38 protein-coding genes are annotated in these 45,542 nt (G+C 45.5%); 32 read left to right on the plus strand and 6 right to left on the minus strand.

The window, feature by feature from the left end; all coding sequences use genetic code 11:
• Positions 1-430: 430 nt before the first annotated feature.
• Complete coding sequence (locus G636_RS0112235) at positions 431-874, minus strand: PH domain-containing protein (protein ID WP_051226980.1); 444 nt, start codon at positions 872-874, stop codon at positions 431-433.
• Between the two features lie 178 nt (positions 875-1,052).
• Between G636_RS0112235 and G636_RS0112240 the strand changes: the two genes are divergently transcribed.
• Positions 1,053-2,714, plus strand: coding sequence for an EAL domain-containing protein (locus tag G636_RS0112240; RefSeq protein WP_026508284.1), 1,662 nt, complete (start codon positions 1,053-1,055; stop codon positions 2,712-2,714).
• A 38-nt stretch (positions 2,715-2,752) separates the two neighbouring features.
• On the opposite strand, the gene G636_RS0112245 is transcribed toward G636_RS0112240, so the two are convergent.
• Positions 2,753-4,177 (minus strand): amidophosphoribosyltransferase, encoded by a 1,425-nt coding sequence (locus tag G636_RS0112245; RefSeq protein ID WP_026508285.1) that lies wholly within the window; start codon positions 4,175-4,177, stop codon positions 2,753-2,755.
• Between the two features lie 321 nt (positions 4,178-4,498).
• On the opposite strand from G636_RS0112245, the gene G636_RS0112250 reads away from it, so the two are divergent.
• The 17 genes from G636_RS0112250 to G636_RS0112335 all read left to right on the plus strand — a co-directional run bounded on the left by G636_RS0112250 (position 4,499) and on the right by G636_RS0112335 (position 22,125).
• On the plus strand, positions 4,499-5,371 hold the full coding sequence (locus tag G636_RS0112250; RefSeq protein WP_026508286.1) for a phosphoribosylaminoimidazolesuccinocarboxamide synthase: 873 nt from the start codon (positions 4,499-4,501) through the stop codon (positions 5,369-5,371).
• A gap of 553 nt (positions 5,372-5,924) precedes the next feature.
• Positions 5,925-6,677, plus strand: a complete 753-nt coding sequence (larB, locus tag G636_RS0112260) for a nickel pincer cofactor biosynthesis protein LarB (protein WP_026508287.1) — start codon at positions 5,925-5,927, stop codon at positions 6,675-6,677.
• The gene (locus G636_RS0112265) at positions 6,670-9,714 is read left to right on the plus strand and encodes a response regulator (RefSeq protein ID WP_026508288.1); all 3,045 of its coding nucleotides are present in this window, start codon (positions 6,670-6,672) and stop codon (positions 9,712-9,714) included. Before larB ends, G636_RS0112265 begins: the two co-directional genes overlap by 8 nt.
• Before the next feature lie 3 nt (positions 9,715-9,717).
• Positions 9,718-12,111 (plus strand): ATP-binding protein, encoded by a 2,394-nt coding sequence (locus tag G636_RS19705; RefSeq protein ID WP_026508289.1) that lies wholly within the window; start codon positions 9,718-9,720, stop codon positions 12,109-12,111.
• 140 nt (positions 12,112-12,251) lie between these two features.
• Positions 12,252-12,479 carry an acyl carrier protein gene (locus tag G636_RS0112275; protein ID WP_026508290.1) on the plus strand — a complete coding sequence of 76 codons (228 nt, stop codon included), beginning with the start codon at positions 12,252-12,254 and terminating at the stop codon, positions 12,477-12,479.
• 9 nt (positions 12,480-12,488) lie between these two features.
• The gene (locus G636_RS0112280) at positions 12,489-13,703 is read left to right on the plus strand and encodes an alanyl-tRNA editing protein (RefSeq protein ID WP_026508291.1); all 1,215 of its coding nucleotides are present in this window, start codon (positions 12,489-12,491) and stop codon (positions 13,701-13,703) included.
• A gap of 46 nt (positions 13,704-13,749) precedes the next feature.
• Positions 13,750-14,418 carry an AzlC family ABC transporter permease gene (locus G636_RS0112285; RefSeq protein WP_051226996.1) on the plus strand — a complete coding sequence of 223 codons (669 nt, stop codon included), beginning with the start codon at positions 13,750-13,752 and terminating at the stop codon, positions 14,416-14,418.
• The gene (locus G636_RS0112290) at positions 14,411-14,728 is read left to right on the plus strand and encodes an AzlD domain-containing protein (protein WP_026508293.1); all 318 of its coding nucleotides are present in this window, start codon (positions 14,411-14,413) and stop codon (positions 14,726-14,728) included. The genes G636_RS0112285 and G636_RS0112290 overlap by 8 nt, the downstream gene beginning before the upstream one ends.
• A gap of 67 nt (positions 14,729-14,795) precedes the next feature.
• Positions 14,796-15,332, plus strand: a complete 537-nt coding sequence (ispF, locus tag G636_RS0112295) for a 2-C-methyl-D-erythritol 2,4-cyclodiphosphate synthase (protein WP_026508294.1) — start codon at positions 14,796-14,798, stop codon at positions 15,330-15,332.
• Positions 15,329-16,738: a cysteine--tRNA ligase gene (gene cysS / locus G636_RS0112300; RefSeq protein WP_026508295.1), complete on the plus strand. Its 1,410-nt coding sequence runs from the start codon at positions 15,329-15,331 to the stop codon at positions 16,736-16,738. Before ispF ends, cysS begins: the two co-directional genes overlap by 4 nt.
• Entirely contained in the window at positions 16,723-17,226 is a 504-nt protein-coding gene (locus G636_RS0112305) for a Mini-ribonuclease 3 (protein WP_026508296.1), read from the plus strand. Before cysS ends, G636_RS0112305 begins: the two co-directional genes overlap by 16 nt.
• Entirely contained in the window at positions 17,207-17,998 is a 792-nt protein-coding gene (rlmB, locus tag G636_RS0112310) for a 23S rRNA (guanosine(2251)-2'-O)-methyltransferase RlmB (protein ID WP_242826968.1), read from the plus strand. The genes G636_RS0112305 and rlmB overlap by 20 nt, the downstream gene beginning before the upstream one ends.
• 136 nt (positions 17,999-18,134) lie before the next feature.
• The gene (gene rpmE / locus G636_RS0112315) at positions 18,135-18,344 is read left to right on the plus strand and encodes a 50S ribosomal protein L31 (RefSeq protein ID WP_026508298.1); all 210 of its coding nucleotides are present in this window, start codon (positions 18,135-18,137) and stop codon (positions 18,342-18,344) included.
• Positions 18,345-18,457: 113 nt separating this feature from the next.
• Positions 18,458-19,447 carry a DUF1385 domain-containing protein gene (locus G636_RS0112320; protein ID WP_026508299.1) on the plus strand — a complete coding sequence of 330 codons (990 nt, stop codon included), beginning with the start codon at positions 18,458-18,460 and terminating at the stop codon, positions 19,445-19,447.
• A 50-nt stretch (positions 19,448-19,497) separates the two neighbouring features.
• The gene (gene prmC, locus G636_RS0112325) at positions 19,498-20,337 is read left to right on the plus strand and encodes a peptide chain release factor N(5)-glutamine methyltransferase (protein ID WP_026508300.1); all 840 of its coding nucleotides are present in this window, start codon (positions 19,498-19,500) and stop codon (positions 20,335-20,337) included.
• 275 nt (positions 20,338-20,612) lie between these two features.
• Complete coding sequence (prfA, locus tag G636_RS0112330; RefSeq protein WP_026508301.1) at positions 20,613-21,689, plus strand: peptide chain release factor 1; 1,077 nt, start codon at positions 20,613-20,615, stop codon at positions 21,687-21,689.
• A gap of 76 nt (positions 21,690-21,765) precedes the next feature.
• Positions 21,766-22,125 carry an Hpt domain-containing protein gene (locus G636_RS0112335; protein WP_051226983.1) on the plus strand — a complete coding sequence of 120 codons (360 nt, stop codon included), beginning with the start codon at positions 21,766-21,768 and terminating at the stop codon, positions 22,123-22,125.
• Between the two features lie 346 nt (positions 22,126-22,471).
• On the opposite strand, the gene G636_RS0112340 is transcribed toward G636_RS0112335, so the two are convergent.
• Positions 22,472-22,927 carry a DUF5721 family protein gene (locus G636_RS0112340; RefSeq protein ID WP_026508303.1) on the minus strand — a complete coding sequence of 152 codons (456 nt, stop codon included), beginning with the start codon at positions 22,925-22,927 and terminating at the stop codon, positions 22,472-22,474.
• A 172-nt stretch (positions 22,928-23,099) separates the two neighbouring features.
• On the opposite strand from G636_RS0112340, the gene G636_RS0112345 reads away from it, so the two are divergent.
• On the plus strand, positions 23,100-23,936 hold the full coding sequence (locus G636_RS0112345; protein ID WP_026508304.1) for a DegV family protein: 837 nt from the start codon (positions 23,100-23,102) through the stop codon (positions 23,934-23,936).
• Between the two features lie 313 nt (positions 23,937-24,249).
• On the opposite strand, the gene G636_RS0112350 is transcribed toward G636_RS0112345, so the two are convergent.
• Both G636_RS0112350 and G636_RS18495 read right to left on the minus strand, forming a co-directional pair.
• Positions 24,250-24,540, minus strand: coding sequence for a DUF1294 domain-containing protein (locus tag G636_RS0112350; RefSeq protein ID WP_026508305.1), 291 nt, complete (start codon positions 24,538-24,540; stop codon positions 24,250-24,252).
• Between the two features lie 16 nt (positions 24,541-24,556).
• A complete protein-coding gene (locus tag G636_RS18495; RefSeq protein ID WP_051226985.1) occupies positions 24,557-25,840 on the minus strand; it encodes an argininosuccinate synthase in 1,284 nt (427 codons plus the stop codon).
• A 329-nt stretch (positions 25,841-26,169) separates the two neighbouring features.
• On the opposite strand from G636_RS18495, the gene argC reads away from it, so the two are divergent.
• The 13 genes from argC to G636_RS19715 all read left to right on the plus strand — a co-directional run bounded on the left by argC (position 26,170) and on the right by G636_RS19715 (position 40,886).
• Positions 26,170-27,222, plus strand: coding sequence for an N-acetyl-gamma-glutamyl-phosphate reductase (argC, locus tag G636_RS0112360; protein WP_026508306.1), 1,053 nt, complete (start codon positions 26,170-26,172; stop codon positions 27,220-27,222).
• A 90-nt stretch (positions 27,223-27,312) separates the two neighbouring features.
• Entirely contained in the window at positions 27,313-27,756 is a 444-nt protein-coding gene (locus G636_RS0112365; protein ID WP_026508307.1) for a GNAT family N-acetyltransferase, read from the plus strand.
• Between the two features lie 28 nt (positions 27,757-27,784).
• Positions 27,785-29,008 (plus strand): bifunctional ornithine acetyltransferase/N-acetylglutamate synthase, encoded by a 1,224-nt coding sequence (gene argJ / locus G636_RS0112370; protein ID WP_035779653.1) that lies wholly within the window; start codon positions 27,785-27,787, stop codon positions 29,006-29,008.
• Between the two features lie 77 nt (positions 29,009-29,085).
• Complete coding sequence (gene argB, locus G636_RS0112375; RefSeq protein ID WP_026508309.1) at positions 29,086-29,964, plus strand: acetylglutamate kinase; 879 nt, start codon at positions 29,086-29,088, stop codon at positions 29,962-29,964.
• 16 nt (positions 29,965-29,980) lie between these two features.
• Positions 29,981-31,177, plus strand: coding sequence for an aspartate aminotransferase family protein (locus tag G636_RS0112380; RefSeq protein ID WP_026508310.1), 1,197 nt, complete (start codon positions 29,981-29,983; stop codon positions 31,175-31,177).
• A 47-nt stretch (positions 31,178-31,224) separates the two neighbouring features.
• Positions 31,225-32,697, plus strand: a complete 1,473-nt coding sequence (locus G636_RS0112385; protein WP_026508311.1) for a sugar ABC transporter substrate-binding protein — start codon at positions 31,225-31,227, stop codon at positions 32,695-32,697.
• A 77-nt stretch (positions 32,698-32,774) separates the two neighbouring features.
• Positions 32,775-33,557 carry a helix-hairpin-helix domain-containing protein gene (locus tag G636_RS19710; protein WP_051226987.1) on the plus strand — a complete coding sequence of 261 codons (783 nt, stop codon included), beginning with the start codon at positions 32,775-32,777 and terminating at the stop codon, positions 33,555-33,557.
• A 30-nt stretch (positions 33,558-33,587) separates the two neighbouring features.
• The gene (locus G636_RS0112395) at positions 33,588-34,268 is read left to right on the plus strand and encodes a response regulator transcription factor (RefSeq protein ID WP_026508312.1); all 681 of its coding nucleotides are present in this window, start codon (positions 33,588-33,590) and stop codon (positions 34,266-34,268) included.
• Between the two features lie 14 nt (positions 34,269-34,282).
• The gene (locus tag G636_RS0112400; protein ID WP_026508313.1) at positions 34,283-35,776 is read left to right on the plus strand and encodes a sensor histidine kinase; all 1,494 of its coding nucleotides are present in this window, start codon (positions 34,283-34,285) and stop codon (positions 35,774-35,776) included.
• An 11-nt stretch (positions 35,777-35,787) separates the two neighbouring features.
• Positions 35,788-36,744: a GerMN domain-containing protein gene (locus tag G636_RS0112405; RefSeq protein ID WP_081668443.1), complete on the plus strand. Its 957-nt coding sequence runs from the start codon at positions 35,788-35,790 to the stop codon at positions 36,742-36,744.
• Between the two features lie 117 nt (positions 36,745-36,861).
• On the plus strand, positions 36,862-38,991 hold the full coding sequence (locus G636_RS0112410) for a DNA internalization-related competence protein ComEC/Rec2 (RefSeq protein WP_026508315.1): 2,130 nt from the start codon (positions 36,862-36,864) through the stop codon (positions 38,989-38,991).
• A 126-nt stretch (positions 38,992-39,117) separates the two neighbouring features.
• Positions 39,118-40,149 carry a DNA polymerase III subunit delta gene (gene holA, locus G636_RS0112420; protein ID WP_051226992.1) on the plus strand — a complete coding sequence of 344 codons (1,032 nt, stop codon included), beginning with the start codon at positions 39,118-39,120 and terminating at the stop codon, positions 40,147-40,149.
• A gap of 2 nt (positions 40,150-40,151) precedes the next feature.
• A complete protein-coding gene (locus G636_RS19715; protein WP_051226994.1) occupies positions 40,152-40,886 on the plus strand; it encodes a DUF1653 domain-containing protein in 735 nt (244 codons plus the stop codon).
• A gap of 141 nt (positions 40,887-41,027) precedes the next feature.
• On the opposite strand, the gene G636_RS19720 is transcribed toward G636_RS19715, so the two are convergent.
• Positions 41,028-45,059, minus strand: a complete 4,032-nt coding sequence (locus G636_RS19720) for a lectin like domain-containing protein (protein WP_026508317.1) — start codon at positions 45,057-45,059, stop codon at positions 41,028-41,030.
• Between the last annotated feature and the right edge of the window lie 483 nt (positions 45,060-45,542).

Here is a 45,542-nt window from a genome sequence, read left to right on the forward strand (position 1 = left end):
TATAACTTTAACCATACGCAGATGCAGAAGTTTGTGCGCCTTTATGTTATCGGAGTGGTAAAAGATCTCGAGAAATTGATTAATAGATTTTTAGTACCAGTTCGACCGGGGCGTAAATTCAAAAGAATTATACGCCGCCAATCAGCTGAACCATTATTCTACCGATAACCCAAAACAACTTAATACCTTTCAGTAGGCAGTCTCCCCAGACTGTCTGTTTGCCTTTTTCAAAAATAGAATTTTTGACCGTAAACCCGAGAACTGGCTGTATTGTGTTTGGAATTATCATGGCTTAAATGATACACTATTCTTAAGTTTTTTACTATCTAAATGACATTGGGACGGGGTTAATGGACCATAATTATGGTCCATTAACCCCGTCCCCAAGAGCCCACTTTTTATTCTCGTGCGCCTGGGGGCGTACGTTTTATCATTCAAACATATCCGGAATGCCGTCGCCGTCCATGTCAGCACCCTGGTAGCTCAGGTTCTGGGTGTTAACTGTACGTCTTGCCAGGCGGCACTTCTCTGACTGAGAAAGGATATAGTCCTTGATATCCTTGCCGTGCTTGATGTTCTTCATGATAAGCTTGTCACCACTGGCATCGGAAGCCAGATAGCAGATAATGGTAGACAGACCCATGATACGCTGAAGGAAGGTCCTGGTCAGCTTCACATCAGCTACCTTGTACATGTAGCAGTCATTTTCTTCGATACTGAGAAGACCGCTGATCTCTACGATATCATTTTCGTAAATTTCAAAATGCCTGAAAGGCCAGGGAATAGCAAAGAAACGAAGTCTGGTGGTCTCTTTGTATACCAGTTCTCCCTTGGATGTAAGCGGCGGTGCCATATTATTATTAACAGGTTCCATATTAATCCTCCATATTATGTTATGTTCCTTTTCATATCCATATTATTATAAGAAATGCTTTTTTATCTGTAAATACAGCCGATATTATGGAAATTTGTATAAAATTCCTTTAGAATAGCATATGAGGGAAAAAAGATTTTAGCGCTTAAACAAAGAAGCGGTGGCATGGGAGGAGAGTATGCCCAGAACAGGACTTAACGACACCATCAGCAGGATCTTTGATACCTTCGTGGTCGTATCGAAGAGCCGATATGCTGTAGTATACGATATTTTCAATCATTATGCCAGGTGGTCCACCAATGCTGTGGAGTTTTTTGGTTTATCAGGTGAATACATAGAAAATGCCGATACCGAATGGCACAAGCGTATCCATCCTGATGACCGCAAGAATTATGAACAGCGGATCATGGCCATGATAGCAGGCATTAAGCAGGATTCACCTTTGGAATACAGAGCTATGGACAAGAACGGAGAATATGTAGCCTGCTCCAGTAAGGGTACCATCATCAAGGACTATTCAGGTCGCCCTGCTTATCTTGCATTCTTTATCACCAATCACGGTATAGTATCAAACAAGGATCCAATCACAGACACAGATAACCTATATGAGATGTTCAATGCTCTGCGTCAGCAGAGGGAAAGACAGGAGAAGTCTTCTGTCCTTATTATTGATGCCATCCATTTTGATGATATTAACCGTACCTACGGATATATGTTTGGTAATCAGGTCCTCAGGGCAATGGCGGACCTGGTAGTCAACCTGGTCAAGGATGAGGGGGTTGTATACAGAGGAGATGGTACATCCATAATCGTCATATCCGGATCGCTTGAGCTGGACGGCATGAGAAGGCTCTATTCCAGAATCAGGGAGCAGCTTAAGAGTGCTTTCTATGTATCAGGGACCAGGATCACGCTTAACATAGCAGGCGGTGTGTTAGTCAATGACAATTTTGCAGTTGATGAGCATACCATATATACCAGTGCAAAATATGCTCTGGATGCTTCCAAGAATATGAACCACGGCGGTCTGGTAGTATACCACAATGAGCATCAGGACCAGAATGCCCGCAGGATAGAACTGCTTGATGCTATCAGAAGCGATATCATGAACAAGTGCAGCGGCTTCTATCTGGTATATCAGCCTATCATATCTGCCAAGGACAGCCACATGATAGGCGCAGAAGTGCTGCTGAGATGGCATAACGAAGCCTTTGGGGATGTAATGCCCGATTCTTTTATACCCCTACTGGAGAACGACAGCGTCTTCTTTGAGCTGGGCAACTGGATCCTGGAACAGTCTTTTAACGAGACCAGGAGCATCATATCAGTATTCCCCGAATTTATGCTCAATATCAATCTTACATTCATGCAGTTGGAGAGATCAGAATTCAGGACCACTCTCATGGATCTGATGAGAAGGACCAGGTTCCCTGCCAGCAATCTGACACTGGAGCTTACCAAGAGATGTCGTCAGATGTCCAGAGAACACTTAAAGAGCCAGGTGGATTTCTTGAAATCCAGTGGCAGTCAGATAGCTCTGGATGTAGAGGAATTTAGCTCGCTTGACCTCTTAAGAGCTCTTCCCGTTGATCATATTAAGATAGACAGACGCTTCCTCAGAGATATAGACCGCAATCTGGTCAATCAATATATAGTAGAAGCTATGGCAGGCTTTGCACAGCACATGAATGTTCATGTCACACTTACCGGTATCGAGAATGCCCAGATGCTGGACTTTGTAAAGGAACGCTTCCCGGCCGACTCCTTCCAGGGCTACTATTACAGTAAACCCGTCCGCATTGCCGACCTTAAGCAGCTTCCTCTCTACCACAGCAGGTAAAATAAAAACACCCCCGCCTTGCGGGGGTGTTTGTGTTATCAGGAACGTCCGTTCCAGCAGTGAGTGCAGAGCTGACAGGGCTCGATGCCCAGGCCTTCGATCATGTCGTCCAGGCGGTGGTAGCTGAGAGTAGTGAAGTTCAGCTGCTTTCTGATCTCTTCCAGCATTGCTGCATATTCTTCAGAATCAGGATCAGTATACTTGTCCAGGATCTCTCTTGAAGGGTTCTGGACATTTTCAAGCTTCTCGATAACGCGTCTGGTGATCAGTTCCTTGTCAGAGCCTGATCTTGAGAAATTGAGGTAGGGACATCCGAATACAAGAGGAGGACAGGCAGGTCTGATGTGGACTTCCTTAGCTCCCTTATCGTAGAGATATTCGGTGGTCTCTCTGAGCTGAGTACCTCTTACGATGGAATCGTCGATGAGCAGGAGGCTCTTGCCTCTGATCAGTGCTTCAATGGGTACCAGCTTCATCTTGGCGATGAGATTCCTTCTGCTCTGAATGGTGGGCATAAAGGATCTGGGCCATGTAGGTGTGTATTTTACAAAGGGTCTTGAGTAGGGCACCTTGGAGAAATTGGAATAGCCTACTGCATGAGCTACACCGGAATCAGGTACGCCTGCTACTATATCAGGGTGTACATTGCCTCTGCCAAGGTCTCTCTTGGCAAGAGCCTGTCCGCAGCTGTATCTGGCATCTTCGACATTAAGACCTTCATAGGTTGATGCCGGGAAGCCATAGTAGATCCAGAGGAAGGTGCAGATCTTCATTTTCTGCTCTCTCTCTTTGACTGTTTCATAGCCGTCGGGTGTGATGAATACTATTTCACCGGGACCTAGTTCATATTCAGGCTCATAACCTAGGTTCAGGAAGGAGAAGCTCTCAAAGCAGGCACAATAGGCGCCTTCCTTCTTGCCTATCTCAACAGGTGTTCTTCCCAGCTTGTCTCTGGAAGCATATATTCCCTCGGATGTCATGAGCAGGAGAGTAAGTGAACCCTTGATGCTCTCCTGAGCATAGGTGATACCCTCGACAATGGATTCCTTCTGATTGATAAGTGAAGCTACCAGCTCTGTGGGATTGACATCTCCGCCGCTCATCTCCAGGAAATGGGGGTGATCCAGCTTGAAGAGTTCATTGGTCAGCTCCTCTGCATTGTTGATCTTGCCTACAGTGGTGATGGCATATGTACCAAGGTGAGAGCGAACGATAAGTGGCTGGGGTTCATAATCGGAGATACAGCCAATTCCCAGGTGGCCTTCCATATGAAGAATATCGTTGTCAAACTTGGGCCTGAAATTGGTAGTCTCAATATTATGTATAGCCCTGTCAAAACCCTTGGTCTCGGAATATACAGCCATTCCGGCACGACGTGTACCAAGGTGTGAATGATAATCTGTCCCGTAGAAGAGATCAAAAACGCAGTCTTCGTGAGACGCTAGTCCGAAAAATCCGCCCATCTTACAACTTTCCCTCGCTTTTGTTTGAATGTTTGGTCAAAAATCAAATAACACAAACATAATAACATTAAAATCGCTCAGGAACACAAGGAATTTTTATTTTGTATGGTTGCATAAAAAGCCCTTAGTTTTTCTTTTTTTATAAGAAAAAGATGCACAAGATTTTGATTGAATGTTCAATAAAATTTTGCCCTTATGGCAGTTTACATATTAAAAACGCCTGGTCTATACTAACAGTGCGGGATTCCCGGGGCGCTTCGTAAAAGGGAATCTCACAATCTCATAATAGTCAAATTATACAAAAGAGAGAAAGGGTACGCCATGAAAGAGTTCAAACCGGTGAAAGAGGGCAAGGTAAGGGAGATCTACGATAACGGAGACAGCCTGATAATGGTTGCTACAGATCGTATCTCAGCATTTGATGTGATCTTGAAGAACAAGATCGTAAAGAAGGGTACTGTTCTTACCCAGATGTCTAAGTTCTGGTTCGATTATACCAAGGACCTGACAGAGAACCACATGATCAGTACTGATGTTAACGATATGCCGGAGTTCTTCAGAACACCCGAATTTGACGGCAACAGCATGCTCTGCAAGAAGCTGGAGATGATCCCTGTTGAATGTATCGTAAGAGGCTATATCACAGGAAGCGGCTGGGAGAGCTACAAGAAGAACGGTACTGTATGCGGCATTAAGCTTCCTGAAGGTCTCAAGGAATGTGACAAGCTTCCCGAAGCTATCTATACTCCTTCCACTAAGGCAGAGATTGGCGACCATGACGAGAATATAGATTTTGAAAAGAGTATTGAAGTGCTGGAGAAGTCCTTCCCCGGAAGAGGAAGAGAACTTGCAGAGAAGATCAGAGATCTGACAATTGCTCTCTATAATAAGTGTGCAGATTATGCACTGACTAGAGGCATCATCATTGCAGATACCAAATTTGAGTTTGGCCTTGACGAGAATGGCAATGTGGTACTGGCAGACGAGATGCTCACTCCCGACTCCAGCCGTTTCTGGCCTGCAGATGGTTATGAAAGCGGCAAGAGCCAGCCTTCCTTTGATAAGCAGTATGTACGTGACTGGCTCAAGGCCAATCCTGATTCCGATTACCTGCTTCCCGATGATGTTATAGACAAGACTATCGAGAAGTACAAGGATGCATACAGACTCCTTACAGGTAAGGAGATTGACTGATCACCCGCGGCTGATACAGCCCAATGGTTTTTACTTATGAACAGGAATTAATACAGATACAATAGGTTCACCGGGTGTTCATAATCACGTAACATTTTATATGTAATATTGAATTATCGAAAGACATAGAAAGTGATCCGGAAACCTAATCAGTAACTTATCTTTTTCATAATGGGCTGCCTGAATCCCCATCAGGCAGCCCTCCTCCCTTCTTATAGTGTTATATAAGCAGCCGCTGGAGGCTTAGTTGTTCTCCAGGGCTGCTTTTTCTCATTTTTATAGAGATGCGAGTTTAACCAATCTAAGTGCGGATGGCTCCTGATCATATGAGGTAGGTGTCAAAAGTTCCTTTTGACACCTTATGACTAACGGATTGTTCCGTTTCTTCGAAACTCTCACAATCCTAAAACATTCATATTCGATTTCGGGCAAGCTCGAATCGAAATGACTTTTGACCCTTACGTCATCATATTGAATAAAAAGTATTATTTATAATAAAATCAATATAGACAGACCTATCATTCACATACATATATTAACGGGGACGTGGCTTATGCAGACCAGAGAAGTTCTTGAGCAGCTTGTGGAAGGCAAGATATCTATAGAAGAAGCTGAAAAATTTTTTAAGAAAGAGCCCATAGAAAACATGGGCTTTGCCAGGCTTGACCTTCACAGAGAAGTAAGATCGGGCTTTCCGGAGGTTATTTTTTGCCAGAATAAACCCGATGAATTCCTTATAGAGATATTTAAAAAATTGGTTGAAAAAGATAAGCGTGCCCTTGGGACCAGGGCAAGTGAGCATCAGGCAGAGCTTATACTCAGTGAATTACCAAATGCGCAATATGACAAGGTATCCCGTATCCTGAAGGTAGATCCTATGGATAGGGAACTTAAGGGCAATGTTTGCGTATGCAGCGCAGGGACTGCGGATCTGTTCGTGGCAGAGGAAGCAGCACAGACAGCAGAGTATTTTGGCGCCGGGGTTACACGAGTATATGATGTGGGCGTCAGCGGACTGCATAGGCTTCTGGCTGAGGTGGACACCATCAGAAAGGCCACTTGCGTGATAGCGGTTGCGGGAATGGAAGGCGCTCTTGCCAGTGTGATCGGAGGCCTGGTGGAGAATCCTGTGATCGCAGTTCCTACTTCTGTTGGTTATGGTGCCAATATGAAAGGCTTATCAGCTCTTTTGACTATGATCAATTCCTGTGCAAACGGGATTGCGGTTGTAAATATTGACAACGGATACGGCGCCGGCTATATGGCTGCCCAGATTAATAGGCTTGCCGTCAGAGGTTATGAATAAGAAATATAATTTCTCATTCGAAACAATCATATGCTTAGTAATAGCTGTATTGGTATTTATCAAAGTCCTCACAGCCTTTGCCGGAAAGGGTCCGGGGCTTAGTCAGGACTATTTATTGTGCGAGCCCCTCAGCAATAACTGGTATCAGGTATTGGAAGACGGCAGGCGTCAAAGGGTTGAAGTGCCCGGGAGGGCAGTTGTTGAGAACCGGGGTTATACCATAACTACAACTCTGCCTTTCGATATTGATGATCAGGACTGGATGGCTATCAGATCCTCTCTTCAGGATATCAGGATATATCTGGATGGTCAGTTGATCCGCTGCTATGATATCAACCAGAACAGCCGTAGATATGGCAACAATCCCAGCTTTTATGTTTTTACACAGGCTTCGTCTTCATGGAGCGGGAGAGTTCTTTCTATCAAGTCGGAGACTGATTATGTAGGCTTTGCGGGTGTTATCAATGATGTCTATATAGGTACCCAGATGGGTATCTGGGCCATGTATGGCAAAAAAGACTGGCCAGGCATTGTATTGCCTACTATTGTTTTCCTCTTTGGCCTGGGATCTATAGTCCCTCTTGCTATCATCAGTATCAGGAATAAAAAAATCCGAAAGTACATCTATATTTGTCTGGGAGTAGTCCTCTATGCTTCCTTTGAGCTTTGCGATTCGCATCTTCGCCAGCTTTTCTTTAATAATATCAATGCTGTAGCAGATGCATCTTATATGTTTCTGATCGCGTGCCCCATTCCCTTTATGATCTGTCTTAATTATCTGCAAAAAGAGCGCTTCATGGCAGTCTATGAGATCCTGGAATTCATGACCTTTATTACAGGTATCCTATGCTCATACCTGAGCTTTACAACAAGGCTCTCTTTTGCCAACAGTCTTCCCATCATGGTCGTTGTGATAATGATAGATATTCTCTATATGCTCTTTACAGTTCAGAGAGATCTCTGGAATCATGAGGCAGAGGATTACAGGATACTGGCAGGTGGCTATATGTTCCTGGCGTTAAGTGTCATTGTAGGTGGGATACTCTATGGCATAGACAAGACCGCTTCACCCTTCGTACTGATCAATGTAGCTATCATAGCGCTGATGGTCAGAGGGATAGTAGATATTGTCAGGGATTACGGTAATGCTATCCAGGAAAAAGCTGTTGCAGAGCAGCTGGGCAATACCAAGGCAGGCTTTATAGCAGCTATGTCCCATGAGATCAGGACTCCTGTCAATACCATCCTGGGTATGAATGAGATGATCCTTAGAGAGGGTACAGAGGCAGATATCCTTGATGATTCTAATCGTATCCGTCAGGCGGGTGAGAGCCTTTTGGTACTGATCAATAACGTCCTTGATTATTCCAGACTTGAATCCGGCAAGGCTCCGCTTTTAGAGGAGATATATGCTCCTTCTGTAAGTCTTGATCAGCTAAAGAGCCGTTATATAAATGCTGCATCAGATAAGGGGCTTGAACTGGACGTAGAAGGTGTGGGTGAAGCACCCGGGCTTTTAAAAGGTGATTATGACAAATTCCTGAGAGTAATAGATATCCTTATGGGTAATGCCATCAAGTTCACTGACAACGGAAAGGTAGAGCTGGAGCTGAGTACCGATTATGCGATGGTGCAAAATTCGCCTTCGGATGAAGTGGTGGTCAATGTTAAGGTCAAGGATAATGGCAAGGGTATCCAGCCCGGAGATATTCAGTATATCTTTGATCCTTTTGAAAACATCCCCAATCTTGGCGGTGAATCGGGCATGAACCTGGGCATAGCCTACAAGATAGTGCAGCTCCTGGGCGGTGAGCTCAAGGTATCATCAACTTATGGCAAGGGCTCGGTATTCTCTTTTTCCATAAAGCAAAGGACAGTGTCAGAAGGTGAAGCTTCTGCCTGGAATAAGCTTGTTGAGGAGGGTAGCCTTGATGAGGAAAAGGATAAACAGAGGAATGACACCGGTCATGTTCCCAACCTGCCCGGTGTCAGGATCCTGTGCGTTGATGATAATGAGATGAACCTGACAGTTATAAGGGGGCTCCTTAAGAGAACACATGCTGATATAGTAACTGCCAGCAGCGGTATGGAGGCAGTGGAGACTGTAGCTCATCATGATTTTGATATCATCCTTATGGATCATAGGATGCCCGGTATGGACGGCGAAGAGGCTATGAGGAGGATCAGGAGGATCTTCAAGGAAGGAAAGGGAAGGGCCGAGCCCTATATCATAGCGCTGACTGCCAATGAAGAAGAGGGTATCAGGACCAAATATATCCGTATGGGCTTTGATGATTATCTGGCAAAGCCTGTTAAGGATCATTATCTTGATGAGATATTATGCAAATTTGAGACAAGTGATGCTGAAGCTGCAGATACAACGGGAGATGCTGATAAGAGCAAGGCTCCGGAAGATGATACCGCTGAATGCGAAAGGATCATAGACAAGATCAGGCAGTACGAGGCAATGGATGTGGAAAAGGGCCTGAAATACTGTGGTAACAAGCAGCTCTTTGTGGGGGCTGTCAAGGTATTTGTATCTGCTTCTCAGACCGGTATATCTGTGATCGATCAGACTTCCCAGGCTGAAGATATCTCTGAAGCAGCGATCAGGGTACATGCTCTCAAGACTAATGCCAGGATCATAGGCCTTCAGGCGCTCTCAGACCATGCAGCCTATCTGGAAAAGTGCTATGACGAGGGCAAAAATGATGAGTTCAAAAAGGGTATCCCGGACCTTCTCAATGAATATATAGCAGCAGCTGAGGTGCTGGGAATAGCTGTTATCAAGGATTATATAGAAGAAGATAAGGCAGAAGAGACTGCAAAGGAAGCTATTTCAGAAGATGAACTTCAGGATGCCTATGAAGCTATCAGAGAATGCGCATCCGGTCTTGATTTTGACACACTTGAGGACATAATCGCAGAGCTTGAAAATTATGAGCTCTCTCCCGAAGATAAGGACAAAGTTGCAAAGATCAAAGAAAAGTCAATGTATGCTGACAGCGGAGCAATCCTGGAAATACTGGAGTCTTAAGCTATGGATAAAGCAAAACGAGGCTTTAAACTGAATATCAGGGCTATCTCTGCGGGAGGATTCTTTTTTCTCGTTTTTCTGGTATATGTCATGGTGCTGGGAAGACAGATCAGTAGGCAGAATCAGACCAGAAGCTATGAGTTTGACGTGGTAAACTTTGACAACGGCTGGGAAATGGAATATCCAAATGGGTCCAGAATGCCTGTAATGGTGCCTTCCAGGATATATACCAGAGACGGCTCCACCAGGATAGTGAACAGACTGCCCGAGAATCTTGGAAGAGATACATGGCTGTCTGTATTTGGCTGTGTTCAGGAAGTGACCATATATGTAGATGGTAAGGTCAGGACCGAGTATTCTATCAGACCCGGCAAAAGAGGTATTGGATCCCGCACCAGTCCTACAGCATACATATTTGCAGAGCTTTATGATGAGGATGCCGGCAAAGAAGTGATGATAGAGACCATGTCTGATTCTATCTTCTCGGGCACCCTGGGAGATGTATACCTTGGTACCCAGGCGGGAATTTGGAAGATGTACTCTGAGGAACATTTTTCCACCACACTTATCAGTATGATCCTGGCTGTGATAGCAGTCACAACCCTGATCATAGCGCTTTATGTATATATCAGATCAGGAAGAGCAGAGGACTTCCTATATATCTCTCTTGGCTTTTCTGCGACTATCATTTGGAGAGTATTATCATCGCCTAATAACAATACCTTTATGCAGCTGGAAGTCAGAGATCTGGGCGGCTCCTTTGAAGCAGCTTTCCAGTGTCTGGTATTCATAGGAATACCTTTCCTTTGCTTTGCAGATGTTATTCAGGAGAAGAGGTATCACAGGGCATACTCGGGAAGCGTGGCCATATATTCAGTGTGGGGAATAGTCCTGTCAATATTGAATTATGCAGGTATTGCATATTTTGCAGGCGTGATCATGCTGATACTCATGCCCATAGTCCTGACAGTAGTCACCATAACCGTGTGTACTGTCCTTGATGCCAGGAAGGGCCTGGTGCGTCGCTACTATATCATAGCCTGGGGCTTTGCTTTCTTTGTACTGACTGTTGTGCTGGAGCTTTTGCGCCAGTCTGTCAGATTCTTTGCACCCCTTCAGGAAATATACGGCTATGGCCTCCTTGGGCTGATGCTGGCGGTTGTATTCTCTGCTGTCAATGATATGATAGGTGCTCAGAATGCCAAGCTCATAGCAGAGAGAGCTGATGAAAAGAAATCTGACTTTATGACACTTATGTCACACAGGATCAGAACCCCTGTAAATACTATTTCGGGAATGAGTCAGATCATAGAAAAGAAAACTTCAGAGCCTGTGATCAGAGAATATGCCTACAGTATCAGAAATGCTGTAAGAGTATTGATGTCCCTTATTGAGGATATGCTGGATGCAGGCAGGGCTGAGAAGGGTGAGCTATCGATCAAGAGAAGGCAATATGCCATAAGGGATGTACTGGAGGACTGTCTTGGACTACTTAAGACTACTGCAGGCAGAAAGGGTCTGGAGCTGGAGACCCTTATAGATCAGAATCTGCCTTCCATCCTGGAGGGTGATGATGTGAGGATCAGGCAGGTCATCACCAATATACTTACCAATGCAGTGAAATATACCAATTTTGGTAAAGTTACCTTTGTGATGTCAGGTGAAAGAAGTGGAGAAAATACCATTATCCTGACAGTCAAGGTCAAGGATACCGGTATCGGTATCAAAGAGGAGGATCTGGGCGAGATATTCTCCAGCTACAACAGAGCGGATGAAGGCGGAGTCAGACATATTGAAGGTACGGGCCTTGGACTCTTTATCACCAAGAGGCTGGTAGATCTCATGGAAGGTGATATCAGTGTAAAGAGTAAATATATGGAGGGCTCTACCTTTACGATCAGGCTTCCCCAGAGGATCATAGATATAAAGCCTATAGGTGACATGGATGTGGACTGGAGAAAGAAGGAAACGGGAGCTGCCCTCACGCCGCACCTTAGGGCACCGGATGCCAGGATACTGGTAGTGGATGACAACAATATGAATCTGGAAGTATTTGCGGGACTTCTGGAGGATTCCCAGATCACCATAGATAAAGCGGGAGGCGGCCAGGAAGCTATAGATATGGCATCCTGGGCCAAGTATGATCTGATCTTTATGGATCACATGATGCCCCATCCTGACGGTATTGAGGCTTTCCATAAGATCAGAGATGATCTGGATTCGCCCAATATGAATACTCCATTTATTGCTCTTACTGCCAATGCCGTGCCGGGAGCCAGGCAGATGTATTTGGAAGAGGGATTTGCCGAATATCTTTCCAAGCCTGTTGATTTTGATACTTTGGAAAAGGCGCTGCTAAGCTTCCTTCCTGATGACAAGAAGATATTGACCTACTAATGCAGGCTGCAGCTTATATGAAAGGTCCAGAGAGTGATACTCTTTGGACTTTTTTATTGCTCTTATGGTGTTCAAATGAGAGAAAATAGAGTATATTTATATGCTGAAAGTAAGCATTTATTATAGCGCGGAGGAATAATATGGAACGACTTATAGAGATCCTTGAGGAAGTAAAGGAAGATGTGGATTTTAGTGTAGAAACAGCTCTTATAGATGACGGTATACTGGATTCATTTGATATACTGCAGATCATCTCTGCACTGAATGAAGAGTATGATATCTCCATTCCTGCATCTGAGATAGTACCTGCTAATTTCAACAGTGCCCAGGGGCTCTATGATATGGTGCAGCGCCTGCTTGAGGACTAAATAAGGGCTATGGATAATATTAAAGAGACTATCAGTTTATATGATGAGGATGCCTACCTGTCAGAATTTACAGCCAGAGTCCTTAGCTGCAGTCCCTGCAGTGAAAGAGAGGGCCTTTATGAAGTGATCCTGGACAGGACAGCTTTTTTTCCTGAAGAGGGCGGACAAGAGCCTGACAGAGGAAGTCTGGGACAGGCAGCTGTTGTGGATGTGCAGATAAGGAGTTTGGAGCAGCCTGGCGGCGATATAATAGTCCACTATCTGGATGCACCAGTGGAAGAAGGAGCCGAGGTAGAGGGCAGGATCGATTTTGAGCACCGCTTTGATCAGATGCAGCAGCATTCCGGTGAGCATATATTTTCGGGCATTACCCATAGTCTGTACGGCTATGATAATGTGGGCTTTAGCCTTTCGGGAAACGGTGTGACCATGGATTTTTCGGGTCCTCTTACCGATGAGCAGGTCCTGGATATAGAGCACAGGGTCATGGAAGTGATATGTCGCAATCTGGAGATAGAGATATCCTGGCCTGACAAGGAGACTCTTGATAAGCTGGAATACCGCAGTAAGAAAGAGCTCACAGGCAGAGTCAGGATCGTGACTATCCCGGGAGTGGATGTGTGCGCCTGTTGCGCTCCCCACGTGAGAAGGACAGGAGAGATAGGTTTTCTCAAGGTCGTTGACAGGATCAATTACAAGGGCGGCTGCAGAGTTAGCATAGAATGCGGGCACCGCGCTCTTAAGACCATGGATCATGAGCACGGCCTGCTAAAGGCTATCGCCCGTGATATGAGTACCGGTATAGATCAGATTGCAGACAGGCTGGATAAAATGTCTGCTGAAAAGGCTGAGCTCTCTGCCAGATTATCACAGCTGTCAGTCAGGCTCATGGAGGCAAAGATAGGGGAAATCCCTGATAGTCAGGCAAATGTCTGCCTCTTTGAAGAAGGCCTGGACATGAAACAGATGCAGACAGCGGTCAATATGCTGGTCAGAAAGCACAGCGGATATTGCTGCGTGTTCAATCGCAGCGGCGATGATTTTAAATATGTTGTTGGCATCTCTTCGGGAGATGCCAGAGAGGCGGCAGCTATGCTCAGGGACAAGTTTGGGGCAAGAGGCGGCGGTTCTGCTCTTATGATCCAGGGTAGTATGCCCCTCGCCAAGGAAGCTGATATCATAGCTGCTATTGATGACTTAGGAGGAAGCCGGGGAATTGAATAAGGGAAAAGGTTTTATTGACGGGCTTAGAGACGGCATTCCCATTTGCATGGGCTACCTGGCTGTGAGCTTTGCATTTGGCATAGCTGCTTCGGAAAAGGGACTTAGTACGATTCAGGCAGTGGTAATGTCCTTCACTAATGTGACCAGCGCAGGGCAGTATGCTTCGCTGGATTCTATAAGAGATAACGTATCTCTCCTGGAAATGGCTCTCTTACAGCTGATCATCAACCTGAGATATCTGCTCATGAGCACAGCACTTACCCAGAAGCTGGATCAGAAGACTTCTATCCTGCACAGGATGGGTATCGCATATGGCGTGACTGATGAGATATTTGCAATGAGTGTACTTGTCAAAGGACAACTAAGTCCGTTCTATTCCTATGGACTTATTGCAGTATCTCTGGCTGGATGGACCTTTGGTACTTTCCTTGGAGCCTTTGCGGGACAGGTGCTGCCCACGCTTGTCATAGCGTGCCTTGGACTGGCTATATATGGTATGTTCATAGCTATCATCATACCCCCTGCCAGAGAGAGGAAGAGCGTGATGGCAGTGGTAGCTGCATCCATGCTCCTGTCACTTGTATTGACATTTCTCCCCGAAGACTTTAGGCTTTCTTCGGGTATGAGGATCATAGTGATCACACTTATAGTAAGTGCGGCTGCTGCATTCCTGGCTCCTATCCCTGATGAAGACAAGGAGGGCCGCGATGCATAACGTATACAGCTATATACTTGTAATGGCTCTTGTGACCTACGCTATAAGGGTCCTGCCCCTTACTTTGATAAGGCGCAGGATCGAGAGCAGTTTTTTGAGATCCTTTCTATACTATGTACCTTTTGCAACCTTGGCAGCCATGACTTTTCCGGCTATCTTTATGGGAGACGGGATCAGCATATGGGCTGCAGCAGCAGGCTTTTTGACAGCACTCATACTGGCATACCGGGGCAAGAGTCTCCTTGTGGTGGCTGCATCTGCCTGCGGAGCGGCGCTTATGGTACAACTTATGATTAATGTGATACAATGACATGACGTAAGAGTCAAAAGTTATTTCGGCACTATGTCATGCCTGGAATTGCATGTGGAGGATTATCGTGAGAATAGGAATGGGATATGATGTGCATCGCCTTGTGGAAGGACGAAAGTTGATCATAGGCGGTGTTGACATACCATATGAGAAGGGTCTGGATGGCCATTCGGATGCGGATGTGCTGCTCCATGCCATTATGGATGCGCTCCTTGGCGCAGCTGCTCTTGGAGATATTGGCAAGCTGTTTCCCGATACGGATCCGGCATTCAAGGGAGCCGATTCCTTGAAGCTCCTTGAGGAAGTGGGCAAGAGACTTGCAGATGAGTGCTTCTTTATAGAAAATATTGATGCTACTATCATAGCTCAGAGGCCCAAGATGAGGCCTTATATAGATGAAATGAGAAAAAATATAGCCGGGGCTCTTGAGATAGATATATCTCAGGTAAATGTGAAGGCTACTACGGAAGAAGGCCTGGGCTTTACAGGTACGGGAGAGGGTATATCCTCTCAGGCTATATGCCTGCTTACCATGCCCATGGACAGTGCATCTACCAATATGTCACCCTGCTGCGGCAGCTGCCCCAAGAAAGGATCGTTATGAAGATATACAATACCAAGACCAAATCACTTGAGGAATTCAAACCTCTTGAAGAGGGCAAGGTCCGCATGTATGTATGCGGCCCTACCGTTTATAACCTGATACATATAGGTAATGCCAGACCTATGATCTTTTTTGATACAGTCAGAAGATATCTGACCTACAAGGGCTATGATGTCAACTATGTATCCAACTTTACAGATGTGGATGACAAGATCATAGCCAAGGCTATTGAAGAGGGCGTGGATGCAGGCGTGATCTCTGAGAGATATATTGCTGAGTGCCAGAAGGATATGGCAGACCTGAACATACTGCCTGCTACCACTTCTCCCAGGGCTACCATGGAGATAGGCGGTATGATCGACATGATATCCACACTGATCGATAAGGGATATGCATACAGAGCTGCTGATGGCACTGTATATTACAGGACCAGGAAGTTTGCCCAGTATGGCAAGCTCTCCCACAGAAATCTGGATGATCTCAGGAGCGGCGGCAGGAACCTGAAGGTCACAGGAGATGATCAGAAGGAAGATCCCCTGGATTTTGTACTCTGGAAGCCCAAGAAAGAGGGCGAGCCCTACTGGGAATCTCCCTGGTGTGAAGGCAGACCCGGCTGGCATATAGAATGCTCTGTTATGAGCAAAAAGTATCTGGGAGAACAGATTGATATCCACGGCGGCGGAGAAGACCTTATCTTCCCTCACCATGAAAACGAGATCGCTCAGTCTGAAGCATGCAGCGGCAAAGAGTTTGCCACTTACTGGATGCACAATGCATTTTTGAATATCGATCACAAAAAGATGAGCAAGTCTGCAGGCAATTTCTTCTGGGTGCGTGATATCACAAGCAAGTATCAGCCCATGGTTTTGAGACTCTTTATGCTCTCAGCTCATTACAGAAGTCCTCTTAACTTCTCCGATGAGCTTATGGAAGCTGCTTCTGCTTCCTATGATAGGATACTCAACTGCATATCCAACCTGGAGTATCTCCTTAAAGGCGACAGAACAGCCGATATTACAGACAGTGAGAAGACTGTACTTGAAAGCTTTGATAAATTTACTGCTGATTTTGAGAGGGCAATGGACGATGACTTCAATACCTCCGATGCTATCAGCAGCATATTTGAAATGGTGAGACTGGCCAACTCAGAGACCGTAGAAGCATCTTCAAGAGCTTTCATTGAAGAAGAGCTCAGATACATAAGGTCTCTGACCGATATCTGCGGCCTTATCACAGAAGTAAAGGAAGAGACTCCTGATGAAGAGATAGAGCAGCTCATAAAGGAGAGACAGGATGCCAGAAAGGCAAAGAACTTTGCAAGAGCTGATGAAATCAGAGATGAGCTTGCTGCAAGGGGTATCATCCTGGAAGATACAAGAGAAGGCGTTAAATGGAAGAGAGCATGACAGGTAAAGATGCCGGTCTTATGAAGCCCGGTCTTGACGGGGGATATTTTATCCCTGATCCGGCTGGGGATATCAGAGCTTTATTTGATATAGCTGATAAGGATATAAGGAGCTATTCCCCTCTTACTCTGGCCTTTCTGGGAGACAGCGTATATGAGATGATCATCAGGTCGCTGGTATCCCAGAAGTATGATCTCTCTGCCGGAAAGCTTAACAGGGAAAAGGTCAGATATGTTAATGCTGCGGCTCAGGCTATGATCCTGGACAGCGTCTTTGATGAGCTTACAGAAGATGAGCAAAAGATCAGTAAGAGCGGCAGGAATGCCAAGTCCAGGACCAGTGCCAAAAACCAGCAGGTAACAGATTATCGTAAGGCCACAGGCTTTGAAGCTCTGTGTGGATATCTCTACCTGTCGGGCAGAGTGGACAGGCTCTACGAAATAGTACAGAAAGGAGTAAAGCTTCTGGATGAAAAAAATGGAAAATGATCTCTCTGCTGATGAGGGTATAAGAGAAGGCGAGCAGACTATCGAAGGCCGCAATGCTGTTATAGAGGCCTTTAGGAGCGGCAAGACCATTGATAAGGTATATATTCTCGATAACTGCAACGATGGACCTGTAGCTACTATCAGAAGGGAAGCCAAGAAGGCCGGCGCTCTTATGAAATTCGTATCCAGACAGCGTCTTGATGAGATGTCATCCACAGGCAAGCACCAGGGTGTGATAGCTGTGGCTGCGGCCTATGATTATGCTGAGCTTGAGGATATATTTGAAAAGGCAGAGGCGGCAGGAGAGCCTCCCTTTATCATCATTTGTGACGGTATCGAAGACCCCCATAACCTGGGCGCTATAATCAGGAGTGCAAATGCCAGCGGAGCTCATGGCGTCATTATCCCCAGGAACAGGGCAGCAGGACTTACGGCTACTGTAGCCAGGACTTCTGCGGGTGCTCTCAACTATACACCTGTTGTCAAGGTGACCAATATAGCCAGGACCATTGAGGAACTCAAGGAGAGAGGCGTATGGTTTGTCTGCAGCGATATGGGCGGTACGGTGATGTATGACCTGGATCTCACAGGTCCTATGGGACTGGTAGTTGGCAATGAGGGAAGCGGAGTCAGCCGCCTTGTAAGGGAGGCTTGTGATATGATCGCATCCATTCCCATGAACGGCGAGATCGAATCCCTGAATGCTTCAGTGGCTGCGGGCATTATGGCCTATGAGATTGTACGCCAGAGAAGGCTTAAGAAGGCTAAGTAAAAAAGATTTTTTTAACACTTGCACATGTTTTGTTTTTATGCTATGATAACAAAGCTGTCTGTGAAGGACAGCCATAAATGACGCGTTAATAAATGAAAAATATGAGAAATTATTGTTTTATAGAGAGGTGATCAAGATGAATCAGGAATTACAGCCAGAATTCTACCAGGCAACAGTTACATGCAACTGCGGCAATACTTTCACTGTAGGTTCCACAAGGAAGGAAATCCACGTTGAAATTTGCTCAAAGTGCCATCCCTTCTACACAGGTCAGCAGAAGACAGCTGCTGCTCGTGGTCGTATCGACAGATTCAACAAGAAGTACGGCATCAATGCAGAGAACTAATATCTGCTATATATTTGAATGCAGAAGCAATTTGGAGGTTGAGGCCGGCGCCTTGACCTCTTTTTTTACATAATTAGCAGTATGTTTATAATCTTGAAAGGATCAGTCTAGATATGGGTAAGAACAGATTATTTCACTATTCAGGAATAGGTGGGCAGGCAGTACTTGAGGGCGTTATGATGAGGAATAAGGACCTCTATTCTGTGTCTGTAAGGAAGCCCTCCGGTGAGATCTTCACATCTGTTGAGGAATATCACGGGCTGCTCTCAGGCAGTCCTCTTCTCAGGATTCCCTTTGTCAGAGGTATATTTGTTTTTATTGATTCCCTTGTGTTGGGACTTAAAGTTACAAACTATTCGGCAAGTTTCTACGATGATGATGAAAAGGACAGACCTTTGGATAAGGTGGCAGATGCTGTAGCAGGTGATAAGAGTGAGAAGCTCTGGTCGGCGCTTACCACCGTTATTGCTTTTGCGGTAGCCATAGGTCTCTTTTTGGTTCTTCCTGTGAAGATCACCGGCTGGATGGGGAGCTATCTTCATAGTCAGGCGCTTAAGGCTGCTTTTGAAGGTGCAGTCAGGATATCTATATTCGTACTCTATATACTGGTTATCAGTCTGATGTCTGATATCAGGAGACTCTTTGCATATCACGGCGCTGAGCACAAATGCATCAACTGTATCGAGAGTGGTCTCCCTCTTACAGTGGCAAATGTGAAAAAGTCTTCAAGATTCCACAGGAGGTGCGGCAGCAGCTTTATACTCCTGGTACTGCTGATCAGTGTCATCCTCTTTATGTTTATCAGGACTGACTCCATAGTGCTGAAGCTTATCTACAGACTCCTGCTCCTGCCTGTGATCTCAGGTATATCATATGAGATCATCAGACTGGCAGGCAGATCTGACAATATACTGGTGAAGATCATCTCGGCACCCGGTATGCTCCTTCAGAGGCTTACGGTCAAGGAACCTGACGATTCCATGATCGAAGTAGGTATCGCTTCGGTAGAAGCTGTATTTGACTGGAGATTCTATCAGAAGGATGCCTTTGGATATGATCTGGAAGATGATGAAGATGAATCTGAAGCTTATGATGAAGATTAAGATATATATAGCAAATATATCTGATAATTGCAGGTTTTGACGAGGTTGTAATGAATTATCAATCTTCCTATGAAAAGGGACGGATGATCTTGAAGGAAGCAGGAGTTGAAGACTGTGTGCTGGATGCCAGGCTCCTTCTTGAAGCTGTCTGCCACAGCTCCTTTGCAGATCTCTACAGTCATCCCGACCGGGAGCTCACAGACAGTGAGGAAACTGAATATATGGCCCTCATCTCAAGGAGAGCAAAGAGGATACCTCTTGCATATATCCTTGAAGAGCAGGAATTTATGGGCCTAAGCTTTTATGTTAATGAGAATGTGCTGGTACCCAATCAGGACACTGAGACATTGGTAGAAGAGGCTCTTAGAGAGATATCAGACGGCATGACCTTTATGGATCTGTGTACAGGCTCGGGCTGCATAGGTCTTAGCATCCTCAATTATACCAATGATTGCAAGTGCGTTGCCACAGACATATCTGATAAGGCAATCGAGGTTGCTCGAAGAAACAGTGATAAGCTGGGTCTGAATGACAGATTCAGCATTGTTAAGACAGATCTTTTTCCCCAGGGAGAGCCTGTTAAATACGACATGATCATATCCAATCCCCCCTATATTCCAAGTGGAGTTATAGACGGCCTTGCTCCTGAAGTAAAGGCAGGAGAGCCTATGCTGGCGCTGGATGGAGGCGAGGATGGACTGATATTCTACAGGAGGATAGCGGAGCACGCCCATGAATGGCTGTGCAGAAATGGCTGGCTGATGATGGAGATCGGCTATGACCAGGGCGAGAGCGTACCTGCGCTCCTTAAGGAGAAGGGCTTTAACGATATCGAGGTGATAAAGGACCTGGGAGGCTGCGACAGGGTGGTCAGGGCTTGCCTCTACTGATGTTATTTTGTGGATTGTAGTAAATAATAGTTGTATTATATTAATGAGGTAGGTGTCAAAAGTTCCTTTTGACACCTTATGACTAACGGATTGTTCCGTTTCTTCGAAACTCTCACAATCCTAAAACATTCGCAAATCCGCACTACGTGCTACTTTGCTCATGTTTTGCGGGTCATAAATTCATATTCGATTTCGAGCAAGCTCGAATCGAAATGACTTTTGACCCTTACGTCATATTAATGGAAATATGTCTTTTGACGGAATAAGGAAATAAGATGCTGGATAAATTGGAAGCGGTACTTCACCGCTATGAAGACCTGGGGATGGAACTGGCTGATCCAAATGTGGCAGCGGATCCTGCAAGGCTCAGAGACCTGATGAAGGAGCAGAAGAGCCTGACACCCCTTATAGAAAAATACCTGGAGTACAAGAAGGTCAAAGAGACTATTGACGACTCTATGATGCTCCTGGAAGAGGAAGAGGATCAGGAGATGAGACAGCTCCTGACAGATGAGATGAACGCTGCCAATGAGAAGCTCCCTGATCTGGAGCAGGAGCTCAAGATACTCCTCCTTCCTGCCAATCCGGATGATGACAAAAACGTCATCATAGAGATAAGAGCGGGTGTTGGCGGCGATGAAGCAGCCCTCTTTGCAGCTGACCTCTGCAGGATGTACAGCAAATATGCTGAGCACTGCGGCTTTAAGACATCTATGATCAGTGTAGAAGAAATAGGTATAGGCGGCATGAAGTCCGTTAGCTTCATTGTGGAAGGCGCAGGAGCTTATGCCAAGCTTAAGTATGAAAGCGGTGTACATAGAGTACAGAGGGTTCCTGCAACAGAGTCAGGCGGCAGGATACATACCTCCACTGCAACAGTGGCAGTGATGCCTGAAGTGGATGAGGATGTGGATATTGAGATCCCGCCGGAGGATGTCAGGATGGACATCACCAGAGCCTCAGGTAACGGAGGTCAGGGTGTTAATACCACAGACTCCGCAGTTAGACTTACGCATTTGCCCACAGGCATTGTGATCTATTCGCAGACTGAAAGGTCTCAGCTGCAAAATAAAGCCAAGGCCTGGGCCCTTCTTAAATCCAAGCTCTATGATCTGAAGATCAGGGAGCAGCATGACAGCGAGGCAGAGCTTAGAAGAAGTCAGATCGGAACCGGTGACAGATCGGAGAAGATCAGGACTTATAATTTCCCTCAGGGACGTGTTACAGATCACAGGATCAAACTTACTCTTCACAGGATTGAAGAGATATTAAACGGTGATCTGGATGAGCTTATAGATTCCCTTACAACCGCCGACAGAGCCGCAAGGCTTTTAAAGGCAGGAGATAACTGATCTGCATTGGAGCTTTCATGATATGGCTGATGGATCATAGTCTCCACTCCCCTACAGGAAGAAAGGAGAGCTGCTCATGAATGAGAATCTGAAGAAGGAACTGATAGATTGGGGGATTGATTGGGAGGATGCCAAGGAGCGCCTTGTGGGTAACGAAGAACTCTTATGTAAGCTTGCGCTTAAGTTTGCCGATAGTCCCAATATGGAGAATCTGGGCAAAGCTCTGGCAGAAGGAGATACCCAAAAAGCCTTTGATGAATGTCATGTTCTAAAGGGTAATACAGGTAATCTGTCCATGTATGCCATCTATTATGATTATCGAGAGCTTACTGAGATACTTCGGGCAGGAAGCATGGATGGCGCTATGGAACTCTATAACAGGATAGTACCAAAGTATGATGCGCTCATGGAGATACTAAAGCGGTACAGGCAATAGAGCTTTAGGCATAGGCATTAGCTGCCATTTCCATGCTGATAGCAACTGATAGTAGCTTGATAGCAGTTAGATAGTATCAGATTGTATAAAACCCCTTTGCGGCAGGCTAAAGCTTTGCTGCAAAGGGGCTTTTTCGGATCCATATTCTTACGAAATGCACATTAAATGCGTATTATGCATGCGAACATCTGATAATGTATAAAATAATCAAGATAACCCACCACCTTTAGGTGGTGGGAATATCTTGATTACGGGTGCGGGGTTATAAGCCCCGTACCCGTAGAACTGCGTCAGCAGTGATTTTATAACGAGCAAAAAGCGAAGCGTTTGCGAGTTTAACATTATCTCACAGCTCTTCAAAATCTATGAATGCTGCATCAAGGAAGGCCTTGATAGTGGTATCCCAGGTTTTCTCAAGAGACTTGTCCAGTGTAAAACTATTAAGAGCAGTGCCGCTTGTCAATGTCACCTTACCTTCATAAAAGCGCGCTGATAAGGTCAGGGTACAGTCTGACGGACTGATATTGTTCTCTGATAGTTCAATGGCTTTCGCGGTCATGGAGCTGTCTGCCAGAAGGACGAACTTTAGTTCCAGCGGGGTATGTCTGCCCTTTATCAGATCAAAGCAGTTGTCCCTTACCTGCAGCCAGGGGATATATGAGCTCTCGGGGATCGCAGAAGCTTCATCCTCATAAAAAGCCTTGTTGACTGATCCGTCTATCTCAATATCATTGGCGCATCTTAGCAGGGCTTTTCTGAGGAGAAAAGAAGAAAAGGTATCCTCTCTCAAAAGACAGTTCATAAATTGTTTGGTGTTTTTTATCATTATACTGATCATAGAAAATATAATAGCATAGTTGATTTTAAAGCAAAAGCTTTAGTATTAGCGATTGCTGTGTATAAGCCCTTTACGCGCAGTTTGTTAAATGTTATGATGTAGTAATCAAAACTATGTATATTGGAAGAGGAGTGTTATGAGTTACAAGATAGTAATGGACAGCTGCTGCGATATGCCCCCGGAATATCATAAGGATCCCAGGTTTGAGTTTGTTCCACTGGCTCTTGAAGTTGGAGATTATCACATTATAGATGATGAAACCTTTGATCAGGCCGAGTTTCTCAGACATGTGGCTGAGAGCGAGGAGTGCCCCAGATCTGCCTGCCCGTCTCCTGACAGATTCATGCGTGCATATGAGACAGATGCAGACAGGGTATATTGTGTGACTCTTACATCCCGTCTCAGCGGCAGCTACAACAGTGCGCTGCTGGCAGTAGACCTCTATCACGAAGAGCACGGGGACAAGGATATATTCGTAGTGGATTCCAGATCCTCCTGCAGCGGTGAAGCTCAGATGGTCTTCAAGATCATGGACCTGGAGGAGCAGGGACTTCCTTTTGATGAGATATGCAAAGAGATGGAGAAGTTCCGCGATAATATGCTTACATATTTTGTTCTGGATAATCTGGAGACTCTCAGGAAGAATGGCCGACTGACCGGTATGAAGGCTCTGGTAGCTACAACACTTAATATCAAACCTATCTGCGCAGGCGAAGAAGGCGTGATCGTGCAGAAGGGTCAGGGCATAGGAATACGCAAGGCTCTGCTTCGTATGACTGATCTCTTTATCAAAGAGCTCAAGGACTCTGAAGAAAAGAGGCTGATCATAGCTCATTGCAACTGCTATGAAAGAGCTATGTTGGTAAGAGACCTGATAGAAGCCAAGGCTCATTTCAAGGAGACTATTGTGGTTGATACCGCAGGCTGCGGCTCTATGTATTGCAATGATGGGGGGATTGTGGTTACGGCATAGAAGTGCATCCATGCACTTCTGAACATGCCGTGATACATCCGTGTATATACCGCATAGAAGTGCATCCATGCACTTCTGAGCATGCGGTGATACATCCGTGTATATACCGCATAGAGGTGCATCCCAAATAATAATTACAAAGAGGAGTACATGACTATATATTTCAAATGAGGGGCCTCACGGCCCGCCGGCACTTGCGGGCATGAAATGGCCGCATAGTACCGCTGCGAGGACGTGTGGAGCGAGAGCGTCCCCGAAATGAAAATATAGTCATGTACTCCTCACTTTTTATACTCAGCTCACTGCCGTGTCATCAGAGGAAGGTAAAGTCGGCATACCACACCGCGAAGACTCCCAGTCCTATCTGGATCAGGAGTATAAGCGGCATTCCCACTACAAAATACCAGTGCCTGGTCTTGTGACGGAAGATATACATTCCCATGATGCTGCCTATACTGCCACCTGCCAGGGCGACAAGAAAGAGTGTGGCTTCAGGGATCCTGAAGGATTTGGTCCTGGCTTTTTTCTTGTCGGAGCCCATGAGTATGAGCCCCAGTAAGTTAATCACGCCCAGGTAGGTTAGCAATATGGTCAGTGAATTCAAAGCTGTATGTCCTTTCTTATCTTGAAGAAGGTTTGTTGCCTGCTGTCTTTACATTACTCTTTGTCTGCTTCTTCTTTTTCTCGTCGATCTCAGCCAGCTTCAGAGCCCTTACCTTCAGAGAGAGGCCAAAGAGGTTGATGAATCCGGAAGCGTCCTTGTGATCGTACATGTCACCTGTGGTGAAGGAAGCGATACTCTCATTATACAGTGAATAAGGAGAAGTGGTACCGGCTTTTATGATATTGCCCTTATAAAGTTTGAAATGTACTTCACCTGTTACATACTGCTGAGTGGATTCGATAAATGCTGATATAGCCTCACGAAGAGGTGTAAACCACTTGCCCTCGTATACCAGAGAAGCCAGCTTGGAGCCCATCTCATTCTTGAGAGCATAAGTATCCCTGTCAAGGATCAACTCTTCCAGCTGCTGGTGAGCCTCATAGAGGATGGTACCACCGGGAGTCTCGTATACACCACGGCTCTTCATACCTACAACCCTGTTCTCTACTATATCAATGATACCAATACCGTTCTTGGCACCCAGTTCGTTTAAGGTGCGGATGATATCAGATACTTTCATCTTCTTGCCGTTTACAGTCTTGGGCACGCCCTTTTCAAAGGTCATGGTCACCTCTGTAGTCTTGTCGGGAGCATCCTGGGGAGTCACACCCAGTACCAGCATATGCTTGTAGTTGGGTTCTTTGGAAGGATCCTCCAGCTCCAGACCCTCGTGGGAGAGGTGCCAGATGTTACGGTCACGGCTATAGCTGTTGGAGTGGGAGAAGGGCAGGTTGATACCATGGGATTTGCAATATGCCTCTTCGTCCTCACGTGAGAGAAGTGTCCAGTTGGGATCCCTCCAGGGTGCAATGATCCTGATTTCGGGAGCCAGAGCCTTGATAGCCAGCTCGAAACGGATCTGGTCGTTACCCTTACCTGTAGCTCCGTGGCAGATAGCAGTAGCGCCTTCCTTCTTGGCTATGTCTACCAGGCGCTTTGCAATGGCGGGACGCGCCATGGATGTGCCCAGGAGATACTTGTTCTCATATACTGCATGAGCCTGTACGCAGGGTACTACGTAATTATCACAGAAATCATCGGTGATATCTTCTATATATAACTTGGCTGCTCCGCTGGCCTTGGCTCTTTCTTCCAGACCATCCAGCTCGTTGCCCTGTCCGCAGTCTGCACATACACATACAACATCATAATCGTAGGTTTCCTTCAGCCAGGGGATGATTGCTGTAGTATCAAGTCCGCCTGAATAAGCCAGAACAACCTTTTCCTTTTTATTATTCATATCTGTAAACCTCCTTGATGAATTATCATCTTGCGTATCCGAAATCTAGATTTGAATATACACCTGTATTTTTTAAAATGCAATAGGAAAATGTATAAATATTTGCCATTATTTTATAAAAATGCATATTTATAAAAATAATACTTGCATAATCCAAATAATAGACTTATACTTATGCAAAATCACATTTATATGTAATGGGTAAGATCCGCATCAAATTTATATAGCATTCTTCATTTGATCTGTGGATCATTGATTATCTTTTTATCTATAGTATGATTATACTGATTTAAAGTAAATACAGCGAAAGATTCGCCGCGGAGGTTTTTATGATCAAAGTTGGAATAATAGGTGCTACCGGTTATGCCGGAGCAGAGATAGTCAGAATACTGATGGGACACCCTCAGGCAGAGATAGTATGGTACGGATCCAGATCTTTTGCCGGAGATAAATATGAGTCTATATATAGGAACATGTTCAAGATAGTGGATGCAAAGTGCATGGATGAAGATATGGACAAACTATCCGGTGAGGCAGATGTGATCTTCACAGCTACTCCTCAGGGCCTTTGTGCATCCCTTGTAAATGAGGAAATATTATCAAAGGTCAAGATCATAGATCTGTCAGCGGACTTTAGATTAAAGGATGTAGCTGTTTATGAAGAATGGTACAAGCTGGAGCACAAGGCACCTTCCTATATAGAGGAAGCTGTATACGGACTGTGCGAGATCAATAGAAAGGATATAGCAGGTGCCAGGATCGTAGCTAATCCGGGCTGCTATACCACCTGCTCCATACTGACAGCATATCCCCTGGTCAAAGAGGGACTCATAGACGTTGACAGCCTGATCATAGATGCCATGAGCGGTGTATCAGGAGCCGGAAGAGGAGCCAAGGTGGCCAACCTCTACTGCGAAGTAAATGAGAGCGCAAAGCCTTACGGAGTTGCAAATCACAGGCACACTCCGGAAATTGAAGAGCAGCTTGGATATGCTGCAGGCAGAAAGCTCCTGCTTAATTTCACACCTCACCTGGTGCCCATGAACAGAGGTATCCTGGTGACAGAATATGCAAAGCTGACCAGTAAGGACGGAGTGCTTCCTACATACGAAGAAATAGCTGCTGTTTATGAGAAGTATTATAAGGATGAGCATTTCATAAGGCTCCTTAACAAGGGAGAGTATCCTGAGACCAGATGGGTGGAGACTTCCAACTATGTAGATATAGGCTTTGAGATTGATAGGAGAACAGGCAGGATCATCATGATGGGAGCCCTGGACAATCTGGTCAAGGGCGCAGCAGGGCAGGCTGTACAGAACATGAATATCCTCTTTGGTCTTCCTGAGAATACAGGCCTTGACCTTGTGCCTGCTTTCCCCTGATAAATAAAAAGACCTGCAGAGAGACTGTCAGGTCCTGGATAATAGGGCTATGCCATTTGGGCAAATAATAATTGGAAATCTGGTGGACAAATGATAAGGGTAATGACTATAGATGATTATGAAGGAGTATACAAGCTCTGGATGTCCATTAAGGGCTTTGGCATCAGGAGCATAGATGACTCCAGGGCAGGGATAGAGAAATTCCTAAGGAGAAATCCAAATACATGCTGCGTATGCGAAGAGGATGGAGAGATAGTGGGAGCAATCCTCTGCGGCCATGATGGGAGGAGGGCATGCTTTTACCACGTATGCGTACGTGCCGATCATAGAAGAAGACATATCGGACAGCACATGGTGGACTTTTGCCTGGACAGGCTCAGAGAGGAAGAGATCTGCAAGGTTGCCCTTAATGCTTTTGTGACAAATGAAGGAGGCAATGCTTTCTGGCAGAAGATGGGCTGGGTGCTTAGAAGCGATATGAATTATTACGATCATCCTATCAATGAAGATAATCTGACAGTGTTCAATATTTAAGGTAGGCTTGGAGGTGCTGATCATGAGTATGGAGATAATAAAGGGCGGAGTTACCGCTCCTAAAGGTTTTAAGGCGGCAAGCTGCGCGGCTGGCATCAAGTATCAGGGAAGGACTGATATGGCTATGCTGGTCAGCGATGTACCTTGTAAGGCTGCAGCAACATTTACTTCCAATAAGGTCAAAGCTGCATGCGTTATGTGGGACAAATATATCGTGGATGCAGGCAGGGACCTGCAGGCTGTAGTCATCAATTCCGGCATAGCCAATGCCTGTACCGGAGAAGAGGGCTACAAGGCATGCAGAGTGACAGCTGAGGCTGTGGAAAAGAATCTGTCTATAGCCAGTGACAGCGTAGCTGTGGCTTCCACAGGCGTCATTGGTATGCAGCTGCCTCTTGATAAGCTATCTGCAGGTGTTGATGCTATGTCAGGGACTCTTGACTCCTCAATAGAAGCAGGCACTGCAGCATCCAAAGCTATCATGACTACAGATACAGTAAACAAGGAGCTGGCTGTGACCTTTAGCGTAGGCGGAAAAAAGGCTACTCTGGGTGGCATGAGCAAGGGCTCAGGCATGATCCATCCCAATATGTGCACCATGCTGGCCTTCCTTACAACTGATGTGGATATAGACAGGGAGCTTATGCAGGAAGCTCTCAGGGAAGTGGTAAATGATACCTTTAATATGATCACGGTGGATGGCGATACATCAACCAATGATACTCTGATACTTATGGCAAGCGGCCTTGCAGGAAATGACTGCATTAGGGACAAGGACGAGGATTACGAGAGCTTTGTAAGTGCTCTCAGATTCCTCTGCAGAGAGCTGGCTATGAAGATGGCAGGAGACGGCGAAGGCGCTACCAAGCTCTTCGAAGCCAGGATAGAAGGAGCAAGGACCAAAGAGGATGCCAGAAAGATGGCAAGAGCTATAGTGGGCTCCAATCTTTCCAAGGCTGCTATTTATGGCTGCGATGCCAACTTTGGCAGATTCCTCTGCGCTATGGGCTATTCGGGAGCAGACTTTAATCAGAATGATGTTGTTATGTACTTTGAGAGCGCAGCCGGCAGGATAGATGTTTTTGATAAAGGCTGTCCCCTTGCCTTTGATGAAGATAAGGCAGTAGAGGTGTTAAAGCAAAAGAAGGTGACTGTGGTTGCCATGATGAATGAAGGAACAGAGAGCGCTGAGGCCTGGGGCTGCGATCTGACCTATGATTATGTGAAGATCAATGCTGATTACAGGAGCTGACAGTAGGCGGCTCTCGTGACCTTTTGATAAGAGCGTGACTGATCGGTCACGATGCTATATATGGAGGAGATAAGGTAATGGATAAAGATATGCAGGATGTGATGAGGAAGGCAGAGGTGCTTGTAGAGGCTCTTCCTTATATCCAGAAGTTCAATAAGAAGATAATCGTAGTAAAATACGGCGGATCTGCCATGAGCAACAGCGATCTGCAAAGGAGTGTCATACAGGATGTGACACTGCTCAAGCTGGTAGGCTTTAAGCCTATCATCGTGCACGGCGGCGGCAAGGCTATCAGCAGCTGGGTATCCAAGGTGGGCAAGGAGGCCAGCTTCATCAATGGCCTTAGGGTCACCGACAGTGAGACTATGGAGATAGCAGAGATGGTGCTGGGCCGTGTGGGCAAGGAGCTGGTGACCATGGTCCAGGAGCTGGGAGTCAAGGCTATCAGTATCAGCGGCAAGGATTCAGGCATGCTCCATGTGCAAAAGAAGTATTCAGATGGTCAGGATATAGGCTTTGTGGGTGATATCGACAGAGTGGATCCTTCTGTGCTTAATGACCTTATGGACAATGATTATCTGCCCATAGTAGCTCCCATTGGACTTGATGATGATTTTAATACCTATAATATCAACGCAGATGATGCTGCCTGCGCTATTGCCAAGGCTGTAGGAGCAGAGAAGCTTGCTTTCCTTACAGATATTGAAGGTGTATACAGGGATATCAATGACAAGTCTTCATTTATCAGCCGCATGACCTGCAGCGAAGCAGAAGCGCTGATAGATTCCGGCCTTATCGGAGGCGGCATGCTTCCTAAGCTTGGCAACTGCGTAAAGGCTGTTAAGGACGGAGTCAGAAAGGTCCATATCCTGGATGGCAGGATCGCTCATTGTCTGTTATTGGAGATCTTTACCAACAGAGGTATCGGAACTGTATTTGAAGCAGATGAGGATTAAGGGAGGTTTTATAGATATGGAAGACAAGATGCAGGTGCTGATAGATGGTGCTGAACGCGACCTTCTCCACACATACAATCGTTACCAGATAGTGCTTGATAAGGGTGAGGGAGTATCTCTCTATGATATAAACGGCAAGAGATATCTGGATTTTGCTTCCGGAATAGGAGTATTTGCTCTGGGCTATGGGGTAAAAGAGTATAATGATGCCCTTAAGGCTCAGATAGACAAGCTGATCCACACCTCCAATCTCTTTTACAATCTTCCTGCCATAGATGCAGCCAGGAAGCTTAAAAGGGCCAGCGGCATGGACAGGGTATTTTTTACCAATTCAGGCGCTGAAGCTGTGGAAGGTGCTCTCAAGGCAGCCAGGAAATATGCATTTCTGGGGGATGGAAGAACAGATCATGAGATCATAGCCATGGAACATTCATTTCATGGCAGGACCTTCGGCGCTCTGTCTGTAACAGGCAAAGCAGCATACAGGGAACCTTTCGAGCCCATGATAGGCCATGTGAAGTTTGCACAGCTCAATGACCTGGACTCTGTAATGGCACAGCTTAGTGATAAGACCTGCGCTATCATCCTGGAGACTGTACAGGGCGAAGGCGGTATATATCCCGTTGAGGAAGGTTTTATCAAGGCTATCAGACAGCTCTGTGATGAAAGGGATATACTCCTGATCCTGGATGAGATCCAGTGCGGTATGGGCAGGAGCGGATATATGTACGCCTGGCAGAAGTACGGTGTAAAGCCTGATATCATGACATCTGCCAAGGCTCTGGGCTGCGGAGTGCCTGTAGGAGCCTTTATGATGACAGAGAAGGTGGCCTCTTCTTCACTTGTTGCAGGAGACCATGGTACTACCTATGGCGGCAACCCTTTGGCCTGTGCTGCAGTATCCAAGGTACTTGATTTATTTGAGTCAGAACATATAATAGACAATGTGAAACTTGTCGCTCCTTATCTGGAGGAGAAGCTTGACACTCTGGCGGCAAAGCATGACTGTGTCAAAGGCAGAAGAGGTTTGGGCCTTATGCAGGGACTGGTCCTTGACAGACCCGCAGCACCTGTAATCAAGGCTGCTCTTGACAGAGGCTTGATCCTTATAAGTGCCGGCAGTGATATTATCAGATTTGTTCCTCCCCTTGTTATCAGCAAGGATGATGTTGATGAGATGATCTCTATTTTGGATGAATCATTATCTCTTTGATGGGGCGGACTTTGATCTGTAGATAAACCATTGGAGAGTTGTATTATATGAGAATCGGCAATCGTATTAGGGCTATACTGTCTCTTGTCCTGATCCTGGCAGTAATGATGTTGTATGCGGACAGGGTATCTTATGATAAAGAAGCTACAGGCGCAAAGTTCTGGGAAGGAGAAAAGACAGTAGTCAAGCTCTGGTACGATGATGATGCTCTGACTCCATATCTTCTTCATGAGGCTCTTAAATATAATTCATCACACAGGCGTGTGAGGATGGTACCTACTCTGGTAGCTGCAGACGGTTATCTTGAAGCGATCTCTGCTGCCTCTGCCCAGGGCGAGGACTATCCTGATCTCTTTGTGCTTACCAACGATGCGCTGGAAAAGGCGTATCTGGCAGGCCTTGCCATATCTGTTCCCGATCATAACAGTATAGTCTTTTTCAGATATCCCACTGCAGCGCTTAATTCAGTTATCTATAAGGGTGATATCATAGCTTATCCCTGGTATTTTGAGACCAGTGCCCTTCTCTATAACAAGACCTATCTTAAGGATGCAGCCAGAGACAGCGTGGAAAATGAGAAGCTCCTGGCTGACATAGAAGCAAACGGTGAAGGCCCCTCCCAGGGAGAAGAGGAAAATGTTGAAGCGGCTTCTGTGGAAGTCACTGATGAAGAGGTGAATGCGAAGCTTGAAGAGATGCTTCCCACTTCCATATCCGATATCATCAAATTTGCTGAGAATTATAATGCTCCTGAGACTGTGGAATCTGTATTTAAATGGGACGTTTCGGATATTTTCTATAACTATTTTATGCTGGGCAATTATCTGAACCTGGGCGGCAGTGCAGGAGACGATCCCGGACAGTGCGATATATATAACAAAGATACAATTGCATGTATGATGCTCTATCAGCAGCTGGGCCAGTTCTTTGCTATAGACTCTGCAGAGTCTGATTATGCTGATACACTTCAGGATTTCCTGGACGGCAAGACTGTATTTACCCTGGCTACCACAGACTGCATGGCTGCCATCAAGGCTGCCAGACAGGAAGGTAATGCTGAGTTTGAGATAGGTGTTATCCCTGTTCCTGCCATCAATGATGACTATCAGACCAGGACTATGTCTGTGACCAGATGTATTGCTATTAATGGCTATAGCGAAAACATTGATGAAGCGGGTGCTGTAGCCAAGTGGCTCACATGTCTCACAGATGATGATTTCTATCAGATGACGGACAAGGTATCTGCCAATAAGAGAGTTGAATTCCAGGATGCCAGGAGGAGCAGCTTCCTTGAAGCCTATGAGACATCAGTCCCTATGCCCAAGATGATAGGTACTTCCAGCTTCTGGATGCAGATGGAGATCGCACTTGAGAAGATATGGAACGGTGCAGATCCCGGAGAAGTATTAAAGGGCGTAGATGAGGTGGTTGAATACCAGCTGAGGGGCAAAGAAGTGACTTTAGACCCCATAGTTTTTAATGAAAAAGTGTCGCTCTTGGGGGATGTGGAAGACAACTAAGGGTTAGCTACTTGAAAGCTTTTGCTTTTTAGCATAGAATAGATTTTGCATGGCGGGACCCTCCACATGGAGGTTACATGCAAAATATTAAAAGATCATTTAAGCTAATTCACCGTAGAAAGATAATAATAGCATCTCTGTTCATTATCCTCACCATAACTGCAACTGCTTGCAGACTTAAGGATGAGGGACTGCAGATAGAAGAAACCAGCGAGGCTTTTTCTGGCACAGATAACAGGTGCGACCCAGATGAGAGCAGCGCCTCAATGCAGGTTTCAGAGACAGATTCTGCTGCCGGAGATCCTGATAAAGTAGGGGAAGCGGACAATCCCGTGGTTCAGGAAGGAATGGCAGAGGCTGATATAGCAGTCTTTATATGCGGAGAAGTTGTTGATGCAGGTGTATATACCCTGCCCGGTGATAGTAGGGTGGCGGATGCTATTGAGACAGCAGGCGGCTTTACCGAGACAGCTGACAGGGAGTATCTCAATCTGGCGCTTCCTCTTACTGATGGCATGAAGATAGATGTTCCAAGCCTAGAGGAGACTTCAGGATCAGCATCAGGTGCAAACACTGCCGTTGGAGGCAGGGAGCAGTCATCATCTGAAGCTGCCTATGGTATATCTACTGCGGGGGATGTGCAGTCTGAATCTGACAGCTCTTTAGCTGGGACTGTTAATATCAATACAGCATCTGAAGCTGAGCTCATGACTCTTCCCGGGATAGGACAGGCCAAGGCGGCGACCATTATAGCCTTCAGGCAGGAGCATGGCAGCTTTGATAAGATAGATGATATCATGAAGGTCTCCGGTATCGGAGAGAAGATGTTTGACAAGATCAGGAACCGTATAGTGGTCTGACGATATTATATTAAGAGATGAGGTAGGACAATGGCTCGAAGGGCTCTTGTAGTCGATGACGAAAAGGTAATAGTAAAGGGACTGAGATATTCTCTGGAACAAGAAGGCATGGAAGTAGAATGTGCCTATGATGGAGAGACTGCTCTGGAAATGGCCAAAAACAGCAAGTATGATATTATTCTCCTGGATGTAATGCTTCCTCAGCTGTCTGGCTTTGAGGTATGTCAGGCTATCAGAGAGTTTTCAAATGTGCCTATTATCATGCTGACTGCCAAGGGCGATGATATGGATAAGATACTGGGCCTGGAATATGGCGCAGATGATTATATCACCAAGCCTTTTAATATCCTGGAGGTCAAGGCCAGGATCAAGGCTATCATCAGAAGGACCGGTGCCAAGGAAGCGCCTGTGGGTGAAGTTACCTACGGAGATCTCAAGCTTAACGAGGAATACCGCAGAGTATTCGTGCATGGTAAGGAGATCAACCTCACCAGCCGTGAGTTTGAAGTGCTGGAGCTCCTTGCTTCAACACCCGGCAAGATCTATTCAAGAGAAGACCTTCTTACTGCTATCTGGGGCAATGATTATCCCGGAGATGTCAGGACTGTTGATGTACACGTAAGAAGACTTCGTGAGAAACTCGAATCTAATCCCAGTGAACCCAGATATGTTCGCACCAAATGGGGCTCAGGCTACTATTTTCAGGCCTGATATAGGCGGGAAATATGGATTTTCATAACGGATTTTCAGGCGTTTTTCATAAATACAGCTTATCTTTTTTTCTCAGGTCCCTTAGGACCAGACTTTTTCTGCTGGTATTCCTTACAGGAGTAGCAGCGTGTCTTGTGGTACATTTCGTTATTCTGGAGAACTATGAAGCCAGAGCTATCAGTCTGCGTACATCAGAGGTACAGACCCAGACCAGGATCCTGGCAGATCACCTTATCACCTATGGATATCTCCAGGATACTTCCAATGAGATAGTCAATGCAGAGCTGACACTCCTGGCCAATCTATATGACGGAAGAGTCATGATCATCAATGATAATCTGAATATCATCAGAGATACCTATGGCATCAGTGAGAAGAGGACCATCATATCCGAAGAAGTAGTGAAATGCCTTAGAAAAGGCAATGACGGCACTACCTCTGTATATGATGCCAATAACGGCTATATCGAGATCACAACTCCCATTATCAAGAACGCTTCGTCCGGAGGCGATGACAGCGGGGAAAACAAGGTCCAGGGCGTCATACTCATATCTGTATCAACTGAGTATATCAGTACTACTCTCAGCATTCTGGGAAGTAAGGCCAGGACCATAGAGCTGATCATTATCATAGTGCTCTTTGCTTTCTCTATCATCATGGCCAGCGTGCTCCTTAGACCTTTTGACAGGATCACCAGTGCTATCAATGAGCTAAAGGCCGGCTACAGTGATGAAGAGATATCTGTGCCTGATTATATTGAGACTCAGCATATTGTGACAGCTTTTAATCAGCTTAGGGCCAGGATGAAAGCTCTGGATGATTCTAGACAGGAATTCGTGTCCAATGTGTCCCATGAGCTCAAGACTCCTATTACATCCATGAAGGTGCTGGCAGATACTCTTATGGCTCAGCCGGATTCACCTATTGAGATGTATCAGGATTTTATGCAGGATATCAGTAGTGAGGTAGATAGAGAAGCACAGATCATAGATGACCTCCTGGCTCTTGTCAAGATGGATAAGACAGCTACAGAGCTCAAGCTCTCCAATGTTGATATCAATGAGATGACAGAGAATATCCTCAGGCGCCTTCGTCCCATAGCCAGAAAGAACAATATAGAGCTTACCTTTGATTCCAGAAGGTCAGTGACTGCACAGATAGATGAAGTCAAGCTCTCCCTGGCTATTATGAACCTGGTGGAGAATGCTATCAAATACAACAGGGATCAGGGTTGGGTCAAGGTGATCCTGGATGCGGATCATCAGAACTTTATACTCACCATATCTGATTCCGGTATAGGAATACCTGAGGATTCTATTGAACTGATCTTTAACCGCTTCTACAGAGTGGACAAATCCAGATCCAGAGAGATAGGCGGTACGGGCCTTGGCTTGTCCATCACCAGAAGCGTGATACTGATGCACAGAGGTACTATAGATGTAGCAAGTACCCTGGGCGAAGGAACTACATTTACTGTTAAGGTACCACTGAGCTACGTTAAGGGATAATTCGGAGCGATATGACTGATAGATTTGGAAGAGGCAGAAATAGAATAATGTCCTTTGTTCTGGCTGCGGCGCTCATGTGTCTGACTGCTTGCGGGCCTCTTTTTGATACCCATGAGACTGCAGAGGAAATCAGTGGATTTAAGATTTACTATGTCAATTCTGCTGAGACTGCGCTGGGAGAAGAACCTTACCTTTTGACTTCGGATAAGGCAGATCCTGTTGCTGTCATAGATGAGCTGATACTGATGCTCAGCACTACACCTGATAATCCCAGCCTTTTGGCTCCCATAACAGGCAAGATGAATCTGAAGGGCTATAATCTCTCCGACAGGATATTGACCATGGATTATGCAGAGAGCTATAGCTCAATTGACGATATCACAGAGATCCTGGACAGGGCAGCTGTAGTCAGGACCCTCTCCCAGGTGGACGGAGTGGATTATGTGGCATTTACCATAGAGGGTAAGCCTCTTATGAAGCCTGAGAATATAGCAGTGGGTAATATGACTGCAGATACCTTTATCTACAATGCAGGCAATGAGATCAATACCTATGAGAAGGTGACATTGACCCTTTACTTTGCCAATGAGGCAGGAGACGGACTGGTTACAGTATACAGGACCGTTGTATATAACAGTAATATATCCATGGAGAGGCTTTCAGTGGAACAGCTGATCAAGGGCCCCAATATGGAGACTGTATATCCCACCATCAATCCTGCTACAGGTATAGATTCAGTCAGCGTCAGAGATGGCATCTGCTATGTGGACCTGAGCAGTGAGTTCCTGACAGAGACCTATGAAGTGTCAGCAGAAACTGCTATATATTCTCTGGTCAACTCCCTTGTGGATTACCCGGAGGTTAACAAAGTCCAGATATCTATTGACGGTAAGACCGATGTGAAATTTATGGATAGCATCGATCTGTCCAAGCCTCTTGAGAGAAATCTTGAGATCATCAAAAACTAGAATTTATAAGGAAAATAATTTATGTTCAAACGACCGCTGTGCCTCCTTGCGGGGCTGATCGCAGCGGCTGTCTGTGTTTGTCTGTATCTGTTCCCACATGAATATGAAGGGCCGCTTATGGAGAAGGGCTCTGTAATTACCACGGAAGGATATGTGAGCAAAGTTGAATACAGGGATACTGCTTACGGGACGGGAATAGCCGTTATCCGTATAGCTGCCGGCACTAATGCTGACCTTGGCGCAGAAGTGTATCTGCAGGAGGGCAGCAAAGTACCTGATATTGGAGAATATATCAGTGTCAGGGGAAGCTATGCCCCTTTTGCAGCAGCTACTAATCCCGGAGAATTTGACAGCCGCAGTTACTATGAGATATTGAAAACTGAATACAGGATATATGACGGACAGATCACGGGCTCAAGGGGAGGACGGGACATTGTCAGGCAGTATCTGGCACGGCTAAGGCTCAGGTCATCAAAGGCTCTTGATAGAAGCCTTGATAAGGAAGATGCATCAGTCATGAAGGCTATGCTCCTGGCTGACAGAGCCTCTATGGATGCTGAGATAAAGGATCTCTATCAGGATATGGGTATCATACATATCCTGAGTATATCAGGACTGCATATATCTATACTGGGTATGGGGCTCTACAGGCTCCTCAAAAGGATATACATCCCCGGCAGTGCCGCCAGGCTCATGGCACTGACGCTTACTCTGTCCTATTGCATGATGTGCGGTATGGGAGCAGGGGCAGTCAGGGCTCTTATCATGTTCATCCTGGCTCTTATGGCAGAGATATTGGAAAGGACCTATGACATGCTCACAGCTATATCCCTGGCAGCTATACTCCTTATCATCAGTCAGCCTATGTATATATACCATAGCGGCTTCCTATTGAGCTTTGGTGCAGTACTGGGGATAGCCCTTATACTACCTCTTATACCTGAGCTTCCTGACACTTATCCTCTGTTTATCAAAAGGAGCATGGATACCATAAGGGCAGGCATGGCCATCCTGTTGATGACCCTTCCTGTGCAGATGAATTATTACTATACTTATCCCATATATTCTATCCTTCTCAATATCCTGGTATTGCCCTTTGTGGCCATCCTGCTCATACTGGGGATATCCATTATCCTCATGGACTTTGTACTGGAGGGCTTTGGCGGCTTTGCGGGGATAGGGGCAACTATGATCCTTGGCTATTACAAGGAGCTGTGTCTACTTTTCAGGAAGCTTCCGGGATCTACAGCATATCTTGGCAGGGCTGATATCCGGCAGATAGTCATATATTATGTGCTGCTGGCTGTATTTATCATAGTCCGCCGTCATATATTGACCACAGAGCCTGCAAGGAGCCGGAAGAAAAGGCCAGTGCAGCTATATGGACCCTGGGCATTGCCTCTTTTGGCAGTGATTATCCTATCTATAAGGCTCAGGCCTGATTTCAGGCTCACCTTTCTGGATGTGGGACAGGGCAGCGGCATAGTAGTGGAGGCAGGAGGAGATACTATCCTGGTAGACCAGGGCTCCAGCTCCAGGGATGGAATTGGCGGCTATGTGACAGAGCCCTATCTGAAGTACAGAGGGATAGGCTATGTGGATGCGGCAATCGTCACCCATGAAGATGCAGACCATTACTCAGGGATACTGGAGCTGCTGCAGGGTATGGAGAGAGGCGGTATCAGGATAGGGAGACTGGTGCTCCCTGACTGTGCACAGTCCTCAAGGACAGAGGATTACAGAGAATTGGAAGCTACAGCAGGGAGAGCGGGAGTGGCAATAAGCTATATCAAAAGAGGGGATCACTTTACCATTGGAAGATCCTCATCTCCTGTAGATATCAACTGTCTGGGACCGGTAAAAGGCATGATATCTGATGAGGCTAATGCTCATTCTGTGATATTACACTTGAGCTATAAGAATCAAAGCTGCATGCTGACAGGCGATGTTGAGAAGGAAGGTCTGGAGGAACTTAAGGACTATCTAAGGACAGAAGGACAGGCCTATGGAGATGTGGATATCCTGCAGGCGCCTCACCATGGCTCGCGCTATAGCAGTGACGAAGAGCTACTGGATATATTAAGCCCTGATGTTACAGTGATCTCTGCAGGCAGGAACAATTCCTATGGTCATCCTCATAAGGAGACTCTGGAGATGCTCAGCAGCGTAGGGAGCAGCTATTATATCACCTATGAAATGGGAGCTGTGACTATAGATGGGGACGGAGAGATAGCTTTTGGGCGATAAGATTATATTTTTTGAATCATGTATCTGCCAGGCGGGATTGTGGCAGGGGATGCAAAAGTGCTATAATAGCACAGTAATGACTGCCCCATGGGGGATGTCGGAAATGAAATATGTGGGGGAGTTCTGATGCCGGCTGTCAAAGCTTCGGAGTACAATTCCAAATACAAACAGATAGTGAGTCAGATAGGAAGCGGCGCTTTTGTCCATGCATATCTGGTATACGGAGATGAAGCCTATCTTCGCTGCCAGGTCAGGGACAAGTTAAAGGATGCCCTCCTTGGCGGCGGTGACCTTATGAATTATCTTAGGGTCAATGGCAAGGACAGGGATGTGGCAGAGATAATTGATTTTGCTGAGACCATGCCATTTTTTGCAGATAGGAGAGTGGTAGTAGTAGAGGACTCGGGCTTTTTCAAGGACGGCTCACCGGAACTGTCGGAATACCTCAAGGCTCCTTCGGAGACAGCATATTTTGTTTTTGTAGAGAGCAAGGTAGATAAGAGGAAGGATATCTTCAAGACTCTGTCTAAATCAGGATTTACCATAGAATGTACCACACCTTCGGAATCGGACCTGCGTATGTGGATAGCAGGCAGACTTCGCAAGGAGGGGATCAAGATAACTGCAGCTGATGCAGACCACTTCATTGAGACTGTGGGCACAGACATGTTTAATGAGGCAAATGAGCTGGAGAAGCTCATATCCTATGTTCATGGCAGAGACGTGGTCACCAGGGAAGATATAGATGAAGTATGTGCAGGCTGGCTTACCAGTCAGATATTCGCCATGACAGATGCAGTGGCAGACGGTGATCAAAAGAAGGCTGTAAATCTCTACTATGACCTCCTGGCACTAAAGGAGCCTTCGGCCAAGATACAGGCCTTGATATTCAGGCAGTTTAACATGATATTGCAGGTGAGCGAGCTTAAGGCTCAGCATTATAGCTCCGACCAGATCGCATCCATGCTGGGATCCTCCAGGTGGATCATAGATAAATATATTAAATGGTCGGGGAGATACAGCATACCCCAGCTGCGCTCATATCTTAGAATGTGCGTTGAAAATGATGAGGCGATCAGAAGTGGCAGACTTAGCGATATTATAAGTGTCGAGATGATACTGATCAAGTGTTCTCAGCAGGCGTCGAAAGGAGCATGATAATGGACAGACCTATTCCCATGAGTTTATACAGACATTTTAAAGGAAAGCTCTATCAGGTGCTGACTATAGCAAGGCACTCAGAGACCGGACAGGAGCTGGTCATATATCAGGCTTTATACGGTGACTATGAAGTCTATGCCAGACCTCTTGATATGTTCATGAGCAAGGTGGATAAGGACAAATACCCTGATGCAGACCAGGAATACAGGTTTATGCCTGTGGACAGAACAGAGCTTGCAGCAAATAGGCAAGTTCAGGCCGCAGAGACCCGGGCTGCAAAAGACAGTAATAACGGCAAAGATGCCAGGAGCCAGGGGCTTAGAGAATTCTTTGCCCGTCCTCAAAGAGAAGAAAATGAAGTATCTAAGGCATCACAGATCATCAGACCTCAGAAGAGAGATGATATTAAGAGCAGGGACGGCGCCATAAAGGAGGAAAGATCCTCTGCAAATGACAATATGCCCAATCCCGATTATATGCATAGATCACAGCAGCAGGAAGCCAGTGAGTTTGGCCTGGATCCCAAGGTGCTGGAGTTTATGGACAGTGATTCTGCCAAGGAGAGGATAGGTATCCTGGAATCCCTTCGCCCTATAGTGACCGATGATATGATAGATGTTCTGGGAGTGGCAGCAGGCTTTGAGATCAGGCCCGGAGATGTCTACGACAGAATGGCAGAGCTTAGAAGGTGCCTTGAGACAGTGGCCAGATTTGAGTCTGACAGGCTCAGGTGATGATATGAGAGCCTGGCATCTGATAGGGCAGTCATTTCTAGTGAAAGCATGAATTATTTAATGAGAAAAAATAGCAGTGAAAAATGATCACTCATCATTTCACTGCTATTTTTATAGTGTTTTTTTGGAATCAGTCTGGTCTTATTTTATCAGATAGCTTTTGTTTGTAAGTTCAGAACCGGCATAACAGCCTTTGCCTGTAATGGTAACATTTACGTATCCTTTGGCAGGAACAGTACCGTTTTCCATGCCTTCGTAGCTATAAGAGACTGTATAATCCTTACCAGCTGTCAGAGTCTTGCCATTGATATCCTTGATCTTTGGAGCTGATTTCCAGCCGCTTTTACTGCGGGTATATTTTTTGTCTTTTATTGTAACAGTGCATTTTGTCAGATCCCCTGCTGCTATGGTCTCTGTCCTAAGCTCGGAGATACCCTTGTAATTGCCCAGACCTATCAGCTTATAGGAGAGGGTACCGGGCTTAAGGTTAGACTTTTTGAGGACTGTGAACTTGTAATCAGTGCCATACTTTAAGCTATGTCCGGCTTCGCTGACAATCATATTGTTCTTAAGATTTACACCACCCTTTACGTAAGTGAGCTCAGTCTGAGAGCCTTTAAGTGTCACTTCAAGCTCTCCGTTGTAGGGGGTGATCTTGTAGGTCTTTGTGACCTTGCCTGAGTATCTTCCAAGGCCTTTATAGGTGACTTTGATAGTACCGACTTTGTTAAGCTTTCCTTTATAGGAAACGGTATAGTGGACGCCTTCAGTTAGCTTTTCACCTGTTTCCTTATAAGTTAGGGTGACATCCTGCTGCTTAAAGTCGTCGTTATCTGCCAGGTATTTCTTACTGTACATTATACTGCTGACAAAGCTACCAAAGTTAATACTGCTGCTATTTATCTTTCTGTCAGCATAGGATGTGATCTTGACCTTCTTAGTGCCATAGTAGCCGTTATTGTTTCCATCTTCATTTACTTCTACTACTGCATATCCTGTTCCGACTTTTTGAGGAAGTTCACTTATCTTTAGATATTCGGAAGGGATAACTGATTTTCCGATCTTGGCAACAACTTCCAGATTATTCGCATCCAGGCCATCTTTATAGTAGATCTTTCCACCATTTTTAGCCTTAATGCTTATGCTTGCGGTGGACAGGTTTTGGGGCTTCTTAACATTTACTGTAACCGTTACGTAGGTGGTGAGAGTCTCCTTGGTGAGCTTTATCTTACAGCTACCCGCTGATATACCGGTGACATTACCCTGAGAATCCACAGTAGCTATAGACTCATTTTGGCTTTCGTAACTGATGCCACTGCCCATGCCTGAAGGGTAGGAGTATGCTGCTATACTTTCTGACTCGCCTTTAAAAATGCTGATGCTACGCCTACTTGTTTTGATGGCGCTATCTGTGAATTTCCACTTTGCATAAAGGGTAAAAGAGGAATTAACAGGGGTGTTAAAGTTGTATTGTTTGGTGAGTTCTTTGTCAGTATACCAACCGCTGATCTTGTAGCCCGGCCTTGCAGGTGCAGGACTTGTGGCTTTGCTTCCATTTTTTACGGTTTGTTTTAGAATGTTTCCGTCATAGCCATAATCAAAGGTTACAGTGTAGTTAACAGTCCTATCTTCAAAATCAGCCCTGATAACTACACCACGTTTCATATCATCAATGGTGTAGTAGATGTAATAGGTGACTGTATCTGTTTTACTTTTACCTACGTAATAGTTGTCAGTATAGCTGTAGCTACTCTTTCCTGCAACCGCATCTACCGAGTAGATTGAAATGTTTTCTCTGTAGACTTCATAACTGTCAACATTGTCAAAGGCCTGCCAGTTTAAAGTTACAGCGTTGTTTTCATCTATCTTGTAATTGTAACTGTCTTCTCCGGGGAAGACTGAGAAGGAAGTAGTTCTGCTTATTCCGTCCAGGGTCACAGTTACCTTATGTTCACCGGGTTTACGAAAAGTCACATAGGTGTTTAGTGGTTCTGAAGGTATCTCCTGAAAGCATACAGCTGATTCATCTTCGGCAGTCCATACAGCTTTGGAATCAGTGCTGTAGTCAGAAGGATTCGGATAGCAATAGATCCTGTTATAGCTGTTTCCGGTTTCTGCACTATAGAAGTTAGTTGCAAGACCCAGGCTTAGAAGCTTTTTGACAACAGTTACCTCAAAAGAAGCAGTAACGCTACTATTGTATTTACTCGTTGCAGTAATTCTTGCGCTTCCTTCACTTATACCTTCCACAACTCCATCTATTACTGTAGCGATGCTTTCGTTGCTGCTGGTCCAGATCAGGTCCTTTTTGGTGGTCGTAGCAGGGAGAAATGAAGTCTTTACCTTAGTTCTTTCTCCTTTTCCGATGCTGAGTTTGCCTGCTGATGTCAGGTTTGTAAAAGATACGCTCTCGGGCAGAAAATCCGTCTCATTTCCTGCATTGTCTGTATAAGCTTTGATTCTGATGTTGGCAGAGTTTTTGGCTGAAAAATCTTCCCAGCTTGCGTTGTTACTCATGAAGCTTTTATTATAGATAAAACTCTGGCCTTCGCTTGCGGATACCGTGGTGCGGATGATGCCGGAATCTGATCTGATCGTCAGACCGGTCTCAACGCCTATATATGTAGGCTCATTATCCTTGGTGAGTGATACTACAACAGAGAAGCTCTCACCTGAAGCTACGAACACGGATTCATCCAGATCGATGGTGTGTTTGCCAGCATAAGAGGTACGTCCCATAGTTGTACCTGCGTGCTCACCGCTTTCGGGATTACTGCTGTCAGTCAGTCCTGTATATATATCTATTGTGTAATCAACATTTGAATCTCCGGTGTAAAAGGATGCAGCTCTTATCCATTCGCCCTTGGATGCGCCTGCAGCATGTGCTGTAAACACGTTAGCAGCCTTGATGGCAGATGTTGAATAAGTGCTCAGACCGCCATCATATTGATAATTGTTGTCATAATCATCCGATGATACAAACTCTGCGGCAATGGCGGGGCCTGAAAGACTTGCCTCGTAATAAGACATCCAGAAATAGCCTGCATAGCCATAGTTATCTTCAGGATCATTTCCATCACCTGTTTCCCAGCTGTTTCTGATGAGAAAAGCACCGTCTCCTGGAGCCTCAGTTGCAAAGTTCTTTTTAGAGAAATTATCATCCCATCCCACTATGTCAACAGCATGATTGGATCCGTTGTCATTAGGATTATAATATGCATTGGTTGCATCGTTATAGGCTGCACCGTTTGTAACTGCGCTCATACTGCTGTAGGCATAAAAAGCTATTGAGGCTGCGCCAAACTCTTTTACCAACTTCTTTATATTCTCGTGTTTATTGGCTGTTATCTTGTTAGTGTCAGATTCTATAGGCTCTTCATAATAATTGCGAAGATGTACTGTATCATCGAAGGCCAGATCGGTGTCCAGTCCGGATGACTGAACGAGGGAGGCCTGTTTTGAGTACTGGGCAGTATTTTCACTGGCATAGCCTGTCCAGCTGTCCAAAAGGTTAAGGCCCCAGATTACATTTCCTCCAATGTTAAGTGGTTGAGGGGTAGTAGAGCTGTCGCCCGTTGTGCCTCCAAGGGGATCCGTTACCTGATTGTATACGAAGTAGGAGAGATGAAGCTCTGACAGATCAGGGTCATTTATCACCCCGGTCAGACGGAGATTACTCTCTGCAAGTCCTGTAGTGGCAAAAGCCCAGCAAGTCCCATAGGGGTTCTGATCCCTGAGAGGAGGGAGATTGGGAGTGATATATTTGCTGGGCAGATATACAGACTGCACTGAGAAGAGATCTTTGGCAGCACCGTCGGATACGCTTTGAACTTCTATATCAGAAGGATCTTCTATATATCCTGTTACCGGGAATACGATATCCTCTGATGGGTTCACTACTGTAACAGCGTTATCTACAGTATCATCTGTTGTAGATGATTCTATAGAATTATTGCTGACGCTGAAGGTATCTGCTCTTCCTGTGTTTGTAGTATCTTCTTCTTTGGTATAAGCTGCATTTTCTCTATTCTCTTCAACGTCGGAGAGATAGCTGTCCTCTTCAAAGACACTGACTGATGATGAAGCTGCTGCCATAGCAGTCTCTGTCATTGAAAGTGGAGTGATTCCGGCAAAGATTGAACCTGCAACTAATAGTGCGATGAAACGTTTCATTACGACCTCCATGTCGGTAGTGCATATATCCTTTGTATTTCAGCGATCTGACCGACAAAAATCATTGTTATAAAAATATCAAATAATCATAAGCCAATAGGTATTATACAATAAAAATTGAAAATATGATAGTATATATGATTATTTTTTTCGGAATTTTGTAAGATGTATTTTTGCACAAGAGAAAATTGTGTGATGTTTGAACATCTGAACGGTTAAATAGAATGATCTACACTATGAATGATATACGAATTGCTTCGCAGCAAAGCTGCTCTCGCAATTCTACAATCATTCGGAAATCGCTTCCTGCAAAGCAGAAAGCTTTCTTCCTCATGATTGTTAGGGTCATGAGACAACAAAAAACCACATGCAAGCATGTGGTTAAATAGTGTTAGCACCCTCTCTGAATGACTTTTAGTTGATACCTTTGATTGTCGCTGGATTGATTGATATACTGTCAATCAGTCTGTAGAAAGGAAGATT

Source organism: Butyrivibrio sp. MC2013 (assembly GCF_000424585.1).
In the GTDB taxonomy this organism is placed as follows: Bacteria; Bacillota; Clostridia; order Lachnospirales; family Lachnospiraceae; genus Butyrivibrio.

What these genes read in the sequence shown, in the direction of transcription:
- G636_RS0112235 (WP_051226980.1), bottom strand. Translation starts at nt 874, where the DNA reads ATGGAACCTGTTAATAATAATATGGCACCGCCGCTTACATCCAAGGGA.
- G636_RS0112240 (WP_026508284.1), top strand. Translation starts at nt 1,053, where the DNA reads ATGCCCAGAACAGGACTTAACGACACCATCAGCAGGATCTTTGATACC.
- G636_RS0112245 (WP_026508285.1), bottom strand. Translation starts at nt 4,177, where the DNA reads ATGGGCGGATTTTTCGGACTAGCGTCTCACGAAGACTGCGTTTTTGAT.
- G636_RS0112250 (WP_026508286.1), top strand. Translation starts at nt 4,499, where the DNA reads ATGAAAGAGTTCAAACCGGTGAAAGAGGGCAAGGTAAGGGAGATCTAC.
- larB (WP_026508287.1), top strand. Translation starts at nt 5,925, where the DNA reads ATGCAGACCAGAGAAGTTCTTGAGCAGCTTGTGGAAGGCAAGATATCT.
- G636_RS0112265 (WP_026508288.1), top strand. Translation starts at nt 6,670, where the DNA reads ATGAATAAGAAATATAATTTCTCATTCGAAACAATCATATGCTTAGTA.
- G636_RS19705 (WP_026508289.1), top strand. Translation starts at nt 9,718, where the DNA reads ATGGATAAAGCAAAACGAGGCTTTAAACTGAATATCAGGGCTATCTCT.
- G636_RS0112275 (WP_026508290.1), top strand. Translation starts at nt 12,252, where the DNA reads ATGGAACGACTTATAGAGATCCTTGAGGAAGTAAAGGAAGATGTGGAT.
- G636_RS0112280 (WP_026508291.1), top strand. Translation starts at nt 12,489, where the DNA reads ATGGATAATATTAAAGAGACTATCAGTTTATATGATGAGGATGCCTAC.
- G636_RS0112285 (WP_051226996.1), top strand. Translation starts at nt 13,750, where the DNA reads ATGGGCTACCTGGCTGTGAGCTTTGCATTTGGCATAGCTGCTTCGGAA.
- G636_RS0112290 (WP_026508293.1), top strand. Translation starts at nt 14,411, where the DNA reads ATGCATAACGTATACAGCTATATACTTGTAATGGCTCTTGTGACCTAC.
- cysS (WP_026508295.1), top strand. Translation starts at nt 15,329, where the DNA reads ATGAAGATATACAATACCAAGACCAAATCACTTGAGGAATTCAAACCT.
- G636_RS0112305 (WP_026508296.1), top strand. Translation starts at nt 16,723, where the DNA reads ATGGAAGAGAGCATGACAGGTAAAGATGCCGGTCTTATGAAGCCCGGT.
- rlmB (WP_242826968.1), top strand. Translation starts at nt 17,207, where the DNA reads ATGAAAAAAATGGAAAATGATCTCTCTGCTGATGAGGGTATAAGAGAA.
- rpmE (WP_026508298.1), top strand. Translation starts at nt 18,135, where the DNA reads ATGAATCAGGAATTACAGCCAGAATTCTACCAGGCAACAGTTACATGC.
- G636_RS0112320 (WP_026508299.1), top strand. Translation starts at nt 18,458, where the DNA reads ATGGGTAAGAACAGATTATTTCACTATTCAGGAATAGGTGGGCAGGCA.
- prmC (WP_026508300.1), top strand. Translation starts at nt 19,498, where the DNA reads ATGAATTATCAATCTTCCTATGAAAAGGGACGGATGATCTTGAAGGAA.
- prfA (WP_026508301.1), top strand. Translation starts at nt 20,613, where the DNA reads ATGCTGGATAAATTGGAAGCGGTACTTCACCGCTATGAAGACCTGGGG.
- G636_RS0112335 (WP_051226983.1), top strand. Translation starts at nt 21,766, where the DNA reads ATGAATGAGAATCTGAAGAAGGAACTGATAGATTGGGGGATTGATTGG.
- G636_RS0112340 (WP_026508303.1), bottom strand. Translation starts at nt 22,927, where the DNA reads ATGAACTGTCTTTTGAGAGAGGATACCTTTTCTTCTTTTCTCCTCAGA.
- G636_RS0112345 (WP_026508304.1), top strand. Translation starts at nt 23,100, where the DNA reads ATGAGTTACAAGATAGTAATGGACAGCTGCTGCGATATGCCCCCGGAA.
- G636_RS18495 (WP_051226985.1), bottom strand. Translation starts at nt 25,840, where the DNA reads ATGAATAATAAAAAGGAAAAGGTTGTTCTGGCTTATTCAGGCGGACTT.
- argC (WP_026508306.1), top strand. Translation starts at nt 26,170, where the DNA reads ATGATCAAAGTTGGAATAATAGGTGCTACCGGTTATGCCGGAGCAGAG.
- G636_RS0112365 (WP_026508307.1), top strand. Translation starts at nt 27,313, where the DNA reads ATGATAAGGGTAATGACTATAGATGATTATGAAGGAGTATACAAGCTC.
- argJ (WP_035779653.1), top strand. Translation starts at nt 27,785, where the DNA reads ATGGAGATAATAAAGGGCGGAGTTACCGCTCCTAAAGGTTTTAAGGCG.
- argB (WP_026508309.1), top strand. Translation starts at nt 29,086, where the DNA reads ATGGATAAAGATATGCAGGATGTGATGAGGAAGGCAGAGGTGCTTGTA.
- G636_RS0112380 (WP_026508310.1), top strand. Translation starts at nt 29,981, where the DNA reads ATGGAAGACAAGATGCAGGTGCTGATAGATGGTGCTGAACGCGACCTT.
- G636_RS0112385 (WP_026508311.1), top strand. Translation starts at nt 31,225, where the DNA reads ATGAGAATCGGCAATCGTATTAGGGCTATACTGTCTCTTGTCCTGATC.
- G636_RS19710 (WP_051226987.1), top strand. Translation starts at nt 32,775, where the DNA reads ATGCAAAATATTAAAAGATCATTTAAGCTAATTCACCGTAGAAAGATA.
- G636_RS0112395 (WP_026508312.1), top strand. Translation starts at nt 33,588, where the DNA reads ATGGCTCGAAGGGCTCTTGTAGTCGATGACGAAAAGGTAATAGTAAAG.
- G636_RS0112400 (WP_026508313.1), top strand. Translation starts at nt 34,283, where the DNA reads ATGGATTTTCATAACGGATTTTCAGGCGTTTTTCATAAATACAGCTTA.
- G636_RS0112405 (WP_081668443.1), top strand. Translation starts at nt 35,788, where the DNA reads ATGACTGATAGATTTGGAAGAGGCAGAAATAGAATAATGTCCTTTGTT.
- G636_RS0112410 (WP_026508315.1), top strand. Translation starts at nt 36,862, where the DNA reads ATGGAGAAGGGCTCTGTAATTACCACGGAAGGATATGTGAGCAAAGTT.
- holA (WP_051226992.1), top strand. Translation starts at nt 39,118, where the DNA reads ATGCCGGCTGTCAAAGCTTCGGAGTACAATTCCAAATACAAACAGATA.
- G636_RS19715 (WP_051226994.1), top strand. Translation starts at nt 40,152, where the DNA reads ATGGACAGACCTATTCCCATGAGTTTATACAGACATTTTAAAGGAAAG.
- G636_RS19720 (WP_026508317.1), bottom strand. Translation starts at nt 45,059, where the DNA reads ATGAAACGTTTCATCGCACTATTAGTTGCAGGTTCAATCTTTGCCGGA.